Origin of the sequence: Paenarthrobacter sp. OM7, assembly GCF_029873575.1 — a bacterium.
Taxonomy (GTDB): Bacteria; Actinomycetota; Actinomycetes; order Actinomycetales; family Micrococcaceae; genus Arthrobacter.
Genome location: NZ_CP123579.1, coordinates 735,666 through 793,336 on the forward strand (window position 1 = coordinate 735,666; position 57,671 = coordinate 793,336).

Below are 57,671 nucleotides of genomic sequence, written 5' to 3' on the forward strand. Positions count from 1 at the left end.
ATTTAAACCGTGAAATAGACTGAACGGATGTCTACGACGAGGGCCCGGGGCCAGTACGCCAAGGGGGCCGAGCGCCGCGAACAGATCATCCAGACGGCCACTGACGTTTTCGCTACGGAAGGGTTCGAGGGGACCGCGCTGAAGCGGGTCGCCGAACTCGTGGGCGTTAAGGAAGCCACACTTTTCCACTACTTCAAAGGCAAGCAGGAGCTTCTCACCGCAGTCCTCGCCGAACGCGACCGTCGGTCGCTTGCCGTTGGCGGCGACATCGGAGTGGGCCTTGACCTGATGGCGCCCATCGCTGAACGGAACGAGCGTGAGCCTGGGCTGACCACCCTCTATGCGGTCGCCTCAGCCACGGCCAACGACCCTCACCACGATTCCCACGGTTACTTCAAAGAGCGCTACGAGACCGTGGTGCGGGACATCGCAGCTGACATTGAGCGGCGCCAAGCCACCGGAAAGGTCCGCTCAGACGTCAACTCCGTGATGCTGGCACGGTTGACGGTCGCTGCCTTCGACGGACTCCAGTTGCAGTGGCTGTACGACAAGAACGTGGACATGGCCGATGGCCTCCGGCAGCTCATCGAGGTGCTGCTGGCGCCATCCCACCCAACTGAGTAACAGATAAGGCCGTTCTGAGCGCTCAGAACGGCCTTATCTGTTACTTACTTGGGGGCGTTGCCCTTGGTGACCCTAGCGGCCGGTGCCGCCGTAAACGGTAGCCTCGGCGTCGCCGTCGAGCTCGAACGCATTGTGGATGGCGCGGACGGCGTCATCCAGTGCGTCTGCGCTGGTGACCACGGAGATGCGGATTTCCGAAGTGGAGATCATGTCGATGTTGATCCCGGCGTCGGAGAGGGCCTTGAAGAACGTCGCCGAAACGCCCGGGTGCGAACGCATGCCCGCGCCGATCAGGGAGAGCTTGCCGACGTGCTCGTTGTATTCAATGCTTTCGAAGCCGATCTGGCCTTCGGCAGCACGCAGGGCGGCCAGGGCGTCGGCACCCTCAACGATGGGCAGCGTGAACGAGATGTCCGTGCGGCCGGTGCCGTGGGTGGAGACGTTCTGGACAATCATGTCGATGTTCGAGTGCGCATCGGCAATCACCTGGAAAATCGCCGCAGCTTTGCCGGGGATATCCGGGACGCCTACTACGGTGACCTTGGCTTCGGACCGGTCGTGTGCAACGCCGGAGATGATTGGCTGCTCCAAGGCAACTCCCTCTTGAATGTTGAACTTCTCGTCGGCGCCCGGGATGACCCACGTGCCTTCGTGCTGGCTGAATGAGGAACGGACGTGCAGCGGCACACCGAAACGGCGGGCGTACTCCACACACCGCAGGTGCAGGATCTTGGCGCCGGAAGCGGCCAACTCCAGCATTTCCTCGCTGGAGATTCGGTCGATCTTCTGGGCGGACGTCACCACGCGCGGGTCAGCGGTATAGATGCCGTCCACGTCCGTGTAGATCTCGCAGACATCGGCTTCCAGCGCTGCGGCCAGCGCGACGGCGGTAGTGTCCGAGCCGCCGCGGCCAAGCGTGGTGATCTCGTTGGTGCTGCGGCTCATGCCCTGGAAACCGGCCACGATTGCGATGTGGCCCTTGTCCAGTGCGGTGCGGATGCGGTGGGGGTCGACGTCGATAATTCGCGCCTTGCCGTGGATGCCGTCGGTAATCATGCCGGCCTGGGATCCCGTGAAGGACTGCGCGGAAGCGCCGAACTTGTTGATGGCCATGGCAAGGAGGGCCATGGAAATTCGTTCGCCGGCGGACAACAACATGTCCATTTCGCGGGCGGGAGCGGAGTCAGTGACCTGACCCGCGAGGTCCAGGAGTTCATCGGTGGTGTCACCCATTGCGGAGACAACAACCACAACCTCGTTGCCGGCCTTCTGCGCATCCACGACGCGCTGTGCGACCCGCTTGATGCCATCGGCATCGGCAACCGAGGAACCGCCGAACTTCTGAACGATCAGCTGCTTGGTAATGGCAGCCTCGTTGGAGAGCTCTTCGATCTTCACTTCGGTAGTGGGCATAGTCATGCGCGCACCCTCACTGCATCAATAGGGTTCGAACGCGGCATGCTCCAATTCGGGCACGCCTGCGTAGCTTATTTGCCCAGTTTATCGCCGTGTGCAGTTCGGGCAGGAATTGTGACCACATGGCGGCTACCTGCGATGACTACCACCCGGCAGTGCCCGGACCACCCTTGAACGGGCCGACGACCTGCTGTGTGATCCACCCTCCATAGAAGTTGCCTTCCTGGAACGTCACCCGCTCGCCGTCCACCTCGCACGAGTCCATATGCTCCGGGTAAAGCGCCACTCTGCTGCCCAGCGCTTCGAAGCCCCGTGCGGGGCTTGGGTAGGTCCACCCTGCCCGCTCAACCACCGTCCCGCCGGCAGTGATGGTGAAGTAACTGGCCTTGCCCTTGAACTCGCAGAAAGTGGTTCCCCCGACAGGGACCAGCGCACCGTCCGGGAAGGCGTCCAACGGCACGTAGTAGACAGGAGGATGGCTGGTCTCCAGGACCCTGACGGAGTCAGTGGTATCAACAATCACCTGACCTCCAAGCCGCACCACAATCCGCTCGGATCGAGGCTCCACTCTGGGCGGCCGCGGGTAATCCCATACCGATTCCTGGCCGGGGGCCGGCTTGATGGGACGGGGACGCCGAAAGACACCGGAAACACTGCGATGGGAGACCATGCACCCATGGTGGCACCCTCGGCTGGGATCTCCCCGTGAAGTTTCGGCGTATCGGTGACGGCGTGCCCGGCGTACCATCCACTTCATGAGGACTTCGGCAGGCGATGGCCGGCTTATCTGACCACACGGACGCATCGGGTCCGGCGGGCAACGAGCCCGAATACGAAGTGATCGGCGGTGTGATCGACGATCAGCCCTCCGGCTTGGCCCGCCCTATGCCAGGAGCCGGGTCCCCGCCCCGAACCGCCGGAAACTTTGGGGCTGCCGCAGCGGAGGCATGGCGGAGTGCCCGGACATCCTTCACCTCGTGGTGGTTCTGGCTTGGCTGCGCACTGGGGATTGCCGCCGCCTGGGGCTTGGCCGCGGCCGTGGTTTCTTTTGCAGAAGCCAACGGATGGTTCGATACCAGGGTTGCAAGTGCCATCTACTTGATCACGGCGGTCTTCCTTACGCTCGCTGCCGCTGTGCTGGGAGCGGTGTGGGGCTTCCGACATTCCCAAGGGCGCCTTCTTGTCCTGTTGATGGCCGGAGGTATTCGAGGAGTCGCTTTGGGAGCGCTCGCGGGTGGTGTTTTGCTCGTGGTGGGCGCCAGTGTCGGCGGGCCGACGGCACTGGCCGTTGCCGCCGTCGTCGTTATTATCCTGGAAGTGGCCCTGTTCGGACTGATCGGTGCGGGTGCGCGGGCATGCTTTGCTGCAGCGGCGCCGGGGGCGGCATTGACCGCCTTGGTGGTGGCTTTCCTGTGCGTTGGAAATGTGGTGGCCACCATCCTGCTCCTTCCCGGGACCACGGTGATGGACACGGCTTCCGTCCCGGTGAACGTGGAACGCGACGATTCCGGCAGGATCATTGCCTACGAGTGCGTGGGCAATCTCCGCCCGGTTGAAGTGGTCCACACAGAACGGGTTGCCTGGTTTGCGGCAGCCAACCCGGCCCTGCTTTTGGGAAGCGTGGGCGCCGACGTGGTGCCTACGGACAATGAACTTGGCTGGCTGCTGGCCGGCCTGCAGTGGGCCGCCGATGGGCCCTCACGCGATGTGCCGTGCCTCGGTGGCGAATCCAGTGACGGGCTGGCACCGTCGGTTCCTGTCTTCGTGACCGGCCTCGCGCTGCAGTCCTTGGTGGCCGGCCTGGTGCTGGTACCTGGCCGGCGGCTTAGGGCCCGGCGACTGGCGACAGGCTCTGGCTAGGCCCCTCGGCGCACGTACTCGGAAATCACGACGCCGGAGCCGAACGTCGTCGTCGTAACCTCTTCGAAGGCGCTTGGCTGGTAGGCACCCGGCGCGAAGAGCGGTATGCCATCGCCGAACAGGAGTGGGCTTCGTTTCAGAACCAGTCTGTCGATTTCACCGGAAAGCTGCGTAGCCAGATGGCCGCCTCCACATAGCCAGATCGACTTACCTGGCTCGGACTTCAATCTGCGGACTACGTCCACCGGGTTCTCCTGGGTCAGCTCCAGGTTTGGGTGCTCGCCCGGGATGTCCGCCTTGGTGTGCGACCGGGAAAAGACCACCTGCTTAAGATGCTGATAAGGGCTGGTCATGCCAGCTGGTAGACCTACGGCGTAAGTGTTCCAGCCCATCACGACGGCGTCGAAGGTCGCTTTGCCTTGTTCGATGCCCATGGCGTCCGCGGCCACTGTGGGTATGGCTTCGGGGAAGCGCTCAATTTGGGCGGCCATATGGTCACCTTCCACCGGAAACGCGTCGAATTCCCCTCCCGGACCGGCAATGTACCCATCCAGGCTGACGGCAACGTAGTACACAAGCTCTCGCACGGGACCCCCATCACGGTTGTTGTTGGTGATTGCGAGACTACAACAAGGCGTTGCGCCTGCCCTCGAAGGCCCTGCCGAGGGTAACTTCGTCGGCGTACTCCAGGTCTCCACCCACCGGCAGGCCCGACGCGAGTCGTGTCACCGTGATTCCGATCGACTTGAGCATGCGGGCTAAATACGTTGCAGTCGCTTCGCCCTCAAGGTTGGGGTCGGTGGCGATGATGATCTCCTGGATGGCGCCATCATTGAGGCGTGTGAGGAGTTCCCGGATCCGCAACTGCTCCGGACCGATGCCCGCAATGGGGTTGATGGCCCCACCCAGCACGTGATAGCGGCCGCGGAAGGACCGGGTGCGTTCCACAGCCAGGACGTCCTTGGACTCCTCAACCACACAGATGACCGACGGGTCTCGGCGCTGGTCGCGGCAGATGTTGCACTTTTCCTGCTCGGTCACGTTGAAGCACACGGAGCAGAACTTCACGCGTTCCTTGACAGTGGTGATGGCCGTAACCAGGCGCTTCATGTCCTCTGGATCAGCCTCCAGGATGTGAAATGCCAGGCGCTGCGCTGACTTGGGGCCCACACCGGGAAGCCGGCCGAGCTCGTCAATCAGCTCCTGAACTGCACCTTCGTACACAATGTCCTCATTTGGTTGAAATCAATGCTGGAATCAGCGGTTGTGCAGGGGAGAACCGTCCAAGGCGCGCTCTTCGATCAGCTTTCCGCCCAGAATACGCTCCACAGCTGCCCGCCCAAAGACCCTCGATTCCTCGATGGTCTCGTCCTCCGGGCTGGGGATGTCCTCCGGCACGGAGTCCGGCTTCACCGGGGTCCTTACCGGCGCTTGGACACGGCCAGCCTGGGCTTCGGGGCTGTTGGTCAACCGCTGGTACAGGCTCTGGCGGCCATTCGGATTGCCCGACGGCGCGGCCTCCTCCAGCGTGGCAACCGAACCATGCGCTTCCTCGGGTTGGGCCGCCAAGGAGGGCCAGGTCGGCGCGGCGGCGTTGCTGCTTCCTGCGGGGGCGCCGCTGCTGACGGGCTCGGGCATCGATTGTGTTGCGGGCCAGCTCGACGCCGGTGCGACGTCCCAGCTTGAACTTGGGTTCTGTTCCGCGTTGGTCGGGTGGCCGTAGGTGCCGGTGGTTGCTTCCGGAACCTGGGCTGCGGCCGGCTCGTAGTCGGGAGCGTCCGGCGCCGTTGCGGTTTCTTCGGCCGCTTCGGCGGGTTTCTTGCCCACGTTGGACTCTGTGCCCACGACCCAAGTACCCGGCGCTTGCTCGACGGCCCTGGACCACGGGTCGTCGGACGCTGCTGTGGGCTTGGCGGTGCCCGCTGATGGCGAAGATGCAGCCGTAGTTGCGCTGCTTGCTGGGGCCGACGTGGTGGCCGCTGACGGCGCCGAGGCACTCGAAGGGGAAGCGGGGACACTGGGTGCCGGTGTCGCAGTTGCAGGCGCCGCGGGTGCAGTACTCGGTTGGCCATATCCCGACGGGGGCTCCCAATCCGCAGGTGGCTCTTCGTCCAGGGGCGGAGCGTCCTCGTCGAGCGGCGGACCCCAGTCGTCGTCAGGGTACGAGTAGTCGCCGGAGGGCTCGGGAGTCGGCGTTGAGGCGGGGGTCGGCGTGGTCGGTGCTTGCGTTGAAACAGCCGGTTCCGGAATGTGGGCAGCCGGCGTTGGGACTGTGGGTGCCGGTGCGGTGGGTTCCGCCTGGGCAGGGGTGGCCCTCGCTGGCACGGATGCTGCTGCCGGAACAGATGCTGCCGGTGCGGCAGCAGGTGCTAGACCCCACGCGGAGTCGACAGCTGACACCGGTGCCGGCACCGAGGCTGTTTCAGCACGCGCCGACGCCAGGGCGCCCGCTGGTGCTGCAGCAGCCGGAGATTCCCGGCTAGTAGGCGCTTTTGGGTTTGGCTCAGAGCTCGCTGAGCTGTTGCCGCCAGCGACTGCCACGATCTGGCAGTCGATGCCAAGGGTCTTGTGGATCGCTTGGCGAAGGTTCTCGGCGTGGTCTGCGCGGCCGAACGCGCCCGCAAGGCCGCCCGTTGTGAATGCCAGAGTCAGGACCTGGCCGTCGAACTGGGCAACCTGGGCGTTAGGCTCCACCAGCGCCCACGTGCTGCGCTTGATCTTGGTCAGGGTCTGCAAGACGTCGGGCCATGCGCGACGCAGAGCCTCCACATCTCCGCTTCCTCCAGAACCAGCAGGTCCTCCCGCGGTAGCGGGCTGCGGAGCTTGGGGCGCCGATTGCGCTGGGGCTGCCTGCGGTGGGGCTTGAACAGGTGGTGCTGCCGGGGACTGTTCTGGCGCCGGCGCTTGAACAGGACTGGGCTGCGAGGTGGGGGCCTGGACGCGATCAGCCGGGGCGGGGGCAGCCTGAGGTGCAGCAGCCTGCGGAGCACGACCGGAAGCCTGGCGGTCCTCAACAGGCCAATCGCTGGTGGACACTCGTGGTGCTGTGATGGCGTCGCGCGACCCGGCGTCAGCGGCCGGCGCGGGCGCGGCAGGTGCCGAAGCAGGCGTCCGCGGCGAAGCAGCCGGCGCAGCAGGTGCCGATGCAGCGGGTGCCGGCACGGAAGGTGCGGGCTCAACGGCAACTGGTGCCACGGGCGCAGAGGCGAGGGCCGGCGTCGGCTGTGCAACAGGCGCAGCAGCCGCCGTAGCAGGCGGGCCGGCAGCAACGGCCGGCGCGCCGCCGTCGCCCGCGTAATTCAGGCGACGTTCCACGCGGTCGATGCGGGCAGCGATGCCTCGCTCGGTCTGCTCAGCGCTTGGCAGCAGGATTCGGGCGCACAGCAGTTCAAGGTGCAGCCGGGGCGAGGTGGCGCCCGTCATCTCGGTGAGGGCGGTGTTGGTGACGTCGGCCGCCCGGGAGAGTTCGGCAGCGCCCAGGTTGGTGGCCTGGTTGCGCATGCGGGCGATCTGGTCCGCGGGCATGCCACGGAGGATCGCCTGTGCGCTCTCGGGCATCGCCTGGACGATGATGAGGTCGCGGAAGCGTTCCAGCAGGTCTTCAACGAATCGGCGGGGATCGTGCCCGGTCTGGATAACGCGATCCACGGCCTTGAAGACCACCGCGGCGTCGGAGGCTGCAACGGCATCCACGATGTCGTCCAGCAAGGAAGCGTGTGTGTAGCCGAGCAGGGCCACAGCGAGTTCATAGTCCAGGCCATTCGGTCCGGCGCCAGCCATGAGCTGATCCAGCACCGACAGGGTGTCGCGGACCGAGCCGCCACCGGCGCGGATGACCAGCGAGAGCACGCCGGGAGCCACCGGCACGTTCTCCTGTTGGCAGAGAAGCTCGAGGTACTGCATCAGGGGCTCGGGTGGCACCAGCCGGAAGGGGTAGTGGTGCGTGCGGGAGCGGATGGTCCCGATGACTTTGTCCGGCTCCGTGGTGGCGAAGATGAACTTGATATGTTCCGGCGGCTCTTCGACGATCTTCAGAAGCGCGTTGAAGCCGGCCGACGTGACCATGTGGGCCTCGTCGATGATGAAGATCTTGTAGCGGTCCCGGACAGGGGCGAAGGTTGCGCGTTCGCGGAGATCGCGGGCGTCGTCGACGCCACCGTGGCTGGCGGCGTCGATCTCGATGACGTCCAGGGAACCCGAGCCGCCGCGGGCGAGCTCGATACAGCTGGGGCATTTGCCGCAAGGGGTGTCGGTGGGGCCCTCGGCACAGTTCAGGCAGCGGGCCAGGATGCGCGCCGACGTGGTCTTGCCGCAGCCGCGGGGGCCGGAGAAGAGGTAGGCGTGGTTCACGCGGTTCTTGCGGAGCGCCGTCATCAGCGGCTCCGTGACGTGTTCCTGCCCGATAACGTCCGCGAAAGAGTCCGGGCGATACCTTCGATACAGGGCAGTTGTAACAGTCACAAGTGAAACCTACCTATAGAGACTGACATTTAAATAAGTGACCCCTCATGCACCCGCCAGAGCCCATCTACCCTTGCTACCTTCCGGTCCTGGGGGAGTTCAACAGGATGACGCCACATGAGGGGCCGTCGACAAGCTTACCCGAACTTGGGTTGGGGTTCGAATCGGCCTGAAGGCCTGTGGATAAGGCTCGACGGCGGGTGGCTGGGTTGCGTGAATCACCGCCACCCATTCACCGGCCACGTCATGAAAGCCGGTTCCTCGTAGGGGTGGGCGGCCCGCAGGGCCTGCACCAGGCCGTCGAGCATGTTCTCCTCCACCACGCACTCGACCCGGGTTTCCGGCACCTGCTCCTCAATCCCCACCTCACCTACGGAGGGTCGCGCTCCGGGCAGGGGCGTGAAGCGGCCAGTACCTGGCGACGTAAAGGCGCAGTGGGAGTAGTTGCCGATCCGCCCGGCGCCGGCGTCGCCAATGGCCAGGAGGACTTCTTCGATATGCGTCTCAGGAACGTAAACGACCAAGGCGTGGAGCTGCGTCATGGGAACATCCTGTCAATAAACTTCGGCTACAAACAGGTCTCAACCATTGCAAAAGCCGGTATCACAGCGGACTATGGGTATGTACACCGATTGGGGCAATCTCAAGATTGTGAGCTGCGGGGCCTGGGAGCGAGGGGCCGGACCCGGCAGCTCAACGATGTACCGCAAGAATGGGCGCGTTGGGGGCGTCCATTTTTCCGTTAACGGACGTGTTTCCGAGGCCTTCCAGGGGTGGTCATTCGGCCCGATTACACGTTGCCGAAATTCTCAGGTACAGTAGTATCTGCTTTCGAATCGGAAGCAAGGAGAATTCGCCTAGCGGCCTATGGCGCACGCCTGGAACGCGTGTTGGGTTAACGCCCTCGGGGGTTCAAATCCCCCATTCTCCGCGGTTGGCCCCAGTCCTTGGACTGGGGCCTTTTGCGTTTCCTGAAGGTAGTCCGCGTCCGCGGCCTCAGCCCGCGTCCGCGTGCTGCTCGGCGTCCTGCTGCTGCGCCGCCGCCACCCTTTCCAACACTTCGCGGCAGGCTGCGGTTGCGGGGTGGATGCGGCCTGCTGTCCTGGTGGAGGTGAACACGGTGCGCTTTGGCAGGGCCGGGAGATCCAGCAGTTGAACGGTACGCGAGCGCCCGGTCCACACAAGGTCCGGCATGAGTGCCACGGCATTCCCGGATTCAATGAGCCGGATCTGCGCTTGGAGATCGGCCGTTTCGTATCTGACGTCGGGTTCGAAGCCCGCGGACCGGCAGGCTTGCTCTGCCCAGTGCCTTGAGGCTGCGCCGCGGGGTTCCATGACCCACGGCATCAACGCGGTGTCCGCGAGCGTCGATACCGTTTCGCCGCCGAGTCCCACCGGGGGAGTGGCCAGGCGGATGGCGTCGCTGGTGAGGGTGACGCGGTCCAACCCGCTGTGGTGCGGAGCAGCGTGGCCGGGGTATTGCTCGGCCACCACAAGGTCGAAGTCCCGCGCCCATGTTTCGTAGAGGGCAGTCTCGGGCTCGCGTTGGGTCATTTCCACGCGCACCTCGGGATACTCGTGCCGCATGATGGTGAGGAAATCCGGCAGCAGGGCCAGGGCCGCGGACTGGAAGACGGCCAAGCGAACCGTTCCCGTGACCATGGAAAGCGAGGCGGCGAGCTCGGTTTCCGCACGCTCCAGCGTTTCCAGCAGCGCCGCCGTGTGTGCCACGAGGATCTCTGCCTGGGGCGTCAGCTGCACGCGACGCCCCGCTTTGCGCAGCAATTCCACGCCGGCTTCCTTCTCCAGGAGAGTCAACTGTTGGGACACTGAAGATGGGCTGTACTGCATGGCATCGGCCACCTCCGCGAGGGTCCCGCGGATCTTCAACTCGTGCAGCAAACGCAGCCTGCGGACGTCCAGCACGGGGGCCTCCAAAAGATCGGGATGGGTAATCAATATTCGTCAGAAAAGATCGCTTTTCCTAACGTGATTGTAGATCCATACTGATGGAAACAAACAAACTTCTCCGTCCCAGAAGGAGCCCCCATGACCAGCACCATCCCGGATGCCACCGCCCCGAGCAGCCAGGATTCCGGACAGTTCGATGCTTTGGCGCAGGAAGCCATCGCGTTGGTCCGCCACTGGCTCACAGAAGCCGGCAAGATCCCCGTGGATGTCTCCGCCCAGCGCCTCGCCGGCGTTTTGAAAGACCCCAACGGCCTGGACTTCACGGTTGGATTCGTCGATGGCGTCATCCGCCCCGAGGACCTGTCGGTCGCCGGCCGTAAACTCGCAGAGTTGGCACCCAAGGTGCCCAAATTCCTCCCGTGGTACATGCGCAGCGCGGTCCGCGTAGGTGGCGTCATGGCTCCGATCGTCCCGCAGGTAGTTATCCCGATCGCCCGCCGCGTGCTCCGCGAAATGGTGGGCCACCTGATCGTGGACGCCACTGACGCCAAGCTCGGCCCGGCCATCGCCAAGATCCGCCAGGACGGTGTGCACTTGAATGTGAACCTCCTCGGCGAAGCCGTCCTGGGCGAGCACGAAGCGCAGCGTCGCCTGGAAGGCACCCTGAAACTCCTGGCCCGCGATGACGTGGACTACGTTTCCATCAAGGAGTCCTCCACCGTGGCACCGCACTCCCCGTGGGCCTTCGACGAAGCCGTCGACCACGTGGTGGAGAAGCTCACCCCGCTGTACCGCCTTGCCGCGTCCTTCCCCAAGCCCAAGTTCATCAACCTGGACATGGAGGAATACAAGGATCTCAGCATGACCATCGCGGTGTTCAAGCGCATCCTGGACATGCCGGAGTTCAAGAACCTGGAAGCCGGCATCGTCCTCCAGGCCTACCTCCCCGACGCCCTCGGTGCCATGCAGGAACTGCAGGAGTGGGCCACCGCACGCCGCGCCCAGGGAGGCGCCCCCATCAAGGTTCGTGTGGTCAAGGGCGCCAACCTTCCCATGGAGCAGGTTGAAGCTTCCCTTCATGACTGGCCGCTGGCCACGTGGGGCACCAAGCAGGACTCGGACACCAGCTACAAGAACGTCATCAACTACGCCCTCACTCCGGAGCGCATTGACGCGGTCCGCATCGGCGTCGCAGGCCACAACCTGTTCGATGTCGCCTTTGCGTGGTTGCTAGCCAAGCAGCGTGGGATTGCCCAGCAGGGACCGAAAGCCATCGAATTCGAGATGCTCCTGGGCATGGCGACCGGCCAGGCCACCGCAGTCCGCAAGGACGTCGGCAGCCTCCTGCTCTACACGCCGGTGGTCCACCCGGGCGAGTTCGACGTCGCCATCGCCTACTTGATCCGCCGCCTCGAAGAAGGCGCGAGCCAGGAAAACTTCATGTCCGCGGTCTTCGAACTGAGCGAAAATGAAGCCCTGTTCAAGCGCGAGCAGCAGCGCTTCCTGGACTCCCTCGCCGGAATGACGGACGAAGTTCCCGGCCCTAACCGCAAGCAGGACCGCCGCCTCCCGGCTGAGCCTGCCCCGCTCGAGGGCTTCAGCAACACGCCTGACACCGACCCTGCCCTCCCGGCCAACCGTGCCTGGGGGCGCGACATCCTCAAGCGCATCCCCGGTTCCACCGCAGGCAACAAGATCGTGGAGTCCACCAAGGTCTCCGACGCCGCCGAGCTGGACCGCATCATCGCTACCGCCGTGGAACACGGCAAGGCATGGGGCGCCCGTCCCGCCGCGGAGCGTGCAGCGATCCTGCACCGCGCCGGCGACATCCTTGAAGCCCGCCGTGCCGAACTCCTGGAAGTCATGGCGTCGGAGACCGGGAAGACCATCGACCAAGGCGACCCCGAGGTCAGCGAAGCAATCGACTTCGCGCACTATTACGCCGAGCGCGCCAAGGACCTGGAAACGGTCGACGGCGCCACGTTCGTCCCAGCCAACCTCACCGTGGTGACCCCGCCGTGGAACTTCCCGGTGGCGATCCCCGCAGGCTCGACGCTCGCAGCGCTCGCCTCAGGCTCCGCCGTCGTGATCAAGCCTGCAAAGCAGGCCCGCCGTTCCGGTTCCGTCATGGTGGACGCGCTGTGGGAAGCCGGCGTGCCTCGCGAAGTGCTGGCCCTGGTGCAGCTCGAAGAGCGTGACCTTGGCACCCAGCTGGTCTCGCACCCGAGCGTTGACCGCGTCATCCTCACCGGCGGCTACGAAACCGCCGAGCTGTTCCGCTCCTTCCGCCAGGACCTGCCGCTGCTCGCGGAGACCTCCGGAAAGAACGCCATTATCGTCACCCCGAGCGCTGACCTGGACCTCGCTGCCAAGGACGTTGTGTACTCGGCGTTCGGTCACGCGGGCCAGAAGTGCTCCGCCGCATCCCTGGTGATCCTGGTGGGCTCGGTTGCCAAGAGCGCCCGCTTCCACAACCAGCTGATCGACGCCGCACGCTCCCTGACCGTGGGCTACCCGGAGGACGCCACCACGCAGATGGGGCCGATCATCGAACCGGCCAACGGCAAACTCCTCAATGCCCTCACCACCCTGGGCGACGGCGAAACCTGGGCCATCAAGCCCGAGCGCCTCGACGAAACCGGCCGTTTGTGGTCCCCGGGCATCCGCTCCGGCGTCAAGCGTGGCTCCTACTTCCACCTGACCGAGTTCTTCGGCCCGGTCCTGGGTGTCATGACCGCAGAGACCCTGGAGGAAGCCATCGCCATCCAGAACGAGATTGAGTACGGCCTCACCGCCGGCTTGCACTCCCTGGACTCCGCTGAAATGGGCGTCTGGCTGGACACCATCCAGGCCGGAAACCTGTACGTCAACCGCGGCATCACCGGTGCAATCGTGCAGCGCCAGCCGTTCGGTGGATGGAAGAAGTCGGCAGTCGGTGCCGGAACCAAGGCCGGTGGACCGAACTACCTGATCGGCTTGGGCAGCTGGCTCCCCGCCGAAGCCAAGGCCAAGCGCGGCACGGTGCTCCAGGGCGCAGCCGCTCAGCTCCTCGCTGCTGCAAAGTCCGCCGACGTTACCGCTGAAGAACTCCAGACCCTGCAGCAGTCGCTCTTCAGCGACGCCGCAGCCTGGGAATCCGAGTTCGGCACCCGCAAGGACGTCTCCGCCCTCTCCGCAGAGCGCAACGTCTTCCGCTACCGCTCCCTCCCGGTCACCATCCGCCTCTCCGAAGGTGGGCGGCTCGCTGACCTGCTGCGCGTGGCAGCAGCCGGAGCAGTGGCGGGCTCGGCCCTCAAGGTGAGCTCCGCCGTCGTACTTCCTGATGCCGTTGTGACCGTGTTCGCGAACCTGGGCGTCAGCGTCCGGATCGAGGACGACGCCGCGTGGCTGGGCCGTGCGGCCAACTTCGACGCCGGCCGGATCCGCCTGATCGGTGGCGATTTCGCAGCGCTGAGCGCAGCGATGGGCGGCCGTCCGGATGTGGCTGTTTACCACGGTGCTGTGACCCAGGCAGGCCGGATCGAGATGCTGCCGTTCCTCCGCGAGCAGGCCGTTTCCATCACGGCCCACCGCTTCGGCACACCGAACCACCTGTCGGATCACCTGATCTAGTTTGTGCGCCGAGGAGTGACCTCTCGGCACTAAGCACGCACCAAAAGGTTGAAAGCCAGCCCCTCGGCGAAGTCCACACCACGTGGGTCCCCGCCGAGGGGTTGGCTTTCGCCTTTATGGGAGGCTCAAAGGGTTGAGATCTGACCCCTCGGCGAAGAGCGAAGGGTTTAGAGCCAGCCCCTCGGCGAAAGGCACTTCAGGCCTCGGCGTAGCCCAGCCTTTGCAGCCTGCGCAGCGCTGCTTGCTCGCTGGGACCGTGGGAGCCCAGGGCGAATCGGACCATCCCCAGCACGCCACGCGCCGCCAGGATGGCCGGCAAGGGCACGGGGCCAAGCCTGGCGGGCCGGAGGCCGAGCAAGTCCCGGTACTTGGGCTCAAGGCTTGCGACGGCGGCCGCGAACAGTATGCGGTAACCGGGCTTGAGGAGTGGGCTCAGGGGAGGATAGCGGATGAAGGACACCGTCTCGGCAAGCCGCTCATCGGCCCGGAGTATCCCCGAGGCGTACCACTGCTCCAGTTCGTCACGGACCTGGGCCTCGGTGAGTGGCGGGTCCAGAACTCCCATGAGCCGTCCTGCCGCTGCCCATTCGCGGACGTAGGCATCGGGGCCGCCCGGGATTGCCCTGCCCCAGATCCGGTTGGCAGTGAGGAAGGAGTCCGCGTAGGTGACGTGGACCCAGCGGAGGAGTTCGGGATCGTTGGCGGCGTATTCGCGCTCCACGCCCTGTCCGTCACGGTAGGTTCCCCGGACCCGCTCATGGATCTTCCGGACCCGGGCGGTCGCGGCTTCAGCGGCCTCCGTGGAGCCGTACGTTACCGTGAAGATCCACCGCACGGTGTTCGCGAGGCGCCCCAAGGGGTCCTTCTGGAAGCCGGAGTGTTCGTAGACGCCAGCGAGCGCGCCGGGATGGAGGGCCTGCATCAGCAGGACGCGGATGCCCGCCACGATGGTGGCCACGTGGCCGTGCACCGCCCAGACGGCCGACCCCGGGAGGTGATATCCGGCGTCGTTCCCGTCTGCGAGCCGCGGCACCCACTCCGGAGGCGTGCCCGACGTTCCCGTGAAGGTGCGCTGCAGCTCGTGCCTGTACTCCGTGAGGTAATTCCTCATAGATCCCATGAGACCTCCATTTAGCGGAGGTGTACAGAGCAGATTGTGGACAGATAAAGCCCTGATGACGGATGCATCAGGGCTTTATCTGTCCAGAAACCCGGGGCTCAGGCGCGGATGCGGCGCCGGGAGGGAGCCGCTGCCACCAGCAGGGCGGCGATGGCGACGGCGGCACTAAGGATCAGTCCCGGCCGGTACTGTTCCAGCATGGCTTGGGCGCTGACGGTTCCGGCGGCTTGGCCGTGGCCGCTGACCAACGCTGTGGTGACTGCCAGAACCAGTGCGGCTCCAACTTGTGTGCTGGTCTGGATCAGGCCAGCCGCCAGTCCCTGTTCTGAATCCTTGATCCCGGCGGTCGCTTGTACGTTGATGGACGGGAAGGCCAGCGCAAACCCGACTCCCAGCAGGACCACCGACGGCAGGATATCCAGCACGTAATTGGGCGTGGTGCCGACGCGGAGGAACAGGACGTAGCCCAATCCCAGGGCTGTGAGTCCGGTGAGGATGAGTTGGGTGGCGCCGAACTTTTCGATGAGCTTGTCCGCGAACGGCGCGCTGGTCGCAACCAAGAGCCCGGCGGGCAGCAAGGCCAACGCCATGCCCAGCGGCGTCCAGCCGAGCACCGCCTGCAGGTACATGGTGACGATGAACTGGAAGCTCAGGTAGGACCCGAACAACCCCACCGCGCTGAGGTTGGCCCGTGCCACCCAGCCTTCTTTAAGGATGCTGAAGCGGATCAGCGGGTGCTTGACCTTGTTCTCGATCACCGCGAAGGCTGCCAGCACGGCAACGGAAACTGCGAATCCGGCGATTGTTGCCACAGATCCCCAGCCCTGTTCCGGTGCTGAAACCAAGGTGTAAACGAGGCCAAGCATGCCCAGTGCGAGGGTGACGGCGCCCCAAACGTCGTGCCCGCTGTCCTCAACGGAGGGCTTGTCCTTGGGGATGAACTTCATGCCCAGGAGGACAACCACCACCGCGATCGGCACCGAAACCAGGAACGTCCAGCGCCAGCTGAGGCTGGTCATGAGGCCACCCACCACCAAGCCCAACGAGAAGCCGCTGGCACCGAACGTGGTGAAGATGGACAGCGCCTTGTTGCGCTCGCGTCCCTCCGCGAAGTTGGTGGTGATGATGGAGAAGCCGGTGGGCGCGGTGAAGGCGGCCGCAAGTCCCTTGATGAACCGGGTGGCGATCAGGATGGCGGGGTCGTCCACCAGTCCGCCCAGGAGCGACGCCGCGGCGAAAACGGTCAAAGCAATAAGGAAGATGCGACGGCGGCCCAACAGGTCCGCGAGCCGGCCGCCAAGGAGCAACAGGCTCCCGTAGCCCAGGACGTAGGCGGAAACGATCCACTGCAGGGAATCGGTTCCGAGATTGAGTTCCTGTCCAATGGACGGCAGGGCAACGCCAACCATGGAAACGTCCAGCCCGTCGAGGGCCAAGACGGTGCAGACAACCATCAGCAGCAGCCACTGCGCCCGGGTCCAATGGACGGCTGAGACCAAGGGTGGCTCGGCGGAAGTTTTGAGGGTGGTGGGTGATGTCATGCGCCTCAATCTATATGACGTGTCATTCAATGACAAGGACTACGATGACATGTCATTGGATGACGCAGAATTTTATGACGTGGATTCAAATCGCGTAATGAACTAGAATCGGCACATGGCAACGACGCGTGACCGTCAACTGGTTGAGCAGTGGCGCAGCATCCAGAACTCCTACTTCCGAACCGCGGGAGCTATCGACCGCGCGCTGGAAGCCAAGTTCGACATTGGCCTTAACGAGTTCGAAATCCTGGATCTCGTGGCTGAAAGCGAAGAATCGGCATGCCGGATGAAGGCACTGGGAGAGCGCACCCCCATGACGCAGAGCGCCGTCTCCAAGGTGGTGGACAGGCTCGAAAAAGCAGGCCTGGTCTCGCGCCAAACCTGCGTTGACGACCGCCGCTCCCTGTTCCTGGAATTGACGGACGCCGGCCGCGCACTCCACTCAACTGCCGCCGTCGAGCACCGTGCGTTACTCAAGGAAAACCTCAGCTGATCGGCCTGGCGGTCCAGGACGTCACGACGCCGGTGGTGACGTGCGCATCGGTGGCGGCGAAGGAGCGTGCGGGAGGCAAGTTGCCTTCATCGAGGGCTTTTGAAAGACTGTAATCCTCTATTCCCCAGTGTTAGGCCGATGTTTTGACGGGCATTACAGGTTTCACGACGCCAACCGTGCGCTGACCTTGCCCTGATGCCCTGGTGGGCCGGTGGTTGCAGCGCATTCGCTGAAACCACTGGAGCCTTCGGAGCATCATGTCTACAACAAAAAACCCGTCCATCACCCTTACCGACGTGCGCCTTCAGTGGCCCGACGGTACCACTGCCCTTGCCGGGATCTCCGGAACATTCGGATCGGGCCGTACAGGCCTTGTGGGGTCCAACGGTGCCGGAAAATCAACCTTGCTGCGCCTCATTGCCGGGAGCCTTGCCCCTACGGGTGGCAGTATCACGACCAACGGTGATGTCGGATACCTTCCGCAGACTCTCAGCCTCGTGACTGACTCGACGGTGGCGGACCTGCTGGGTATCGGCCCTCAAGTGAAAGCACTGCGGGCCATCGAAGCCGGTGACGTTTCGGTGGAGAACTTCGATGCGGTGGGCGATGACTGGGATATCGAAGCCCGGGCTGACAAATCCCTGCGCCATATCGGCTTTTCGGGGGCGGACCTGGAGCGGAACGTGGGCGAAATTTCGGGAGGCGAAGCGATGCTTGTTGCCATCACGGGGCTCCGGCTTCAGGGGACGGCAATCACGCTCTTGGACGAGCCAACGAACAACCTGGACCGGGACGCGAGAACCAAACTGTCCGCTCTCCTGTCCACGTGGCCGGGAACGCTGGTGGTGGTCAGCCACGACCTGACACTGTTGGAGATCATGGACAACACAGCGGAACTGCATGGTGGAGAACTCGAAGTGTTCGGGGGTCCGTACAGTGCTTGGCGGTCGTATGTTGATGAGCAGCAGGCCGCTGCGGTTCAGGCTGCCCAAGCTGCCAAGCAGGCCGTGAAGACTGAGAAGCGCCAGCGCCAGGAAGCTGAGATGAAGCTGGCGCAGCGTGCCCGCACCGGTCAAACCAGCTATGACAACAAGAAGGGCTCCAAGATCCTTATGAATCAGCGGGCCTCCGATGCGCAGGTGTCAGCGGGCAAGCTTCGATCAGGATCGGATGACAAGGTGGACGCTGCCCAGGCTGCGCTGGATGTGGCCTCTTCCAAAATCAGGGAAGACGAACGGATCAGCGTGAACCTTCCGGATCCGGATGTTCCCCGCAGCCGGCGGATCGCCGAGCTGCGGGGAACCAATCGTGCTTTTGTGGTGGAAGGACCGGAACGGGTGGCCATCATCGGCGCCAACGGGGTGGGAAAAACCACCTTGCTCGAACGTTTGGTCAGCGGGGAACCGTGGACAGAGGATGATGACGACGTCGAATCCGGCACCGCAGGTGGTTGGCTCCTGACCGAGCGGTCCGGGTATTTGCGGCAGCGACTCGACGGCCTGGACGAGGCCGCGACAACTTTGGAAAATGTCCAGGCGGCCGCACCAAGTGTCCCTGTCGGGGAAATCCGCAACCAGTTGGCCCGGTTCCTGCTACGGGGTGATAGCGTCTACCGTCCCGTTGGGACTCTCTCCGGCGGTGAACGGTTCAGGGTCTCCTTGGCCAAGCTTCTCTTTGCCGATCCGCCGCCACAGGTCCTGATTCTCGATGAGCCAACAAACAACCTCGACATACAGAGTGTGGACCAACTCGTGGAAGCGTTGAATGCCTACCGCGGTGCCGTCATCCTGGTCAGCCACGACGACGGGTTCCTGGCCCGCCTCGATCTGGACCTGGTGCTGAGCCTGGACCATGACGGGGCACTCACCGAGCTGCCCTCCCTGCCCGTTGGGTCATGGTCGGGTAGCTGACGCGTTTCCTGCCGCCCTGCGTTGGGCGAGGTAGATCAGTGCAGCGCAGGGGACGGCCAGGGCGTATAACCAGGTGGCCGAGGTGAATACTGCTCCGTAGGCCTCGGCTCCTGCCATCCCTTGGGCTGTTCCGCCGGAGCCCGCGAACACCACCGTCAATAGTGCCAAGCCGATGGACCCGCCGAGCTGATGTGCCGTGTTGACCAGTCCGGAGGCGGCGCCGTTATCCGCAGGCGCCACGCCTGACATGCCAAACTCGGTCAGCAGGATGATTGCTGTTCCTTGGCCGATTCCGAGCACGATCAGCGGAAGCAGGACGTCCGGGAAATACGCGGTGCCCGGGCCTATGGAGCTGAGCCACAGCATGCCCAGGCCGGCGATGACCAACGAGGCCACCAGCAGCGCCGGCTTGCCCAGCAAGGCGCTGAGGGGTTTGATCGCGTAGACCATGAGGAAGAACAGGAGCGTGAGCGGAATGTAGGCGATTCCGGCCGCGAACGCGCTGAAGCCCAGCACATTCTGGAGGTACTGGCTGAGGAAATAGAAGGTGGAGAACATGGCCCCCACGATCAGAATCCGGATGATATAGGCGCCCGACCGGGTCATGTCTTTGAAGAGACGCAGGGGAGTGATGGGCCGCTCGGCATGACGCTCGACGAGTACGAAAGCCAGAAGCATGAGCACGGCTGCCGCGAGTGAAACGATCGTCGTCAGGTTCCCCCACCCGGCCTCACCCGCGTTCACGAGGCCATAGACCAAGGCGGACATTCCTGCTGTAACTGTCAACGCGCCCGCGATATCTACACTGCCTTTGACCCTTCCGGTTTCCGGTAGAAAACGTGGGCTCAGCAGCAAGACGACAATTCCGATCGGAACATTGATCAGCAAGCCCCATCGCCACGACAGCAGGTCTGTGAAGACCCCGCCGATGATTATGCCCACGCTGCCCCCGGCCCCGATCACGGCACTGTAGATGCTGATCGCTTGGGACCGTTCCCCGGGCTGGGGGAAGGTCTGCACCAAGAGCGCCAGGGTTGCCGGGATGGCGAAAGCCGATGCGGCGCCTTGGAGTACTCGGGCACCGATCATGACCTCGGCGTTGAAGGCGACCCCGGCCAGCAGGGATGCGAACGTAAACACTCCTACGCCAACCATGAAGACCCGGCGCCTGCCCAGAAGGTCTCCGATGCGGGCGCCCAGCAACAGCAGCCCTCCGAACGCCAGCGCATAGCTGTTCTGGACCCACGAGAGCGTTGTGCTGTTGAAGCCAAGTTCTCGTTCAAGGTGCGGCAGTGCCGTGGTGACGATGGACGTGTCCAACACCATCATCAGCTGGCAGCCCAAGATGACCGCCAAGGTTATGGTTCTGGACAATCGCGTGGCATGGGTTGTTTCCATGTGCGTTGCTGACATGTCGGACCCTTTCTAAGTAACTAACTGGTTGGTTTTTAACCATGCTCTTGAAATGCATCGCTGTCAACTAACCAGTTACTTGCTATGGTGGGGACATGGCGAGAGATGCAGAAGCAACCAGGCAGCGGATCCTGAAGGCGGCAGAGGAGGAGTTTGCCAGCCATGGCATAGCCGGGGCGCGGGTGGACCGTATTGCTGACGAGGCACTGGCCAACAAGGCGATGCTGTACCGGTATTTCGGCAGCAAGGAACAGTTGTTTGACGAGGTCTTCTCCCGACGGGTGGTCGCAGTAGTGGAGGAGACCGAATTCGACGCACTGGACTTGCCGGCGTACGCGGCCCGTGCTTTTGACCTTTACCAGAAGGATCCCAATGTCCTCAGGCTCACCAACTGGTACATCCTTGAACGCGGCCAGGCGGCGGACCTTGAAACCCTGGTGACCTCACACCAGGAAAAGCTCTCCCGGATCGAAAGCGCCCAGAAAGCCGGCCACCTTCGCTCTGATCTCACACCCATCGAACTGCTGGCAAGCGTGCGTGCACTGGCCATGACTTGGCATACGCTCACTCCCGAGATGGCCCGGTCCAAGCTTCCGAGCCTCAAACGGCGTCGCGAAACCATCATGGAAAACGTACAGAGGCTCGTCGGCTAGTCCGCCCGTCCAGTGTTGCCTGCTGTTTAGCTGAGGCGTGCCTGTCGTACAACTCCCCAAAGGCCGCCGGGCCTACGGCTGCCTGACCTCAGGCTCAAGAATCTTGAGCAAAAACTGATGGAACCTTTCTTCGGCAACGACGCAGGAAGCCTTTATTTCTGTTGTGATTACCGCAACAATGGTGCTTGCACGCCAGGCTGGGGTTTGGTGCCGCTGGCTTTTGGGGAGTGTTTTGTGGGCAAGCATCATGATTCAGACCGGGCAATAAACTTGATCCGAGCATTAGGTTTCCATCGCGTCCTGATCGCGGGAAGCCTGGCCATCCTGGCCTTTTTCGCCTTCGGGTTCCAGCCTCTCAGTGCCGTTTCCACCAGTGGTGTGGGCGGTTCCTTGGCGCAGGGCGTGGTTGAACCGACGGCATTGGGCACCTTGGTGCCGCCGGAGGCCGAGACACTCGTCATCGATCCCATGCCCGAACCTCCGGAACAACTTCCCGGAACGCCCATGGTCTACTTTGACCGCGCCATGGTCCGAACCGTCAGCAAAGACGGTTCCACAGGCCTCACGGTAGCTTCCGCCGGGTTGTCCCGTCCGCCCACCGGTGCCCTGTACGCACCCCTAGAGGTCCTCAATCTGAGTTCCAACTATGGCTACCGCTACAGCCCCCTGACGGGCTTGGCAGGCGAGTTCCACTGGGGCCAGGATTACGCCGCCGCCTGCGGAACGCGCGTTTACGCGGCCGACGCCGGTGTGGTCCGGGCCGTCGGCTGGCACTTGTGGGGTGGCGGAAACCGCGTGGAGATCGAACACGGCAACGGCTTGGTCACCACCTACAACCATCTGCAGGCCATCGGCGTCACCAAAGGCCAATCAGTCCGGGTTGGCGAGGTCATCGCCCAGGTTGGCACGACCGGCTGGTCCACGGGCTGCCATCTCCACTTCGAGACAATCGTGAACGGCCTGCACACCAATCCCAACGGCTGGACCTACCTGCCCATGCGGCAGATTGATCCGCTGCAGAACATCTCCATGGTCAACTACCAGCCCGGCGTTGGAACGGGAACGTCCGCGGCTCCGGAATGGGCCGTTCCGGTGGCCGACGGCACCAACCGCGCCGTCATCGGTGGAGAGCACGAAGAGCACGAGCCACTGCCGGTGGTGGTTCCGCCTACCACCACGACTCCGGGTACCACCACGACTCCGGGTACCACCACGCCGCCGGGTACCACCACGCCGCCGGGTACCACCACGCCGCCGGTGCAGACGCCGGCGCCAACGCAGAGTCCGACGGCGACCGCCTCACCGTCCGTGACGGCGACGCCGACTCCGACCCCGACTGCAACGCCTACGCCGACCGTTACACAGACTGCGACGCCGACTGCTTCACCCACGGCCGCACCTACGCAGACAGCTACCCCAACTCCGACGCCTTCGCCGACCACCACGGCGCCGGCTCCGACCACGGCTCCGACCACGAAAACTGTTGCACCGCCAGTGACGTCGTCGGACGCTTCGGCGCCGACCGCCGTCGTGCCTCCTGCGGCACCGGCTCCGGCCGCTCCAGCGCCGGCAGCGCCCGCTCCTGTGGCACCAGCGCCGGCGGCACCTGCGGTGGTTGCCCCGGCCGCGCCCGCTCCGGCAGCGCCGGCCGCAGCAGTCCCGGCTCCTGTAGTGGTGGCTCCAGCACCTGCTGCGCCGGCCGTGACGCAGGCCGTGGCTCCGGCTCCGGCTCCCGTTGCGCCGGTGGCTCCTGTGCCTGCTCCGGTGCCCGTTGCTGTATTGCCGTCAACGCTCCCAGTGGTGGTTCTTCCGCCCGGATATGTCCTGGTAGCACCGGACAAGGTCCGGCTGCCCAACGGCACGGTGGTGCTGTTGTCCACCCTGGTCCTTCCTCCGACGCCCTAAAGGTCCCCACGCTGAGGGCACGCAGAACGCCGGCACGTCTGCGTTTCGCGCCCCCAAGCCAGCTCCCGTAAGCTCGATGGCGGCAAGCCCGCCAGCCGACGTCGTCAGGAAGCGAATCCCATGACCAGCCTGTACAGCATTCCCCTCACCTTCAACGATGGCTCAGAAGCGGACTTCGGCCGGTTCGAGGGGAAAGCGGTCCTGGTGGTCAACGTGGCGTCCGAGTGCGGCTTCACACGCCAGTACGCCGGGCTCGAAGAGCTGTACGGCAAATACCGCGAACAGGGCCTGGAGATCCTCGGCGTGCCCTGCAATCAGTTCGGGGGACAGGAACCCGGCGCGGATGAGGAGATCGCGGAATTCTGTGAGCGGAATTTCGGCGTAACGTTCCCGCTGACCAGCAAAGCGAACGTCCTGGGGAAGCAGCAGCACCCCCTGTTCGCGAAGCTGACCCAGGATGAGGACGGCCAGCCTGCCAAGGTGAAGTGGAACTTCGAGAAGTTCGTCATAAACCGGGGCGGAGATCTCGTGGCAAGGTTCCCATCCACAGTGGAGCCTGACTCCGAAGACCTTGTGAAGGCAGTGGAAAAGGCGCTGGCGTAAAGCCATCAATTCTGAAGGGAGGAAAGTAATTTTCCAACATTCCGCCGGATGTTAGCCAGTTGTTGGCTAGTTGTCTGGTTGGATTGGCCCTACTGGATTGATACGGGAGACGCCGTCTCCCACCAAACGCTAAGGCAAGCTATGGAGCTCATCGAGGCCGAGTACCCCAAACCAGGTCATGTGCTTTTGCACCTGAGCGATCTGCACCTGGTGGGTGGTCCGGGCACGCTCTATGGCTCTGTGGACAGTGCCACCAGGCTCCAGGAGATCTGCGACCAGATCATCGCCTCCCGGATCAGGCCGGAAGCCATCATTTTCACCGGAGACCTCGCGGACAAGGGGGAGCTGGAAGCCTACAAGCGGCTCCGCGACATGATCGAACCAGTCTGCGACGCCCTCGGGGCCAAAGCCATCTGGGCCATGGGCAACCACGACAACCGTGCCAACTTCCGTTCCGCCTTTGTGGATGCCTCCGAGGCCAGCAAGCCCCACGACCCGGTGGACCGCAGCTACTTCGTCAACGGGCTCCGCATCATCACGTTGGACACCACCGTCCCTGGCCACCACTACGGTGAACTGTCAGAGTCCCAGCTCGAATGGCTGGCTGCCGAACTGGCCACCCCTGCACCCGACGGCACCATCCTTGCCTTGCACCACCCTCCAGTCCCGTGCGTCCAGGACCTCGCCGTTTTGGTGGAGCTGCGCGGCCAAGCCGCACTGGCCGCCGTCGTCCGTAATACTGACGTCCGCACCATCCTGGGTGGACACTTGCATTACTCCACGACGGCGGGCTTCGCCGGCATCCCGGTATCGGTGGCCTCGGCCACGTGCTACACGCAGGACCTTGGTGTCCGCGCAGGCGCGCAGCGAGGCAGGGACGGCGCGCAGTCGTACAACATGATCCATGTGTACGAGCACACGATTGTGCATTCGGTGGTGCCAATGTCCGGCGGCGTCACCGTGGGCGAGCCCGTGGACGCTGACGAGGTTCAGCGTCGGCTGGCTGAAGCCGGCATCCGCATTCCCCACGAATCGCGGGTGGGTGCCCACACATCGCCTGGCACACACACCTCGTCGATGCCGCTTGTTGCTCCGGGTGTCTCTACTTCTCCCAAGGCGCCTTAACCGGGAAGTACTTCTCCAGGAAGTCCGTCACCAGGTCCGCGCGCTCGTTGGCTTCAACCTCCGGGAAGCTGCCGTCGTTCAGGCAGAAGAAGTCCATGTGGCGCTTCGCCAGGAGCTTGGGCAGGTAATGCAGGCCTGCCCACATGGTGGAGTCCACGTACCTGACCTTGGCGTTGGTCTGCGTGACGGCGCGGCCCGTGAGCAGTGCGTAGTAGTGGTAGAACGAGTTGGTGACCGAGATGTTGTCCGCAGCGCGGAAACGGCTCCCGGCGGTCTTGGCGAATTCCGCCGGAAATTCTTTCTCCATGCGGGCCACCACGCTGCGGCGCAGGGGAGCTGCGGTGTGTTCGAGGTGCCGGGTGGTGATCCGGCCAAAGCGCTCCCAGAGCAGCTTCCGGTTGACGCGTGCCGCGTTCTCGAAGCCGCTGCGTTCGGCGTCGTTCTCGCCCAACCCGATCCGGGTGTCAGCCTCGATGAACTTGGTGATGCCACCGGGAGTGAAGAACATGTCCGGGCCCACGGGGCGGCCAAAGAACATGTCGTCATTGGAGTACAGGAAGTGCTCGGAAAGCCCCTCGATGTGGTGGAGCTGGCATTCCACGGCCTGCGAGTTGTGCGTGGGCAGGACTGAGGTATCGGCGAAGAACTCCTCGCTGCGAACGATCGTGACCGACGGATGATCGGCCAGCCACTCCGGGGCGGGGGAGTCCGTGGCGATGAAGATCCGCCGGACCCAGGGCGCGAACATGTGCACCGAACGCAGCGCGTATTTCAGTTCGTTGATCTGGCGGAAGCGGGCCTCATGGTCGTCACCCTCGCCCAGAACTGCCCCGGCCTGCTGCGCGCGCCGCCTGGCGATGTACTCGGGGTCGCTGCCGTCCACCCACGAGAAAACCATGTCGATATCAAAGTCGATGTCGCTGGCGTGGTCCGCGAACATGTTCTCGATGGTGGGCCAGGTCAGGCCGTGCCGCTGGACGGTTCCACGGACAGCGTCTTGCCGCAGCATGGTGCGGCGTGTCAGCGAGTTCTCCACGGGCAACTCAAGATGGTCGCCTTCAAACCGCCACAGTTCCAGCTGCACACCCAACGCCGGGCCGTACCACAGGCCACCGCCCGTTTCGACACGCGGGCGGTACAGGCGGAAGATGCGGGCTTTCCGGTTGGCGGACAGCTCGCCGTCAGCCACCAGGACCGAGGTCTTCTTCTTGGCGTCCACTGTCATGGAGTAGAAGGGCTCGTTGCGGAACGCTGACACCAGCGCCTCACGGACCTCTTTGCGCGACTCCCAGTCGACAGCGACAACCGGCCTCTCGTCATTGCCGCGTACAAGGATGAAATCGACGCCGGCAGCGTCCAATGCCGCCCTGACAGCCAGGAGATCGGACACCATGGCCTGTTGCGGGGTGAGGTCGGCGTTGATCAGGGCGTACCGCCCACGGTGACGGACGACGTCGGACCGGTGCTTAAGGTGCGCGACGACGGCAGGCGAAATCGCCTCAGCAATCGTGTCCTCTTCAATGGACGGGCTGCCGTGGTAGATCGGATCGACCTGTGCTTGTGTGATGGCTGTATCTCCGGGATCGTCGGTGCGTGAAACTGGACTCGCTGGTTATTAGATGGAAAGGGCCTCGCGCCAGCTGCGGAGGAAAGCGCCGCCGGCTTCGTCGTGGATGACGTCGTCCGCCAGTTGGAGGTCCGAGGCCGTCAGGATGGTGTAGGGCTTCACCGGTACGCCGTCTGCGGGCCGGACATCCACGTGCTTTACGTCGTGATCGTTGTGGTGAAGCCAGTCTGCCATGGCATAGTCCGTGCGGGAATCACCCACAGTCCGCCACGAGAGCGGAGTAATGCCCTGGGCCGCGAGCAGTTCGACGGCGCGGCTCGCGCCGAGGTCTTTGCCGAGGCGGACGGATTCGATGTCCGTGGAGATGATGGTGGGGTCCAGGCGGTAGTCCGCCGTGTCATCGGATTCCGGCGCGTGGTGGTCCAGGATCGCCGCGTTAAGGCCGTGCCGTCCCATAACTTCCAGGGCGTCGGCGTCGAAGAGTTTCTGTTCGGCCAGGTAGTCCGCGCTGGCCACGTCCAGGTGCTGCTCCACGGAAACCATGGCCCGCTTGGTCTCGTCAAAGAACATGTGCGCCGAGTAGTCCTCGGCAACCAATCGGCGGATATCGTCGCCGTAGGCCTTGGGTACCGCGAGTTCGTGGTCCACATGGATGGGACCGGGGCCTTCCGAAGTGTAACTGAACCACACAGCACCCTTCTCGCAGATGGCGTGGATGACGGTGTTGGCCGGCATTCCGGCGGCGATCATGGGCTCCATGACCTGCTCGCTGATGAACGCGTCAGAGCGGCCTGTGTTGAAAATGACGGGAATGCCCGCCGAGGCCAGCGCCACCATGTCCGCGATGATGTCCGGCTTGACGTCGCGCGTCACAGGGCTGGCAATGGGGCCGTCGACATCCAACAGCAACGCCAGGGCGGGCGTGGCGTGGGCAGCGGTCCGGTCAGTACCTTGGAGCGGTTGAGTCATGACCCTATTCTGTCAGTCCCCGCGGCCACCCTCACAGCTATGACGTCTGTGACGCCCCACGAAGGATTTAGACGCACTCGTGGAAAGTACGCGCCAGTACCGGCGGACCTTGCTGGTCACTGCTTCCTACTGGAATTTGCTCTCGGGATCCGGAGCGCATCGAGTGTTGCCGCCGAGCGTGGTGCCGAAGCTGCTGGTTCCAAGCTGCATGGAGAATTTGCCATCGCCAAAGCCAGTGGTGGTCTGGTCCCGGTTGGCCCCCGAAGGCTGGGTTTGAACAACGCCGCCGTGCATGCTGTCGAAGCTGAATTGAGTCCCTTCCATGCCCAGAGGCAGATGGCAGACGTCCCCCGAAGCCTCTGGAGTGACTTTTGTCCAGTCGCCGGGGGCGAGGGCTTGAATCTTGTTGAAGAGGTCGAAGTACTCTGTGCGGGCTTGTTCTGGGTCCATGGTCTGCTCTCCGGTGCTGGTAGGTGGGTTGGTGCCAGGCGTTGTCCCGCACCCTGCAGGGTGAGAAGAATGATCGCCGCGGCGGGAAGGTCGCGCCTGGACCTAGACGGCATCAGCAGTCGATTCAACGTTTCTTGATTCCCTCTTTGGCCGCTGTAACCATTACCGTGCCCGTGGAGAGGCTATTTTGCTACCCCCGGGAACCAGATCAGGGCCTTGCTCAAGTCAGGCGATCTGCGGGCGTCCAGGTCCGGGGCCGTAGGAGCAGAAGCCGGAAGTCACCTTTTGGCTACAACCTGCCTGTGCCGCGGGTCACAAGTTCCGTTAGGGCGCCAACTTCCATAGGCTTGCAGGGTGATCTTCAAAGCTGTGGGCGAGGGACGCCCGTACCCTGACCATGGATACTCGGCGCCGCGGGACTGGGCTGCCTTGCCCCCGCGCCCTATCCGCCTCGATGAATTGGTAACCACCAAACGGACCTTGGATTTGGAGGCATTGTTGGCTGAGGACTCAACCTTCTTTGGCGACCTGTTCCCGCACGTTGTCCAGTACCAGGGCGTCATGTACCTCGAAGACGGGCTCCACCGGGCCGTCCGCACGGCGCTCCACCAGAGGACCGCAATTCACGCACGTGTATTGGTGATCGATGGCTAGGCGGACGGGTCCCGCCGATCCGGAGGCGTCCCCGGCAAAAAAACGTAAGCGTCCCAAGGATGTGACGCTGCTCCATGGCCACCACGTGGTCACCGGCCCGGAGCTCCGGGCCACCTTTGCCGAGGATGCCGCGGCCCAGAAGAGCCGTTTCCGGCGCCGGCTGCTTCACGGAATTGTCCTGGTCCTGCTGGTGGGTGTGATCGCTGCCGGGGCGGTTGGCGCCTGGGCCATCATGAACGGCGTGATCAAAGTCCCCACCGCGATCGCCAGTAAAGCCCCCGTCAGCCTGTGCCCCACCACCACGTTCGACTACGTTCCGAACGAAACAGTGAACCTCAACGTCTTCAACGCCACCTCCCGCGGCGGCCTGGCAGGTACCGTGGCTGAGCAATTTACTGCCCGGGGCTTCAAAGTGGCTTCGGTGGACAACAGCGAGACCGCCTACGCCGGAGTGGCCGTAGTAGTTTCCGGCGTCAAGGGCCAGGCGGCTGCGTTCAACGTCCAGCGCAACCTTGCCGGCACGGATTACTTCCAGGACAACCGTGAGGACGAGTCCGTGGATGTCATCCTCACCTCAGGCTACGAAGGCCTGGTGGAGCCTGAACTGGTGGATCAGACCCCTGGAAAGCTGTTGTGTCCGCGCGAAGACCTGCGTATCGCTGACAACTCCAAGTGGCCGATCATTCCGACGCTTCCGGCGGGGCAATAACGGCCGCAGCAAGACCAGCGCCGCGCGCCTGTACTAGCCCGCCAGAGCGTCGTGGATGGGGGCGTTGTGGACGGGTGCTTCCAGCCGGATCGGCCGGCCGTCGTCGTCGAAGCGTGCTCCTGCCCCGAGCTGGATGAAGTGCACCGTCTGCGCTGTGTGCGCTTCAACGGCCGTGTTTGCTTCAGTAGCCGTCCGGACTTCGACGTCGGTGGCCGGGGCCGCTGGGGGAGTCTCGCCGTCGGGCGTTCGGTTGCGTCGTGCGGCGCTGGCAGACAGCGTTCCGTGAATGAGTCGCGCCAGCTGGGCAACATCGACGTCAGGGAGGTAGCCCTGGTGGACACCGTCTTGAAGGATGTCCTGCAGAAGGATGTTGAGGTCGCCCACGTGGTCCGCGAGCTTCGCGAAGGAGCCGGGGGAGAGGACAGCGGCCATGGCCGGCCCCGGGGGCAGATGGCGGCGGCTGAGGTCCTCCACTTGCGCACGGACGTAGAGGGCCAGCCTGTCCACGGGGTTTTCCAGCGCGGCCAGTGACTCCCGGAGATCAACAATGAAGCGCTCGGTCTCGTCCAAGGCGTACGCGATCAGCAGTTGTTCCATGTCCGCGTAATAGTTGTAGACGGCGGTACGGCCCACCCCCGCATGCCGGGCGACGTCGGTCATGGTCAGGCCGGGGAGGCCGTGGGTGAAGAGGAGCTCACCGAAGGCAGTGAGAATCCTCCGTTGGGTCTCGGCGCGTTGGGCAGCATTCGTGGCGGCCGTGATCCTGGGCATATAGACACTTTACAGTGATCTGTCACTAAGAGCTGCGGGTTAGGTCAGGTGTCGCTGTTTCCTTCAGGAGCTCGGGCCGTGGTTTTGCGGATGACCAAGTGCGGGGTCCGGACCACGCTGCCCGGCGACTTTGCCCCTTCAATCCGGTCCACGGCGCGGCCGACGGCGGCTGCCGCAAGGAGCGGAGCGTCCTGGCTGACAGAGGATAACTGGACGTAACTCAGCTTGGCGAAGTTGCTGTCGTCATAGCCCAGCACCGATACATCTGAGGGGATGCTGATTCCCGCAGCCCTGAAGCTTTCCATGATTCCGAGGGCCGACCTGTCGTTGAAGGCGATGACTGCCGTTGGCAGATCAGCCTGAAGGATCGGCCCCGCGCTCATGCCGTCCTCCTCCCCGGGGCCGCCGGAAACAACCACAGGTTGCAGGCCGTGCCGGACCATTTCAGTGCGGTACGCCTCCCGGCGTTTGTCCGAGGAGACAGCCTCGCCGCCATCCACGTGGACGATCCGGCGATGACCCAGACCTACCAGATGGTCAACGGCCAGTACGATGCCGGCGTGATCGTCGCTGCTGACCGAATCCACGTACTCGCCCACATCCTCGCGCAGGAGGCTCACTACCGGCACCTGTCGGGCGTGCCGTGCCAGATCATCCACGCTGAGGGTGGGGGCGATGATGATCAACGCCTCGGCGCCAACATCCAACAAGGTCTCGATGGCGCGCGCCTCGGGTCTGCCGCCGGCCACGGCGCTCAGCGTTATCTCATATCCCTTGGCGGACGCCTCGGCGTAGGCGGCGTCGACGATTTCAGCGTGAAACGGCTGTGAGCTGGAAAAGGTGAGGCCCAGGAGTTTCGTCCTGCTGCTCCGCAGCAGCCTGGCGCGGGAGTCTGCCCGATAACCGAGATCGCTGGCCGCCTGCAGGACTCTTTGCCGGGTGGATTCCGCTGCACCGGGGGCGCCCCGCATCACGATGGAAACCAAGGCCCGCGAGACGCCAGCCGCCTCGGCTACGTCCATCAGGGTGGGGCGGCGCTGCAGTTCTGACACATTTCCTCCAATTGCAACCAGTGTATAGAACGATCTAGACGGGACGTGAACCGCATGTCAGTATGGTCGGACTAGAACGATCTAGAAGACATGCGTCAGGAGCTCCCATGGTTTACCTTCAGCACCAGGTCAGTGAAGACCGGCCGGTTCGTATTGCTCTGATCGGAGCGGGATGGATTGGCAGTTTCCACGCCGAATCCGTTGCCCAGCGGATCCCCAATGCCCGGCTGGAGGCCATCGTGGATCCGGCCCTCCCCGCCGTCCAGACGCTGGCTGGCCGACTGGGTGTCCGCAAGATCAGTACTGACCCGGAGGATGTACTGAACGATCCCGAGGTGGATGCTGTCCTGATCTCCGCGCCGGCCCGCTTTCATTCCGGGCTGATCTCGGCGGCCGCACGTGCAGGAAAGCATGCCTTCTGCGAAAAGCCGGGCGGCCGTACCGTGGAAGAACTTGACGCGGCACTGGAAGCAGCAGAGGCCGCGGGTGTGGTGGTCCAGTTCGGTTTCAACCGCCGCTTCGCTGCAGATTTCGCTGCCGCCCGCCAACTTATCGATGATGGCGTTGTGGGAACCCCGCAGTTGTTGCGGTCCCTGACACGCGACCCGGGCAGCAGGGACGGGATCGCCAATCCGGAGAGGATTCCGCCGGGCACCATTTTTCTTGAGACCCTCATCCACGACTTTGACACCTTGAACTGGCTGAACCCCGGCGCGGTCCCAGTGCGAGTCCATGCCGTGGCTGACGCACTGGTTGCTCCTGAGGCAAAAGAGGGCGGCCTGTTGGATACCGCTGTGGTCACCGTGACCTACAGCAATGGGGCCATTGCCGTGGCCGAGGCCAACTTCAATGCGCTGTACGGCTATGACGTGCGGGGAGAGGTATTTGGATCTGCGGGTATGGTGACGGCGGGTGGCCCGCAGGCCAGCTCGGCCACGAGCTACACTGCTGCCGGCATCAATGCCGCCACCGTCCGCCTGAACGTGGATCTCTTTCACGATGCCTACACGGCTGAACTCGCCCACTTTGTGGATGCGGTGAAGGCTGGCCGCGATGGTACCCAGGCTCCCGTGGCCCAAGGTGCCGGCGGAGCGGACGCGCGGAATGCTTTGGCTGTTGCCCTGGCTGCCACCCGTTCGGCCCACACTGGGCTGCCTGTTGATGTGGCATCGATTGCCGCACTGCGCCCGGCGGAGCCCGCGCTGCTCACTGTGGGGGATAAAGCATGAGCTTCCGCTTGGCCGTATGCGCTGAAATGCTCTACGGCGAACTGCCCTTGACGGAGCGGGTGAAGAGGATCCACGGGCAAGGGTTCGAAGTGGAGCTGTGGGACACCCGGGGCCGGGATATCGCGGCCCTGGCAGCAACAGGAGCCCGGTTCTCGTCGATGAGCGGCTATTTCGGCGGCAGCCTTACTGATCCCGGTAGTGCCGAGGAGGTGCTGGCTTCCGCGGAGAAGTTGATTCCCGTGGCGCTTGAGCTTGGTGTCGAGCGGATGGTGGTCCACCCTGCGGAGCTCGGGGAGGGCGGCCATGCTGTCCGACCGGTTCACCGGTCTACCGGCGAGATGTGGCTGACCGGGCGAAGCACCCTCGAGCGCCTGGGCGCGCTGGGCGAGAAGCACGGAGTAACCTTCGCGCTGGAGAACCTGAACACCATCCTGGACCATCCCGGGATCCCTTTGGCGCGGGCCAAAGACACCCTGGCGTTGGTCTCCGCGGTTAACCACCCCAACGTCAGGATGATGTTGGACCTGTATCACGCCCAAATCGGTGAGGGAAACCTGATCCAACTTGTCCGGGCCGCGTTGCCCTGGGTCGGAGAAATACAGGTGGCCGACGTCCCGGGCCGCTGCGAACCCGGCACCGGGGAAGTCAACTATCGCGGAGTCGCAGATGCTCTTCAGAAGGCCGGATACGCGGGGGTGGTAGGCCTCGAGGCGAAGGCCGCCGGGGGAGACGACCTGGAATCAGGGGATGCCGCGCTGGCGGCGTTCCGTGCGGCCTTTGAAAGCTAGCTAAGTGCGGCCCGCCCGCGGGTCAGGGATGGCACCCTACGCTCCCGCGTTGGTCGGTACCTGCGCGGGAGCGCTGCATCCACGGGTCAAAACTCGCGTAGCATCAAGGAAAACCGGTCAATCGCATCGCCGGTCAACACTGTAGCTAGGGGGCGTATTGCGCGCAACGGTCAAGGACGTGGCGCGCCGTGCAGGGGTATCGCCCAAGACAGTCTCGAACGTGATGAACGGCGTCGTGCCGGTCAGTGGTCCTACCCGGCTCAGGGTTGAGCAGGCTATGGCGGAGCTCGACTACGTCCCAAATCTTTCGGCGCGGGGACTGAGGAATGGCCGCTCAGGTGTCATCGGCCTGGCGCTGCCGGACCTGGCTACTCCCTTCTCCGCGGAACTGGCCCAAAGCATCGTGGAAGTTGCCCATGCGCAGGGTTTCAGCGTGCAGATCGAGGAAACCGGCTCCGACCCCCATCGTGAGCACGAATTGATGACACGTGCGCGGGCCAACCTCATCGATGGGCTGATTCTCAACCCCGTGGTGCTCAAGGAAAGTGCCGTACAGGTGGGTGTCGCACTGCCCCCGGTTGTTCTCCTGGGCGAGGTCACCCAGCAGTTGGCCGACCGCGTCTTTGTGGACAGCTTCGCTGCGGCACGGGACATGACCCTGGCTCTGGCCCGGCCCGGTCGCAGGCGGATCGCAGTTCTGGGGGTAAATCGAGGAAGGCAATCCGCCACAGCCATTCAGCGGGCGGGTGGATATGAAGCTGCGCTCGACATGCTGGGAATCCCCAGGGATGAGTCGCTGAGGATTTCCTGCGACAGCTGGACGCCCGCATCAGCCGCTGAAGCACTTGCGGAATATTTGGACTCGAACCCGGTGCCGGACGCACTGTTTTGCTTCACGGACTCCATGGCTCTTGGCGCGTTGAATCTCCTGTGGAAGAGGGGCCTGCGCGTTCCGGATGACATCGCGGTGGCAGGGTTTGACGATGTGATTGACGGGCGCTTTGCGGTACCGTCCCTGACCACAGTTTCCTTCGACAAGCGAGCGATTGCCACAGAGGCCCTTCGCCTGCTGACTGAACGCATGTCTGACAGGTCCCATGGGCAGCGGCTTGTTGAAATCGAATACGAGATCGTAGAGCGGGACAGCAGCCGGGTCTGAGCCGGGAGTCCCCGTGCCTGAAACGAGAGTTCCCCCCTAAATTGTTCGCGCTAACAATTTTCTCTTGCCCTGTCTATTACATCGATGTAATGTGAGACCTGCGTCACCCCGGGCCACCATTTACCCGAGCGTGGGGACGCACCGGAGCCGGCTTTTGAGCAGTGCAGCAGTGACCTTTCAGCGGACCCATCCAAAGGAGTGACGGGTGAAGCAGTTTGAATCTTTGACCGGGAAACAGTTGTCCCGGAGACAGTTATTGACAGGATCGGCCCTCCTTGGCGGGGGACTTCTGGCAACAGGCCTCACCGGTTGCGGAGGGGCAGCCCAGGCCGCCGCAGTGCAGGACATCGGGTTCTGGCACCTCCTCTCCGGCGGTGACGGGATCAAGATGCAGGCGATGATCAACGCGGCAAACCAGGCTAACCCCGGCTTCAAGGTGCACCCCACAGTCCTGGCCTGGGGTCCGCCTTACTACACCAAACTGGCCATGGCGTCGGCGGGAGGCCGCCCTCCTGAGGTAGCCATCATGCACGCCAGCAGGGTGCCCGGTTACGCGCCAGGGGGACTCATTGATCCTTGGGACCTGGACCTGCTCGCCGAGAACGGTGTGACGGCCTCGGATTTCGCCCCGAGGATCTGGGAGAAGAGCCAGCATGGCGGCAAGGTCTTCTCCATTGCCCTGGACTCGCACCCGTTCGTCATGTTCTACAACACGGACGTAGCAGCCAAAGCGGGCGTCCTGGGCGGCAACGGGCTGCTCCAGGAGGTGAGCTCGCCGGACGGGTTCAAGGCAATGGCCTTGAAAATGCAGAAAGTGACCAAGGCCCACGGCCTGTCCTTCGGCTATCTGGGCAGTGGATCGCAGATGTGGCGCTTGTTCTACACGCTTTACAAGCAGCACGGCGTGGACATGGAACTGACGCCAGGGCAGCCTATGAAAGTGGACCGGGACGCGGCCATTGAGTCGCTGGAATTCATGGCCTCCCTGTTCGACGACACCATCGCAGCCCAGGCCGGTGACATCAGCACCGGTATCGCCGAGTTCGCCCGTGGCGGTTCCGGGATGCTGTTCAGCGGTGTTTGGGAACTGCCCACCATGAAGAAGGCCGGCATTCCCGTTGACGCGGCCACCATTCCCACGCTGTATGGGACACCGGCCTCTTACGCTGACTCGCACTCGTTCGTACTCCCACGGCAACTCAACGTCAACGAGGACAAGCGCCGGGACGTCTACAAGTTTGTCACCGACGTCCTGAAGGGATCACTGTCCTGGGCAGAAGCCGGACACATCCCCGGCTACCAGCCCGTGGTCCAATCCCAGGCGTACCGCGAACTGACCCCGCAGATCCACTACGCCAACGCTGCGGACATCATCGCCTACGATCCCGAGGCCTGGTTCAGTGGCTCCGGCTCGGACTGGCAGACCTACTTTGCGGAGAACGTGCAGAACGTCCTCTTGGGCAGGGACAAGGCCTCCGCCGGATGGGATGCCTTTGAACAGCGCACCAACACCCTCCTCTCCCGTCCCAACCCGGTCTAACCGGCCCACGTACCGAGCGACCAAAGGAGTTCTTGAATGAGTACCTCTACGCTGTCCCGGCCGAGGCCGGAGAGTCTGCGCAAACCCGGGAGCCGCACCCGCAGCAACCTGAGCGGCTGGGGATTTGCCGCCCCGTTCCTGGTGTTCTTCCTCGTTTTCCTCGTCTGGCCCATCCTCTACGGCTTCTACATGAGCCTCACGGGCAAGTCCCTCACCGGGGCCAACGACAGCCTGATCGGTTTCGCCAACTACGCCGAGGCCTTGGCCGACGCAGACATGTGGCGGTCCTTGGGCAACACCCTCTACTTCACGGTGATCAGCACCGTGCCCCTGGTCCTCGTAGCCCTGGTCATGGCAGCCCTGCTCAACGTGGGACTCCCGGCCCAATGGCTGTGGCGGCTCTCCTACTTTGCGCCCTACCTGCTGGCTTCCACTGTGGTTTCGCTGTTCTTCACCTGGATGTACAACCCGCAGCTTGGCCTGATCAACGAGTTCCTCACCGGCATCGGCCTCCCTCGGGTTGCCTGGCTCAACGACCCCAACGTGGCCATGTGGGCAATTGTCATCGCCACCCTCTGGTGGACCGTGGGCTTCAACTTCCTGCTCTACCTGGCCGCCATGCAAAACATCCCGGCCCAGCACTACGAGGCAGCTTCCTTGGACGGCGCCGGAGCCTGGCGCCAGTTCTTCTCCATCACGCTGCCGCAGCTCACCCCCACCACCGTGATGATTGTGCTCCTCCAGATCCTGGCGTCACTGAAGATCTTCGACCAGGTCTATCAAATGACCGCAGGCGGCCCGGCAGGGTCCACCCGCCCCGTGGTGCAGTACATCTTTGAAACCGGATTCACCGGCTACCGGCTGGGCTACTCTGCAGCCATCTCCTACATCTTTTTCGGACTGATCGTGGTTGTTTCCGTCATGCAGTTCGTCATCACCCGCCGCAGGAGTGCATAACCAATGGCAACCCCTACCCTGACACGTCCCGCACCCAGCACCACCACCAACAGCCCGGAGATCCGCCAACCCCGCAAGAAGCTGACGGTGGGCAGGATCGCGGCCGTCGTGGTCGCCGCTATTATTGCCGTTCTGTGGCTGATCCCGTTCGCATGGGCCACGGCGACCGCTTTCAAGACCGAGACGGATGCCGCCGCTCCGGACGTCACCTGGCTGCCGCCGTCGGGATTCACTCCTGAAGCGTTCGTCAAGGTGTTCCAGGACGGCAACATCCCGCTCTGGACCTGGAATTCGCTCTACACCTCGGCTGCCATCACGGCCATCACCCTGGTCATCTCGGCACTGGTGGCCTACGCGCTCTCGAGGATCGACTTCAAGGGCAAAAAGGTGCTGATGACCGTGATCATCGCGTCCATCATCATTCCGCCACCCGTGCTGATCATCCCGTTGTTCTACCAGATGCTGGCGCTGAACCTGATCGATACCTCGTGGGCCATCATCCTGCCGCAGGTCATCCACCCCGCCATGGTGTTCGTGCTGAAGAAGTTCTTCGACCAGATCCCGCGCGAGCTCGAGGAAGCGGCTGTGATGGATGGCGCCAGCCGCTTGCGGATCTTTACACAAATCATCCTGCCGTTGTCCCGGCCCATCCTGGCCGCCGTCGCGATCTTCGTGTTCATCGGCGCGTGGAACAACTTCCTGTGGCCGTTCATCGCCACCAACGACGGCAACCTGCTGACCCTTCCGGTCGGCTTGCAAACCATCAAGAGCGCCTACGGCATCCAGTACGCGCAGAACATGGCGTCCGCGCTGCTGGCCGCGCTGCCGCTGATTGTGGTCTTCCTCTTCTTCCAGCGCCAAATCATCAAGGGCGTTGCGACGACGGGACTCGCCGGAACCTGACCCGGCACCTTTTTGACAACCAAAGATTCAGCATCACAACCAAGGAGATACATGTCCCGCGCACGCATCACCCTCGATCGCGACTTCACCATTGGCGAGGTACCCCGACGACTCTTCGGCTCCTTCGTGGAGCACATGGGCCGCTGTGTCTACACCGGCATCTACGAGCCCGGACACCCCGAGGCGGACGAGAACGGCTTCCGCCAGGACGTCATGAAACTCGTCAAGGAACTGGGCGCCACCGTCATCCGGTACCCCGGCGGCAACTTCGTTTCGGGCTACAACTGGGAAGACGGCATCGGCCCCCGCGAAAACAGGCCGCGCAGGCTTGACGGTGCCTGGCACACCGTAGAGACCAACGCGTTTGGCCTGCACGAGTTTGTGGACTGGTCCAAGCAGGCCGGCACGGAAATCATGGAAGCCATCAACCTGGGCACCAGGGGAGTGGACGCAGCCCGCGAGATTGTGGAGTACGCCAACCACCCCGGCGGCACGTACCTGTCCGACCTCCGCGCCAAGAACGGCCACAAGGACCCGTTCAACATCAAGCTCTGGTGCCTCGGCAACGAGTTGGACGGGCCTTGGCAGATTGGCCACAAGACCGCCGACGAGTATGGCCGGCTGGCACAGGAAGCCGCCAAAGCCATGCGGTTCGTGGATCCCTCGCTTGAGTTGGTGGCCTGCGGCAGTTCCAGTTCCAGCATGCCCACCTTCGGCGCGTGGGAGCAGACGGTCCTGACCCACACCTATGACGAAGTGGATTACGTTTCCCTCCACGCCTACTACCAGGAACATGAAGGTGACGTGGGCAGCTTCCTGGCCTCCGCCGTCGATACTGACTACTTCATTGAGTCAGTGGTGGCCACCGCGGACGCTGTGCGTGCCAAGGGCAAGCACAAGAAGCACATCAATCTGTCCTTCGATGAGTGGAACGTTTGGTACCAGCGCGGACTGGACACCGAGGACCAGCCGCACAACGTGGCCAAGGCAGGCTGGCGTGAGCACCCCCGGGTGATCGAGGACAAATACAACGTGACCGACGCCGTGGTGGTGGGCACGCTGCTCAACTCGCTCCTCCGCCACGGTGACCGCGTGAAAATCGCCAATCAGGCGCAGTTGGTCAACGTGATCGCGCCGATCCTTTCGGAAGAGAACGGGCCAGCGTGGAAGCAGACCATCTTCCACCCGTTCGCCCGCATGGCCGAGCTCGCCAAGGGCCAGATTCTGCGGCTCTCGGTGGACTCGGATAAGTACTCGAACAACCGTTTCGGCGACACGGACCTGGTGGATGTCAGCGCTACGTGGAACGAGGAAACGGGGCGCGTGGCACTGTTCTTCGCCAACCGCGGCTTGGAAGAAGCGGCCGACGTCGAGGTCGCCCTGCGCGGTTTCGACGCCCGCCAGGTGCTCCGCGCCGAGGTTCTGGAGATCCCGGAGGGTGGCGACCGCTTCACCATCAACAGCCAGGAGCAGCCGGGCCGTGTTGGCCTGACGGCACTGGAGGGCGTGAAGGCGACTGGTTCCGAGCTCCGCCTGACGCTGCCCGCACTGTCCTGGGCCGTCGTCGAGCTTGACGTGGTGAAAGGCTAGCCGCTGACCCAACTGAGTAACAGCAAACGTCGCAATGAGCACTCATAGCGACGTTTGCTGTTACCTACTTGGGCTAAGGTACGACGGCGGTTGGCTGGCTAGATCGCGCAGCCGTCGGGCCCGCAGGCCTCGGCGTCCGAGGCGCCCACCGGGATCAGGGGATTGGCTTCCTGCCAGGCCTGGTTCAGTGCCTCGCTGAAAAGTTCGGCGGGCTGGGCGCCGGAGATGCCGTACTTGCGGTCGATGACGAAGAACGGGACGCCGGTGACGCCTATGGCGCGGGCCTCATTGATGTCCTGGTTGACCTCTTCGGCAAACTTGTCGGAAGTGAAGAGCTCTGCCACTTCATCGGACGGCAGCCCGAGCGTCGCGCCGAGTTCCGTGAGGTACTCCTGGTTGCCGATGTCCTTGCCGTGCTCAAAGTGGTCGCTGAGCAACTGCTCCTTGGCTGCGTCCTGGCGGCCATGGGAGGCGGCAAGGTGGATCAGGCGGTGGGCGGTGAAGCTGTTGGCCACCACCACCTTGTCGAAGTGATAGTCCAAGCCTTCGCCCTTGGCAGTCTCGGTGACGTGGGCGAACATCTGCTTTACCTGCTCAGGAGCCATACCCTTGCGCTTGCTCAGGTAGTCCAATTCGGTGCCGTCGTAGTGCTCGGGTACGGAGGGGTCCAGCTGGTAGCTCTTCCACTCGATGTCCACCGAATCGCGGTGCGGGAACTGTGCCAGCGCGGTCTCGAAACGGCGCTTGCCGATGTAGCACCACGGGCACGCGACGTCTGACCAGATCTCAATCTTCATGCTCTGGACAACCCGTCGGGCCGGCGGGGCATTCCTCACACGGCTGTTATTTTGCTCACCCGTTGCCGTCCGGTCCGAGGCCCCATACTCTTGGAATGGGTTATGAAGCCAGCCCTTGGACTGGGGGTTTTGCGCGGAGGCTCCAGCATGCGCATCGGACTCATCGTTGGCCCGTGGTTTACAGTGCCACCGGAAAAATATGGTGGAACAGAGCGTGTAGTCGATGCCCTGGCGCGGGCGTTGGCGGACGCGGGACACGATGTCCTGCTGGCAACCGCCTCGGACAGCACCTGCCCGGTGCCCCAAATACCCGGCTTTGGCCCCTCAGCCCCGGAGGAACTGGGACAGACCGCCAGCGAACTTGGGCACGTCATCAGGGCCTATGCACAGATGCAGGACATGGACGTCATCCACGATCACACTCTTGCTGGACCCCTCTACGCGCATCGGCCAGCTGTCCCCGTAGTCACCACCATCCACGGGCCGTTGTCGCCCATCTACTCGCCCCTTTACCGTGCCATGGCACAAGATACCGCCATCATCGCGATCTCCCACGATCAATGCAGCAGGACCCGGGATGTACCGGTCACAGCCGTGATCCACCACGGAATCGATCTGTCGGCGGTGAGCATAGGGCGTGGAGCCGGAGGGTATGCCTGTTTTGTAGGCCGCATGTGCCCGGACAAAGGACTCCTGGAAGCCGTGGCCGTTGCCCGGGAAGCCGGCGTCCCCCTGAAGATCGCGGCAAAGATGCATGCCAAGGACGAGCAAGAGTATTTTCGTGACGTGGTGCGGCCGGCCCTGGGAAATCAGGAGGAGTTCCTGGGAGAACTGTCGGACCCGGAAAAATTCGAGCTGATGGGTGATGCTCTCGCCCTGATCAACCCCATCCAGTGGCATGAACCTTTTGGGTTGGTGATGATCGAAGCACTCGCCACGGGTACCCCTGTCCTGGCCACCCCAATGGGTGCCGCCCCGGAGATTGTCCGGCACGGGATCACGGGCTTTGTGGGTTCCCCCAGTGAGTTGGCGGCCTGCGTTGAACGGGTTCCGTTCCTCAGCCGGGATGCCTGCCGACGATCAGTGGAGGAGTCCTTCAGTTCAGCGCGAATGGCTGCGGACCACCTGGACCTTTACGCCAAAGTCATCGAACAATTTTCGGCTGGACCTCTTTCCGGAGGGAGTCTATTGCAAGAAAATCAGAGGCAAGCCCTGTAGGGACTGCCCTCACGGAAGACTCCCGAGGAGGCCTGTTGGCCATGACTGCTTGGAACGAAGACACTGAAGCCGGAGCGTCAGAGCTCGGCGCCGTCACCGTCGTCGAAGGTTCGTCCTTCTGTATTTCCTCGCACTCGGGTGACATCCATGGAGGCGGATCCCAGGGTGCCTACTACCAGGACACCAGGATCGTGTCTCGCTGGATCCTGCGGGTCAACGGGGCGCTGAGGGAACCGCTGGTGGCGCGGAATCCCACTGCTTTCCAGGCGGAGTACGTGGGTCGGGCGTGCTCGGCCGACGGCAGGTTCGACAGCCCCTTGGTAGTCCACCATCAACGGCATGTGGGTGCCGGCCTGCGGGATGACATCACTATCAGGAACTACTCGGGACAGGACGCCCCCTGCGGAATTGAACTGCTGCTCGACGCCGACCTGGCGGACCTCTTTGACGTCAAGGGCGGCCGGACCAACAAAGCCGGAGCACCCACCAAGAAGGCTCACAAGAAGGAACTTCACATCGATTCCCTCCACTCCAGCGGCCAACGCCGGGGAGTGGCTTTCCGGGCCTCCGGCGCCAAGGTCTCCGATGAAGGATTGACGTTCCAGATCACCATCCCGGCCCGCAGCCAATGGAGCACCAGCATCATCGCGCTCCCCCTGGTCAATGGGGAGGGGCCCCACGACCCCTTTACCGAGACCACACCTTTGCACCACACCCCCAGCGTCCGGCGCCACGCTGCCTGGGAAGAGCACGTACCCCGGATCGCTGTGACTGATGCCAACGTGGAGGAAGTCCTGGAGCGTAGCCAACGCGATCTGGGCTCGCTGCGGATCTTCGACCCCGCCCATCCAGGACGCGCCGCCGTGGCCGCCGGAGCACCGTGGTTTATGGCGTTGTTCGGACGCGACTCGCTCCTGGCCTCTTATATGTCGCTCATGGTGGATCCCAACCTTGCAGCGGGAACCTTGCAGACCCTGGCAGGGCTCCAAGGCAGCACAGTGGATGTGGACTCCGAGGAGGAACCCGGACGCATCCCACACGAGGTCAGGCTCGGTGTCACTGCCGGACTCTCGCTGGGCGGAACAGCCTACTACGGAACGGCCGACGCGACACCCCTGTTCGTCTCCACGCTCGGTGAGCTCAGCAGGTGGGGCCTTGGGGCGGACATCATCGAATCCCTCCTCCCGCACGCCGACCGTGCCATCGAATGGATGGAGCAGTACGGGGACCGCGACGGCGACGGCTTCATCGAATACCAGCGGCCCAACGAGCACGGGCTGGTGAACCAGGGCTGGAAGGACTCCTGGGACGGCATCAACTTTGCGGACGGCCGCATGGCGGAGACGCCCATCGCGCTCTGCGAAGTGCAGGCCTACGCCTACGCGGCCTATGTGGGGCGGTCGCTGTTGGCGCGGGCGGCGGGCGATACCGCCGTCGAACGCCGGTGCGCGGACCGCGCCGAAGCGCTGAAAGCCGCCTTCAACGAGGCCTTCTGGCTACCGGACCGCGGCTACTTTGCGCTGGCGCTGGACAAAGACAAGAAGCCCGTGGACTCCTGTACCTCGAACATGGGGCACTGCCTGTGGGTGGGCATTGTGGACGAGGACAAGGCGCCGCTGGTGGCCGAGCGGCTGATGTCGCCGGAGATGTTCACGGGATGGGGCATCCGGACGTTGGGTTCGGACATGGGCGCGTACAACCCCGTCAGCTACCACAACGGCTCCGTCTGGCCGCACGACACCGCGCTGGTCGCCACCGGCCTCATGCGGTACGGCTTCGTGAAGGAAGCCAGCCGGATTGCGAGCGGATTGTTCGACGCCGCCGAGCACTTTGGTGGTCGACTTCCTGAGTTGTTCTGCGGCTTTGACCGCAGCGACTTTGCGGAGCCGGTTCCGTATCCGACGGCGTGTTCCCCGCAAGCGTGGGCAGCTGCGGCGCCCGTCCAACTGGCCCGGATCCTGCTGCGCTTCGATCCGGACTTCACCCGGGACGTGTTGCACCTGGCGCCGATACTGCCCGACGCTTATGGGTCGTTCCGCGCGGACAACGTGCTGCTGGGGCGCTCGCGGATCACGGTGCAAGCCTCTGGTTCGTCCGGGACCGTGACCGGGCTACCGGCCGGGCTCGAACTGCGTTCCGATCCCCGGCCGCCTCTGGCAGGGGACTTGTTCGGCTAGCGTCCTAGAGTTCGTGCTCCATGACGAAGTCGTGTTCCACCGCGGTCCCGAGTGTGAAGGACTTGGTGCCGACGCGCTGGAACCCGCTCTTCTCGTAGAAACGGATGGCTTTGGCATTCTCGCTGTTGACACCCAGCCACACCCCTGATGCGCCCTTATCCGCCGCATCGGCCAGGGAAGCTTTGATGAGTTGTGATGCGGCGCCCTTGCCGTGGTGGTCGGGGTGGACGTAGCACTTGCTCAGCTCCGTGGAGGGGAGGGCGGACAGCACAGAGGCGACGTCAGGGTCGGTGGCCGGCTTGGCGATGAGCATGGTGTACCCCAGGAGCTGCCCGTCGTCGTCGAGCACCATGATGGTGATGTTGGCGTCGGCGAGGTAATCCTCGAAGTTGGCCTCGCTGAGCGTCTTTTCGAGGTGGGCTTGGATATCAGCCGGTGACGACCCCGGCGGGCACGCCAGCGGGAAGGTGGCGGCCGCAAGCTCAGCCAGCTTCCCGGCGTCGTGCGTTGTTGCGGTGCGGATGGTTTCAGTCACGTGGCCCCCTTGGAAGTTTCTTGGACAGCTAATGCCCCTAAGAACGAATCTTAAGGGCATTAGCTGTACGAAAACCCCTAACCCACAGTGGGGGTGGAGCGGATGGCGTTGGTTGCCCTGTCCGCAAGTACTTGCGGTTCACTGCCCGAATCGAGGATGGTGTTGCGTGTTGATTCGGGATCAACCAGGACAGCCGTCACGGCGAGGGCATTAGCTGCATCTGTTGTCAGCAGGGCATCTACTTGTGCTTCGAAGCAATCGTCGCTGGCGGTGGCGTGCACGTTCATTGCAACGACGTGGTTGTTGGACACGAAATTCCCTGCCCCTTCGCGCAAACGGATGATGACCGGCGTCGCGCCTTCCGGACGGATGCTCACCGAATCGATGATCTGGGAGAAGTGGTTGCCGATGACGGAGTTGTTGCTGCCGCTGACACTCAGGACTCCGTGCAGGTCATCCAGCCCGTTGTCGATCCCGAGGAAAGGTGTCCAGGGCTCGTGGTCACGGAGGAAATGATTGGTAGCCACGAGGTTTTCCGAGCTGTTCCCGTCCAGGACAACCATGCCGGCGTAGAAGGAATGCAGTCGGTTGTTCGTGACGCTTGAACGGGTTACGCCGTTGAAGTGGACGCTGCTGGCCCCTCTTGGAAAGACGTTGTTGGCGGTGACAAGGAGCCCGCCGTGGTTTTCCGCGTAGATGGAATGACCCTTGAAACCGGCACCGATCAGGTTGTCGGTGATTTTGGACGCCTGTCCCCAGCCACGCAGCTCGATGCAGCTTCCACATTCCGCGATGAAGTTGTTGTGGATGGACAGCGCGTCCGCGTTGTGGATGGTCAGGGCGTGTTCCAGGTAGATAAAGCCCATCTCATTGACGCGGAAGGAATCGTTGGCACTGGAGACATGAATACCGGTCTTGCCATTCACATAGCTGTTTTCCGCGGGCAGGTCCGAGCCGTCCGGAGCGAAATGGAGCCCATCGATGCAGAAGTTGGCAAACTCCACCGAACTGATCCGGGGACGGCCCGCACGCTCAACAAGGAAGGCAGCTCCCTGGGACGGGACAGCGTTGGACGGGTCAGTGCCCTCGCCAGCCGGGAGCAGGTCCACCAGGACGCGGCTCCCGCCCGGCCACAGTTCGTGCAGATCGGGCCATTCGTCTTCGGGGACGTTGAACCGGATGCTTGAGGACGTGAACCCGTGGCCCGAGCCTTGGATCCTGAGGAAGCTGATGTCTATCAAAACCTGAGTGCGCAGGCGGTAGTCACCCGGCGGCAGGTAGATCACCGCTCCAGGCTTTCCGCCGTCGTTCACGGCTGAGGCGTTCTGCCGTTCCTTGATGTCAGCGATGATGCTGTTGATGACCTCGCCGACGTCCTCGACCGGGTTGCCGATGGGCCAGTTGGTCACGTCGTAGTAGTTCTTGCTGGACATGGCTTGAGTTCCCTTGATGTGGTGGGTTGTTTGGGCGTAGTCAGATGGCAGGTTGGTGTTCAACCAAGTCAGCCAGCAGTTCGTCCGACGTCGGTGGGGTGGCGCCTGCGCGCCGCACTGTGATTGCCGCGGCCTTAGTGGCCCTTCGTCCCAACGATTCCAGGGCTTCCTGCGGTAAGCCGACCGCCCCGGTCAGGAGAAGCCCGTAGATCAGGGCGGACATGTACGAGTCTCCGGCGCCAATGGTGTCCACCACGGTGGACTTCAAGGATGGAACCAACAGCCGCGTGCCGGGGGTCGAAAGCATGGATCCATCGGAGCCCTTGGTGACCACAACAAGCCCGGCCCCAAGGTCCAATATGCGCTGTGAAGTGTCTTCGAGCGACCAGCCCGGGTAGAGCCACCGCGCGTCCTCGTCGCTGAGTTTGACCACCTCGATGAGGGGGATGAGGCCCTCGAAAATGGTCTTTGCCTCGGTCTGGCTGCCCAGCAGGGCAGGGCGGACGTTGGGATCGTAGGTGACCACGCATCGCTGATGCACCTGTTCAAGGAGTTCCCGCACGGCGGATGCTCCAGGTTCCAGGAAGGTGGCGATTGATCCGGTGTGCAGGATTTTCGGCACAGTCACGGGGGCAATTGCGGGAAGCTCCCATTGGATGTCGAAGTCGTAGTGGGCTGAACCGTCCGACGCCAGGGTGGCGGTGGCCGTAGCGGTCCGGTCGGGCCTCCCGGCAGTTGTCAGGAGTTCGACGCCGGCGCTCGCCAAATGCCGCTCAATGGCAGCACCGTGGTGGTCGTCTCCGATGGACGTCAACAGGGCGGTTGGCACGTTGAGCCGGCCGAGGCCGTAGGCAACGTTGGCGGGCGATCCTCCCGGGTGCTCAACGGTGCCCCGTGACGAAACGACTATATCGATCAGAGCTTCACCGACAACTACGACGTCGGCGCCCGCGCCTGAGCGGGTTCCGTGTACGTTGTTCATTCCTGCTTCTCCTTAAACGTGTGACGAAACCGTGAGCTTCAGAACCGTTGCCGTACCGCCCTCGGCGGTCAACCAGTTCTCCTGGCTCCTGGCGTCCGGGAAAACGAGGTCGGTCAGGACCACCTTGCCGTCCTGGGCAAAGACTTCCACTGAGCTCTGGTCCACGACGATGAGCAGCTTGAGGATGCCGTCCTCCAATGCAGCGGGCGCTGATTCGGCCGACGCGAACTTTTCGTGGAACGTGGTGTCTCCTGACCGGGTGCGGTCAAGGGTGATGCGGCCGTTGCTTGTTGTGTAGCTCAGGACAGTGCCCTGGCTCCTGTCGGAGCTCGCGAGAAGCCGCAGATCAACGCGCTCAGCGGTTCCCGGCACGATTTCGGCCTCGATCACTTGAGCGGTATCCGGCCTTGCATCCGGCAACCGGAAGGCCGTGGGGCCCAACGTGAAGCTGCCGGTCTTGGCCAGATCTTGTTTCAGATCTCCCAGGATGGGCCGCTGGACCAGCCGGGCGGCGCCACTCGCCGAACTCAGCACGACCTCTCGGGCAAGAGTCATGGAGGACCGCCACGGTGCTGTGGGCAACTGGTTGGCGTAGTCCCAGTTATTCATCCAACCCATGATGACCCGCCGGCCATCCGGGGTGTTGCTGAAGGACACGGAGGCGTAGCAGTCGCGCCCCCAGTCCAGCCACAGGCAGCGCTGCAGGGCCGCAGCGGCCTCATCAGAATCTCCGATTGACGAGATACCGGCAGGAGCCACCACAGAACCGGCGTCCGGAACGAAGCGGACGCCGTCGAACTGTCCCACAAAGTACTGTCCGCCTGAACCGCCCGCCACCGCACCCGGGTTGACGTTGACGATCAGGACCCATTTGATGTTCTGCGGATCCCCGTCCACCGCCAAGGGGAAGAGATCGGGGCATTCCCATTCGCCGGCGTCGGCGTTCGCAGGGCCAAAGTCGCTCAGGATTGCCCAGCGTTTGAGGTCGTCGGAACGGTAGAGAACCACCTTCTGCTGCTGCGCTTCGACGGCGACCATCACCCAATAGGAACCCTCCCCGCCTTGGTAACGGAACACTTTCGGATCGCGGAAGTGCTCGGAATTCCTGGTCACCACAGGGTTCTGAGCGTATTTGCGCCATGTCATTCCGCCATCGGTGCTGTACGCCAGGGACTGGGCCTGCGTTCCGCTGTGCACGGTCCCGGCCTTGAAGGCGCTGGTGTACACAGCCACCAATGCCGGTGACTCGACGGTGCCGAAACCGGAGGTGTTGCCGTGGTCCACCACCACGCTTCCGGAGAAGATGTCCTCTTTCTCATCGCCGGCAATGGCGACAGGATGCTCCGTCCACTGCAGGAGATCCGTGGAGGTGGCGTGGCCCCAGGACATGTTCCCCCAAACGTTGCCGTAAGGGTTGTTCTGGAAGAAGAGGTGATACAAACCGTCGTGGAAAACCAAGCCGTTGGGATCGTTCAGCCAGGTGTCCCTTGCCGTGAAATGGATGGCAGGCCGGAATCGGGGAGTTACGGCCGGGGCTGTTTCCGGGCGTGCGGCATCAAGGCTACTGGACATGTGGTGCGTTCCTTTTGGGACGTTGGAGTGGCTTGTTGGGGTTACCGGGGAGCTGCGACGGAGTCACGGCTGACCAGGGGGCAACCCAGGATGGTTGGGTGGAGCGCCATCAAGGAGAGGTCGTCCTTGCCCTCAATGGCGTCAATGAGGTGTTCAGTGGCCCAGGCACCCATCTCGTAGTGGGGGAGGGCCACAGTGGTGAGGCCGGGGTAGAGGTTGGCGGCGATGAGTTCCTGGTCGTCAAAGCCAACTACTGAAAGGTCTGCCGGGATGCTCAGGCCCAGCTCTGCGGCCGCCCGGTAGGCACCCATGGCCATACGGTCGTTGTAGCAAAACAGGCCTGTGGGCCGGTCTTTCCGTGAGAGGATCCGTTTGGCCGCCTCGTAGCCGCCTTGCACCTCGGAGATCTCGGACTCCACAGGTGCCGCATCGCCGTCGAGCCCTGCTTCGTTCAGCATGGCCCGGAAGGCCTGAAGCCGCTGGCGGGTTGCGGGGACGTCGTCGGTGTTGTTGAGGAAAGCTATCCGGGTGTGGCCGGCTTCGAGGAGTGCCCCAACAGCAGCGCGGGCGCCTCCGTCCTCGTCCGGGACCACAGCCGTGATGTTGCCGCCGATAGCGACGGAGTCCACCAGCACGGATGGGACGCTGCCCAGGTTGTCCGGGAGTTCCACGTTGCGGTGGTACATGGTGGCATAAAGAATTCCGTCCACGCGACGTTCCAGGAGGGCCTGGACGTCGGCTTGCCTCGATTCGAGGCTGGCCGAACCCGGAGTGTTGATGATCATGAGGTTGTAGCCCCGGGCCTTGGCGGCCTCATCAGCGCCCAGAATGATCCGGCCGGCGTGGGGAGTGGTGGCGATTTCCTCGCTCACCAACCCCAGCATGCCGGTCCTCTGCGTGCGAAGGGCCTGGGCCAGGCGGTTGGGGCCATAGCCGAGTTCCTCTGCCGCGGTCTTGACTTTGTCCCTGGTTTCGCTGCTGATCCGGGCGTAGGACACCTCGTTGAGGACATGGGACACCGTGGTGACGGACACGCCGGCGGCGACGGCTACGTCCTTGATACCGATGTTCTTGTTGCTCATCCGACTCCCACGTCCTTATGGTTGGTGATGCCCTTGGGGGCTATCAGTAGGCTACTCGTTGATGGTGGCACTGGCCCTTGAGTACTGGACTTGATGATCAGCCCTTCACAGCGCCCAGCGTCATGCCCGCCACGATTTTGCGCTGCAGCAGCAGCGTCAGCAGGATGACCGGGATCGAGTAGACGGCGGCGAGGGCCGTCATGGATCCCCAGTCCAGGCCGAACTGCGTTTGGAAGTTCGCAATCACCACGGGCGTGGTCTGGGACCGGATGGCTGTCATCAGGAGGGCGAACAGGAACTCGTTCCAAGAAGCCAGGAACGCGAAGATCGCCGTGACCGCGATACCGCCGGACACTACCGGGATCACCACCCGCCACAGGGCTCCAAGCCTGCTGCAACCATCCACGGTTGCGGCTTCTTCCAGATCCCGGGGGACCGACTCGAAGAAGCTGGACATCAGCCAGATGGACAGCGGAAGCGAGATGGTGGTGTGTGCAATGGAAAGGGCTATGGGGGTATCCGCCAAGCCCACCGAGGACATCATGGACGCCAGCGGGATGCCGATTGCTACCGGCGGGACCATGCGGGTGACCAGGGCAGCCATGATGAACACCTGGCCGCTGGGTGTCTTGTAGCGCGTGATGCCATAAGCGGCTGGAACGGCCAGGACCAGTGACAACACAGTGCTGATAACAGCCGTTTGGATGCTGTTGATGAAGGACGCCACGACCCCGCTGCGGCCCAGGGCGTTGGTGTAGTTCTCCAGCGTCCACTCGCGCGGCAGGATGGTGGGCGGAACAGCGATGGTGTCGATCGGCGTCTTGAACGACGTGAACAGCAAGTACAGGAACGGGAAGCCGTACAGCACCATGGCCACCGCCAGCAGGATCCAGAGGATGGTGCGGGTGCTCCGCTTGCCGGCTTCGAGGCCTTCACGGTTGACCCCCCGCCGTTTGCGCATCGGCTGAGGTTCGGAAATGTCCGACGCAGGCGGGCTGGCTTTGGTGGCTAGGCTCGCGTTGCTCATCAGTTGTCCTTTCCAGGCCGCCAGATGGTGGCCACTGCAACGAAGGCAATGGCAAGCATTGCGAGGAGGTAGATGGTGCCCATGGCACTGGCGAGCCCGGGATCGCCGAAGCGGATCATGGTCCGGTAGATCAACAGGCTCATGGTTTCCGAGGCCGACTGCGGTCCGCCGTTGGTCTGGATGAGGATGGTGTCGAAGGCCCTTGCTGCGTCAATGCCGCGAACCACCAGCGCAACTGCGATGACTGGACGCAGCAGCGGAAGGATGATCCGGAAGAGGAGTGCTGGAGCCCGTGCCCCATCAAGGCGGGCGGCCTCGATCAGATCGCCCGGGATGTTCTGGAGGCCCGCGAAGAGCACCAGGCACATGAAGGAGGTGGTGAGCCAGATGTCCGGAATGGCCACTGAGAACAACACGATGTTGGGGTCGGACAGCCAGCCGATCTGGTTGGGATCGGACAGGATGCCGGCTTGGTGGAGGAGTGTGCCGATGAGGCCGAAGTTATCGATCATCAGGAACTTCCACAGCAGGCCTGCCACGATCGGCGCAATCATCAGGGGGTAGAGGAAGACGGTCCGCCAGATTTGGGATTTCTTCCCCAAGGTGGTGAACAGCAGGGCCATGCCCAAGCCGAGTGCGAACTCGAGCGTCACCACCACCAGGGTGTAGGCAAGGGTCCGCCATCCGGCGCTGGTGAAGGCTTCGGAGGTGAACGCGGTGACGTAGTTTTGGAAACCCACAAAGTCACGGGGGCCGCCGGCGATGGGGGAGATCTTGAAGAAGCTGTCAGCCACCAGGCGGAAGAGGGGATAGGCCACGAATACGGCCAGGAACAGTGCCGCGGGCGTCATCAGGTAGAGGGCGAAGCGGCGATCGGAGATACGCACGGTTTTCTTTTCTGCTGGTTGGGACCGCGGCCGGCACTGTCTTTCGCGCTGTGCGCGGGCCGGTGCCGGCCGCGGAGTTTTACTTCAGGAGGTCCTGGACCTGCTTCTTGGCATCGGCCAGGAGCGCCGAGGTGTCTCCCCCGGCCACGGCCTTCTGCAGCAACGGGATCAGGACGGTGTCAACGATCTGCTGCCACTTGGCGGTTGCCGGCCGGGTGGCCGTTGCCGGAGCGTTGAGAGTTTCAATCAGCGGCTTGAAGCTTTCGTAGCCAGGCTGGTCCTGGTATTTCTCAAACGCGCTGATGCGCGAAGCCAGGCCGAGCTTGGAGTCGATGCCCATGCTGTTGTAGTCATAAGCACATTTGACGAACTTCTTGGCGGCTTCCGTGTTCTTGGTTGCCTTGGGAACGGACAGGTACCAAGGGCCCGGAACGCCTGCGACGCCGGCGCTGCCGCCGATCATCGCTGCGGCGCCTACTTTTCCTGCCACGGGAGCATCAGCAGGGATCTGGCGGTAGGCATGGGCCCAGAAGCGGGTCATGGCTGTCTTGCCCTGGTTGAACAGGTTCTGTGCCGCGGCCCAGTCAACCTGTGCGGCACCGGTGGGGGCAGATTTGGCCAGGCTCACATAGAAGTCGAGGGCTTCCTTGTGGGCCGCGTTGTCGATGACCACGTTGTTGTCTTGGTCCAGCACCATGGGGGAGCCGGCCTGGAGCACGTGGGCCAGCCATTCTGTTTCCACGGCGCCCTTCACGTCCGTGCCGTACATGCCGTCCTTGGTGAAGAACTCGGAAATGTCCTGGTACTGCTTCCACGTGGTCGGCGCGGCGAGTTCGTACCCGTACTTTGCCTGGAAATCGGCCTTGTTCTTGGCGTCTTCGAAGAGGTCTTTGCGGTACAGGATGATCTCGGCGTTGGTCCACGCCGGCAAGCCGATGAAGTGGCCATCCACGTTTGCTTCCTTGACGAGCGCGGGGAAAATGTCCTTCTTGACGTCGTCTGTGAACAGCTCATCGATGGTTTGGACGGCGTCCTTGAAGCTCGGCAGCCAGACGGAGTCCAAAGCCGCGACGTCAAAGGACACGTTGCCCGAGGAGAACTCGCTGGACAGGCGGTTGAACATGCCGTCGTAGGGGAGCTCCACAAAGTTCGCTTCGACTCCAGTGTCCTTCTTGCACTGCTCGGCCACACCTGTGAGTTCGGCGTGACCACCGGCTTCGACCAGGACGTTGATGGAGCTGGAGCCGGCGGAGCCGCCGGAGGATGGTGCCGGGCCGCCTGCGCCACAACCGGTGGCAGCGAGTGCGACGGCGGTGCACAGCCCGCCGAGGGTGACGAGCTTGGAGATGGTGTTTCGAGTGGACATCGCTGTCGACTCACTTTCTCTTGAACGGAAATTGCAGAGAGATGAAGGGGAGTGCTGTTGGCTTGGAAAATCGTTTTGCCAAAACGACTTGGCATTGACATTAGGACTGTCGAACGAGTTCTGTCAATGGCTTCCGCGAAAGATTTCAGGCCCCTTGACGCCAGAGGCGACTTGATCATAAAGTGAGCCGCGCCAGCCGACAAATCGTTTTGGCACATTTTGGCTGATTTGGCATTTTTTGGCAAACCTCCCAGCCCTGATCCGTTCCGGGCCGCAGGGCTGCCGGTCCGCCAAGTCACCATCGAGTTCAAAGGAGAACCATGAATCCAACTCCATCCCCATACCTCAGCCGAAGGAGCATCCTTCGGCTGATTCCAGCAGCGGCAGTTGCCGGCACCGCCGTCGTGCTGTCAGCAAAGGAAGCCATGGCGAAAGGCCCGGCGCAGCAGGTGCCTGCTACGGGAGGTGCCCAGGCAGCGCCAGGGCACCGGGGCATCATCGGTGTGCTCTAGAAGCCACGGCACCACCAGCACCACCGCAAGGCCACTCGAGCAGTACCCCCAACGATGTGAGGAGAAAACGCTGTGACCACTGTCTACGACGTCACCACCTGGTCTGTCCCCGGGAATCCGTCCGCAACGCCCTACAACGATATTGGGGTGATCATCAACAGCATCATCGCCGATGTGAAAGCCCAACAAAGCAATCAAGCATCCAAACCTGGCGCCGTCATCTACATCCCACCCGGAGACTACTCGCTCAAGACCCGCGTCAACGTGGACATCAGCTTTTTGACCATCCGTGGATCCGGGCACGGATTCACCTCCAGCAGCATCCGCTACAACGCCGGCAACACCTCCGCCTGGCATGAAATCAACCCCGGGGGCAGCCGGATCCGCGTGGAAAACACCGACGGAAATACAGACGCTTTCAGGGTCTACCGCACCGGAGACCCGCGGCTTAGCTCGATCGTGTTCCAGAACTTCTGCTTGGACGGCGTCTCTTTCAACTCCAACCAGAACTCCTACATCAACGGCAAAACCGGCATTCGGTTCGACTCGGCCAACGACTCCTGCCGTGTGGAAGGCATGGGCATGGTGTACCTGGAACACGGCCTGGTGGTCCGGGATACCGACGCCCTCAGCGTCAGCGGCAACTTCCTGGCAGAGTGCGGTTCCTGCGTGGAACTCACAGGCTCTGGGCAAGCCTCCAAAGTCACGGACAACCTGATCGGGGCAGGCTACGTGGGTTTCTCCATCTATGCAGAAGGACATATGGGCCTGCTGGTCAGTGCCAACAACGTCTTCCCGCGGGGAAAGAGCAGTGTCCACTTCAAGAACACCACCCGCTCCACTGTCACCAGTAACCGCTTCCATGCTTTCTACCCAGGCATGGTGAATTTCGAGGGCAATTGCACGGAGAACCTGGTGGGAGCAAACCATTTCCTGCGGCAGATGGAACCGTTCGACCCCCTGAAGCCGTACAACAATGGCCTGGATGACCTGTTCGGCCTGGTGCATCTGGCAGGCAGCGGGAACACGGTCACCGGCAACCACTTCAGTTACGACGTGCCCTCGGGTTCTGTGAGGCCCTCAGGCCAGAAGCCCACCATCATCCTGGTGGCATCCGGTGCCAACAACTACATCGCCGCGAACAACACCGTCTCTTCGGTGGCTGCGAACACCGTGGTGCTGGACGGTTCCACTACCGGGACCAAAGTGATGGACAGCGGCGGAGCCGGTGAATTTGTGCACTTCACAAGCTCTTACTCATTCCGGGCTACTCCCTGATCCAGCGCAGAGGAAGAAAAGGTCTGTCAATGATGACCAGACGTACTAAAGTTCCGGCAATCGCCAGAGTGATCGCCGCCGTCGTTCTTTCATTGGCCGCAGGATTGACTGCGGCACCGGCGCAGGCTGCCGATCCCGACCCCGCCACCCAGCAATACCGGCCCTACCTGCACTACACGCCTTTGAAGAATTGGATGAACGATCCCAACGGCTTGGTCTACCACAACGGCACCTACCACATCTACTACCAGTACAACCCCAACGGGACTACCTGGGGAAACATGAGCTGGGGCCACGCCACCTCGGCGGATCTGCTGCACTGGACCGAACAGCCACTCGCCATTGCCCAGACGTTCAACGGCAGCGGGCAGGCAACAGAAGACATTTTCTCCGGCTCCATCGTGGTGGATTCGCAGAACACCAGCGGATTCGGAACAGCCCAGAACCCGCCACTGGTTGCCGTCTATACCAGCAATTACACCGGCAACCATCCCCTGTACCCCGGGAAACAGGCGCAGTCCCTGGCCTACAGCACGGACAGCGGCCAAACCTGGACCAAGTACTCCGGAAATCCCGTGCTCAGCAGGAACACTACGGATTTCCGCGATCCCAAGGTCTTCTGGTACCAAGGGGCAGCGGGCTCGTACTGGGTGATGTCAGCCGTGGAAGCCAACGAGCACCGGGTCCTTTTCTACAAGAGCACCGACCTGAAAAACTGGACCTACCTGGATGACTTCAAACCAGCCAATGCCACAGGAGGGCAGTGGGAATGCCCGGACATGTTCCCCTTGGCCGTGGATGGCAATCCCAACAACATCAAATGGGTGCTGGCAGTCAACATCAACCCTGGAGCGGTGGCAGGCGGCAGCGGCGGCCAGTATTTCGTCGGAAGTTTTGACGGGACGCGCTTCACGTCAGAAACCACGGATCCCTTGGGCGTGGCACCACCGGGAAATCTGCTCGCCGGATTCAATGGCGGTAGTTACAGCGGGTGGAACGTGGGCAATGACCCCGCCAACCCCGGAGGTCCTTGGGGAAGCAGCCCCGCTCCCGGAGCGCTCCCAGGGCAGCAAACTGTCACGGGATCCATCGGCGCCGGGCTCGTGAACGGGTTCACCGGCGGGGATGCACCCACCGGCACCTTGGAATCTGCGCCCTTCACCGTCACCAAGGATTACATCAATTTCCTGGTCGGTGGCGGGAACCACCCCCGACAAGCTGGTGAACAGCCCGGGAACACGCCGCCGCCTGGCTACCTCCTATTCGATGGCTTCGACTACCCCGGGACCCTCAGTGCAGCAGGGTGGCAACTGACCGGCGATTTCGAGGCAGCCAGGAACCCCTCCACTGCGGGCGGTGAATACGCAATCGGAAAGCGCATCAATACCTTCGAGGGCGGCCCCAACGCCGATAACAACGTCGGCACCATCACCTCACCGGAGTTCTACCTCACCAACACCAACATTGGTTTTCTGCTGGGTGGGGGCAACCGGACAGACGGCAGCCTCCAGGTGGAACTGCTGGTGAGTGGAGTTCCGGTCCGCAGCACCACCGGCAGCAATTCGGGAGACCTGAACTGGAAAAACTGGGATGTCTCCCAGTACTACGGCCAAATCGCCCGCCTACGGATCGTGGACAACGCCGCGGGACAGTGGGGCCACCTGACGTTGGACAACATGGTCCTCGGCTCACAGCCAGCACAACCGCGAAGCAGTGAAACCACGGTCAACCTCATGGTCAACGGTCAGGCTGTCCGCAGCACCACGGGCTCCGATTCCGAACACCTGGGCTGGAAAGCCTGGGACGTGAGCGGCCTCAAAGGCAGCCAGGCCACCCTCCGGATTGTGGACAACAACCGTGGCGGGTGGGGTCACATCCTCGCCGACGAATTTGTGGCCTCGGATATCAACCGGCTGGAGCAACACGACTGGTTGGACTGGGGCAGGGACTACTACGCTGCGGTTTCCTTCAGCAACGCCCCTGACGGAAAACGGATCATGCTGGGCTGGATGAACAACTGGGATTACGGCCAGTCCACGCCAACAACCACCTGGCGGGGCTCCATGGCCCTGCCGCGGGAAGTCCAGCTCACGCAGACCGGCCAAGGTCCCCGGCTAACCCAAAAAGTGGTAGCGCAAGTGGACGGACTGAAAAACACGGCTGCCGCCTTTACCGCGCCGGCGCAGGACATCGCTCCAGGGACCAACAATCTTCCCATCACGGGGGACGTGGTCCAGATCGATGCGGAGTTCTCGCCGGGAACGGCCTCCGCCTTCGGGCTCAAGGTGCTGGGCAACGGCCCGGAGGCAACCAAAGTCGGCTACACCACGGCCTCGGGACGGGCGTTCATTGACAGGACCAACTCCGGAAACGAGGACTTCCATCCGTCCTTCGCGTCGATCGACGATGTCCCCGTCCAACTCATCAATGGCAGACTCCGCTTGCGGCTCTATGTGGACCGGGCATCCGTGGAGGTATTTGCGCAGGATGGCCTTGTGACTCTGACGGACCAGGTCTTTCCTTCAGAGGGTGCCAACTCGTTGTCCCTGTTCTCTGAGGGAGGGACGGCCCGGCTGGAAAGCCTTACCGTCACGCCCCTTACCAGGGCCATGTGGTAATCCCTGTTTAAAGGCACGACGGCGGCTGGTCACCTAGGTGACCAGCCGCCGTCGTGCTTCCCTGTCCTCTGACCGGACTCCTAGTCGGCTTTGACCGCCAGCACCGGGCAGTCCGCCTCCAGCAGGATCCGTTGGGAAACGCTGCCCATGATGAGCTTGCCTACGGGGCTGCGGCGGCGAAGGCCGATGACAATAAGGGCGGCGTCGTTTTCGTCGGCGGCGTCCAGGACTTCGGCAGCGGCATCGTGACCACGGATCGGCTGCTTGATGATGTGCTGGATGCCCTGTTCGGCCAGACGCTCCTCGATGCTCTGGATGTCCGGTTCCTGGGCGTACCGGTTGTCCACCAAGGCGTCGCCCTTGGACGAGTTGATAACCAGGAGGGTGTCGTTGCTCTTCTTGGCCTCGGCGATGGCCTGCGTCAGTGCTGCTTCGCCTTCTGGTGTGGGGACGTATCCCACCACGATGGTCATGGTTTCTCCTGTTTCTGGTGGGTCGGGGTGGTTGACTCGGTGGGAGCTGCCGTCTCCGGTTCTGCGGGAGTCGCCTGCCCGGACGGTCCTGCGGGAGCTACTGGACGGTTGCGGCGGATGAGCTTGAAGATGAATGGCCACACCAAGATGATTGCCACGATGATGTAGACCACGATTGCAATCGGTTCGCTGAAGAGGCCTGCGGGGTCGCCGGCGCTCAGCTGCAACGTCTTACGAAGCTGCCCTTCGATGCGCGGCCCGAGGATGACGCCCAGGATCAGCGGCAGGACCGGAAGCCCGAAGCGCCGCATCATGAAGCCAAGTGCGCCAAGTACCAGCAGGATCACAAGATCGAAGGCCTGCAGGTTGACCGAGTAGGCGCCCAAGGTGGCGAAGAACAGGATGCCTGCATAGAGGTAGGGGCGGGGAAGCTGCAGAAGCTTGGCCCAGACGGGTGCCAAGGGCAGGTTGATGAGCAGGAGCAGGAAGTTGCCAATGAAGAGGCTGGCGATCAATGCCCACACCAAGGGGCCTTGGCTGGAGAACAGCTGCGGGCCGGGTTGGATGCCGTAGGACGTGAACGCGGCGAGCATGACGGCGGCTGTTGCGTTGGTGGGGAGGCCGAGTGCGAGCAGCGGCGTCATGGTTCCGGCGGCGGCAGCATTGTTGGCCGCCTCGGGTCCTGCCACGCCTTCGATGGCGCCCTTGCCGAATTCTTCCGGGTGCTTG

Annotated in this window: 49 protein-coding genes, 1 tRNA gene and 1 other RNA gene (1 of these 51 only partly in view); 24 read left to right on the forward strand and 27 right to left on the reverse strand. The window is 63.2% G+C overall.

Going from position 1 to position 57,671, the window contains the following annotated elements; genetic code table 11:
* The first annotated feature begins 27 nt into the window (after positions 1–27).
* Entirely contained in the window at positions 28–624 is a 597-nt protein-coding gene (locus tag QEH68_RS03530; protein WP_207596182.1) for a TetR/AcrR family transcriptional regulator, read from the forward strand.
* A 72-nt stretch (positions 625–696) separates the two neighbouring features.
* On the opposite strand, the gene QEH68_RS03535 is transcribed toward QEH68_RS03530, so the two are convergent.
* A complete protein-coding gene (locus QEH68_RS03535; RefSeq protein ID WP_011773413.1) occupies positions 697–2,043 on the reverse strand; it encodes an aspartate kinase in 1,347 nt (448 codons plus the stop codon).
* Positions 2,044–2,182: 139 nt separating this feature from the next.
* Positions 2,183–2,563, reverse strand: a complete 381-nt coding sequence (locus QEH68_RS03540; protein ID WP_348537383.1) for a DUF427 domain-containing protein — start codon at positions 2,561–2,563, stop codon at positions 2,183–2,185.
* Between the two features lie 251 nt (positions 2,564–2,814).
* On the opposite strand from QEH68_RS03540, the gene QEH68_RS03545 reads away from it, so the two are divergent.
* Complete coding sequence (locus tag QEH68_RS03545; RefSeq protein ID WP_280626533.1) at positions 2,815–3,900, forward strand: hypothetical protein; 1,086 nt, start codon at positions 2,815–2,817, stop codon at positions 3,898–3,900.
* On the opposite strand, the gene QEH68_RS03550 is transcribed toward QEH68_RS03545, so the two are convergent.
* The 5 genes from QEH68_RS03550 to QEH68_RS03570 all read right to left on the reverse strand — a co-directional run bounded on the left by QEH68_RS03550 (position 3,897) and on the right by QEH68_RS03570 (position 8,903).
* Positions 3,897–4,487 carry a dihydrofolate reductase family protein gene (locus tag QEH68_RS03550; protein ID WP_280626535.1) on the reverse strand — a complete coding sequence of 197 codons (591 nt, stop codon included), beginning with the start codon at positions 4,485–4,487 and terminating at the stop codon, positions 3,897–3,899. The two genes, QEH68_RS03545 and QEH68_RS03550, sit on opposite strands and share 4 nt — an antisense overlap.
* A gap of 37 nt (positions 4,488–4,524) precedes the next feature.
* Positions 4,525–5,124, reverse strand: coding sequence for a recombination mediator RecR (gene recR / locus QEH68_RS03555; protein WP_089593619.1), 600 nt, complete (start codon positions 5,122–5,124; stop codon positions 4,525–4,527).
* A 33-nt stretch (positions 5,125–5,157) separates the two neighbouring features.
* Positions 5,158–8,361, reverse strand: a complete 3,204-nt coding sequence (locus tag QEH68_RS03560) for a DNA polymerase III subunit gamma and tau (protein WP_280626537.1) — start codon at positions 8,359–8,361, stop codon at positions 5,158–5,160.
* Between the two features lie 33 nt (positions 8,362–8,394).
* An RNA gene (ffs, locus tag QEH68_RS03565) (signal recognition particle sRNA small type) lies at positions 8,395–8,491 on the reverse strand.
* 88 nt (positions 8,492–8,579) lie between these two features.
* A complete protein-coding gene (locus QEH68_RS03570) occupies positions 8,580–8,903 on the reverse strand; it encodes a hypothetical protein (protein ID WP_280626538.1) in 324 nt (107 codons plus the stop codon).
* Between the two features lie 304 nt (positions 8,904–9,207).
* Between QEH68_RS03570 and QEH68_RS03575 the strand changes: the two genes are divergently transcribed.
* Positions 9,208–9,292: transfer RNA gene (locus tag QEH68_RS03575), tRNA-Ser, on the forward strand.
* Positions 9,293–9,357: 65 nt separating this feature from the next.
* Here the strand turns inward: QEH68_RS03575 and QEH68_RS03580 are convergent.
* Positions 9,358–10,287: a LysR family transcriptional regulator gene (locus QEH68_RS03580; RefSeq protein WP_207596186.1), complete on the reverse strand. Its 930-nt coding sequence runs from the start codon at positions 10,285–10,287 to the stop codon at positions 9,358–9,360.
* Between the two features lie 123 nt (positions 10,288–10,410).
* Between QEH68_RS03580 and QEH68_RS03585 the strand changes: the two genes are divergently transcribed.
* Positions 10,411–13,884: a bifunctional proline dehydrogenase/L-glutamate gamma-semialdehyde dehydrogenase gene (locus QEH68_RS03585; RefSeq protein WP_280626539.1), complete on the forward strand. Its 3,474-nt coding sequence runs from the start codon at positions 10,411–10,413 to the stop codon at positions 13,882–13,884.
* A gap of 196 nt (positions 13,885–14,080) precedes the next feature.
* Here QEH68_RS03585 and QEH68_RS03590 read toward each other — a convergent pair whose 3' ends face one another.
* Together QEH68_RS03590 and QEH68_RS03595 are read right to left on the reverse strand one after the other, a co-directional pair.
* The gene (locus tag QEH68_RS03590; RefSeq protein ID WP_207596188.1) at positions 14,081–15,004 is read right to left on the reverse strand and encodes an oxygenase MpaB family protein; all 924 of its coding nucleotides are present in this window, start codon (positions 15,002–15,004) and stop codon (positions 14,081–14,083) included.
* A 98-nt stretch (positions 15,005–15,102) separates the two neighbouring features.
* Positions 15,103–16,545, reverse strand: coding sequence for an MFS transporter (locus QEH68_RS03595; protein WP_207596189.1), 1,443 nt, complete (start codon positions 16,543–16,545; stop codon positions 15,103–15,105).
* A gap of 115 nt (positions 16,546–16,660) precedes the next feature.
* On the opposite strand from QEH68_RS03595, the gene QEH68_RS03600 reads away from it, so the two are divergent.
* Together QEH68_RS03600 and QEH68_RS03605 are read left to right on the forward strand one after the other, a co-directional pair.
* Entirely contained in the window at positions 16,661–17,038 is a 378-nt protein-coding gene (locus tag QEH68_RS03600; RefSeq protein WP_280626543.1) for a MarR family transcriptional regulator, read from the forward strand.
* Positions 17,039–17,295: 257 nt separating this feature from the next.
* Entirely contained in the window at positions 17,296–18,948 is a 1,653-nt protein-coding gene (locus QEH68_RS03605) for an ABC-F family ATP-binding cassette domain-containing protein (protein ID WP_280626545.1), read from the forward strand.
* On the opposite strand, the gene QEH68_RS03610 is transcribed toward QEH68_RS03605, so the two are convergent.
* Positions 18,931–20,361: an MFS transporter gene (locus QEH68_RS03610; protein WP_280626547.1), complete on the reverse strand. Its 1,431-nt coding sequence runs from the start codon at positions 20,359–20,361 to the stop codon at positions 18,931–18,933. The two genes, QEH68_RS03605 and QEH68_RS03610, sit on opposite strands and share 18 nt — an antisense overlap.
* Before the next feature lie 95 nt (positions 20,362–20,456).
* On the opposite strand from QEH68_RS03610, the gene QEH68_RS03615 reads away from it, so the two are divergent.
* The 4 genes from QEH68_RS03615 (at position 20,457) to QEH68_RS03630 (ending at position 24,647) form a co-directional block, all read left to right on the forward strand.
* On the forward strand, positions 20,457–21,014 hold the full coding sequence (locus tag QEH68_RS03615; RefSeq protein ID WP_207596191.1) for a TetR family transcriptional regulator: 558 nt from the start codon (positions 20,457–20,459) through the stop codon (positions 21,012–21,014).
* A gap of 270 nt (positions 21,015–21,284) precedes the next feature.
* Positions 21,285–22,919, forward strand: a complete 1,635-nt coding sequence (locus QEH68_RS03620; protein ID WP_280626550.1) for a M23 family metallopeptidase — start codon at positions 21,285–21,287, stop codon at positions 22,917–22,919.
* Between the two features lie 120 nt (positions 22,920–23,039).
* On the forward strand, positions 23,040–23,522 hold the full coding sequence (locus QEH68_RS03625; RefSeq protein ID WP_280626551.1) for a glutathione peroxidase: 483 nt from the start codon (positions 23,040–23,042) through the stop codon (positions 23,520–23,522).
* Positions 23,523–23,663: 141 nt separating this feature from the next.
* A complete protein-coding gene (locus tag QEH68_RS03630; RefSeq protein ID WP_207596194.1) occupies positions 23,664–24,647 on the forward strand; it encodes a phosphodiesterase in 984 nt (327 codons plus the stop codon).
* Here the strand turns inward: QEH68_RS03630 and QEH68_RS03635 are convergent.
* The 3 genes from QEH68_RS03635 to QEH68_RS03645 form a co-directional block, all read right to left on the reverse strand.
* Positions 24,625–26,169: a stealth family protein gene (locus QEH68_RS03635; RefSeq protein WP_242703609.1), complete on the reverse strand. Its 1,545-nt coding sequence runs from the start codon at positions 26,167–26,169 to the stop codon at positions 24,625–24,627. The two genes, QEH68_RS03630 and QEH68_RS03635, sit on opposite strands and share 23 nt — an antisense overlap.
* A 93-nt stretch (positions 26,170–26,262) precedes the next feature.
* Complete coding sequence (locus QEH68_RS03640) at positions 26,263–27,183, reverse strand: hypothetical protein (protein WP_280626553.1); 921 nt, start codon at positions 27,181–27,183, stop codon at positions 26,263–26,265.
* A gap of 126 nt (positions 27,184–27,309) precedes the next feature.
* On the reverse strand, positions 27,310–27,633 hold the full coding sequence (locus QEH68_RS03645; RefSeq protein ID WP_280626555.1) for a hypothetical protein: 324 nt from the start codon (positions 27,631–27,633) through the stop codon (positions 27,310–27,312).
* Between the two features lie 354 nt (positions 27,634–27,987).
* On the opposite strand from QEH68_RS03645, the gene QEH68_RS03650 reads away from it, so the two are divergent.
* Positions 27,988–28,287, forward strand: a complete 300-nt coding sequence (locus QEH68_RS03650) for a type II toxin-antitoxin system VapB family antitoxin (RefSeq protein ID WP_011773432.1) — start codon at positions 27,988–27,990, stop codon at positions 28,285–28,287.
* A gap of 61 nt (positions 28,288–28,348) precedes the next feature.
* On the forward strand, positions 28,349–28,996 hold the full coding sequence (locus tag QEH68_RS03655; protein ID WP_026541840.1) for a LytR C-terminal domain-containing protein: 648 nt from the start codon (positions 28,349–28,351) through the stop codon (positions 28,994–28,996).
* Positions 28,997–29,029: 33 nt separating this feature from the next.
* Here the strand turns inward: QEH68_RS03655 and QEH68_RS03660 are convergent, their stop codons facing one another.
* Positions 29,030–29,767 (reverse strand): TetR/AcrR family transcriptional regulator, encoded by a 738-nt coding sequence (locus tag QEH68_RS03660; RefSeq protein WP_207596197.1) that lies wholly within the window; start codon positions 29,765–29,767, stop codon positions 29,030–29,032.
* A 44-nt stretch (positions 29,768–29,811) separates the two neighbouring features.
* Entirely contained in the window at positions 29,812–30,819 is a 1,008-nt protein-coding gene (locus QEH68_RS03665) for a LacI family DNA-binding transcriptional regulator (protein ID WP_280626560.1), read from the reverse strand.
* A 107-nt stretch (positions 30,820–30,926) separates the two neighbouring features.
* On the opposite strand from QEH68_RS03665, the gene QEH68_RS03670 reads away from it, so the two are divergent.
* From QEH68_RS03670 to QEH68_RS03700, 7 genes are all read left to right on the forward strand, one after another.
* Positions 30,927–32,048: a Gfo/Idh/MocA family oxidoreductase gene (locus QEH68_RS03670; protein WP_280626562.1), complete on the forward strand. Its 1,122-nt coding sequence runs from the start codon at positions 30,927–30,929 to the stop codon at positions 32,046–32,048.
* Positions 32,045–32,836 carry a TIM barrel protein gene (locus QEH68_RS03675; RefSeq protein WP_280626564.1) on the forward strand — a complete coding sequence of 264 codons (792 nt, stop codon included), beginning with the start codon at positions 32,045–32,047 and terminating at the stop codon, positions 32,834–32,836. Before QEH68_RS03670 ends, QEH68_RS03675 begins: the two co-directional genes overlap by 4 nt.
* A 157-nt stretch (positions 32,837–32,993) precedes the next feature.
* Positions 32,994–33,995: a LacI family DNA-binding transcriptional regulator gene (locus QEH68_RS03680; protein WP_280626567.1), complete on the forward strand. Its 1,002-nt coding sequence runs from the start codon at positions 32,994–32,996 to the stop codon at positions 33,993–33,995.
* Between the two features lie 205 nt (positions 33,996–34,200).
* Entirely contained in the window at positions 34,201–35,535 is a 1,335-nt protein-coding gene (locus tag QEH68_RS03685) for an extracellular solute-binding protein (RefSeq protein WP_280626569.1), read from the forward strand.
* A gap of 36 nt (positions 35,536–35,571) precedes the next feature.
* Positions 35,572–36,492, forward strand: a complete 921-nt coding sequence (locus tag QEH68_RS03690; protein WP_089593642.1) for a sugar ABC transporter permease — start codon at positions 35,572–35,574, stop codon at positions 36,490–36,492.
* Positions 36,493–36,495: 3 nt separating this feature from the next.
* On the forward strand, positions 36,496–37,395 hold the full coding sequence (locus tag QEH68_RS03695) for a carbohydrate ABC transporter permease (RefSeq protein WP_207596203.1): 900 nt from the start codon (positions 36,496–36,498) through the stop codon (positions 37,393–37,395).
* 51 nt (positions 37,396–37,446) lie between these two features.
* Entirely contained in the window at positions 37,447–38,985 is a 1,539-nt protein-coding gene (locus tag QEH68_RS03700) for an alpha-N-arabinofuranosidase (RefSeq protein WP_207596204.1), read from the forward strand.
* A gap of 98 nt (positions 38,986–39,083) precedes the next feature.
* Here the strand turns inward: QEH68_RS03700 and QEH68_RS03705 are convergent, their stop codons facing one another.
* On the reverse strand, positions 39,084–39,782 hold the full coding sequence (locus QEH68_RS03705) for a DsbA family oxidoreductase (protein ID WP_207596205.1): 699 nt from the start codon (positions 39,780–39,782) through the stop codon (positions 39,084–39,086).
* Between the two features lie 147 nt (positions 39,783–39,929).
* Here QEH68_RS03705 and QEH68_RS03710 point away from each other — a divergent pair, with 147 nt between their 5' ends.
* Positions 39,930–41,000, forward strand: coding sequence for a glycosyltransferase family 4 protein (locus tag QEH68_RS03710; protein ID WP_280627965.1), 1,071 nt, complete (start codon positions 39,930–39,932; stop codon positions 40,998–41,000).
* 41 nt (positions 41,001–41,041) lie between these two features.
* Positions 41,042–43,177, forward strand: coding sequence for a glycogen debranching N-terminal domain-containing protein (locus QEH68_RS03715; protein WP_280626576.1), 2,136 nt, complete (start codon positions 41,042–41,044; stop codon positions 43,175–43,177).
* A 4-nt stretch (positions 43,178–43,181) separates the two neighbouring features.
* On the opposite strand, the gene QEH68_RS03720 is transcribed toward QEH68_RS03715, so the two are convergent.
* The 8 genes from QEH68_RS03720 to QEH68_RS03755 form a co-directional block, all read right to left on the reverse strand.
* A complete protein-coding gene (locus QEH68_RS03720; RefSeq protein WP_207596208.1) occupies positions 43,182–43,712 on the reverse strand; it encodes a GNAT family N-acetyltransferase in 531 nt (176 codons plus the stop codon).
* A gap of 77 nt (positions 43,713–43,789) precedes the next feature.
* Positions 43,790–45,145: a NosD domain-containing protein gene (locus QEH68_RS03725; RefSeq protein ID WP_280626579.1), complete on the reverse strand. Its 1,356-nt coding sequence runs from the start codon at positions 45,143–45,145 to the stop codon at positions 43,790–43,792.
* A 40-nt stretch (positions 45,146–45,185) separates the two neighbouring features.
* Positions 45,186–46,127, reverse strand: coding sequence for a carbohydrate kinase (locus QEH68_RS03730; RefSeq protein ID WP_280626580.1), 942 nt, complete (start codon positions 46,125–46,127; stop codon positions 45,186–45,188).
* A gap of 12 nt (positions 46,128–46,139) precedes the next feature.
* Positions 46,140–47,699: a glycoside hydrolase family 32 protein gene (locus QEH68_RS03735; RefSeq protein WP_280626582.1), complete on the reverse strand. Its 1,560-nt coding sequence runs from the start codon at positions 47,697–47,699 to the stop codon at positions 46,140–46,142.
* Positions 47,700–47,740: 41 nt separating this feature from the next.
* Positions 47,741–48,781: a LacI family DNA-binding transcriptional regulator gene (locus QEH68_RS03740; RefSeq protein WP_280626584.1), complete on the reverse strand. Its 1,041-nt coding sequence runs from the start codon at positions 48,779–48,781 to the stop codon at positions 47,741–47,743.
* A gap of 97 nt (positions 48,782–48,878) precedes the next feature.
* A complete protein-coding gene (locus tag QEH68_RS03745; protein ID WP_089597158.1) occupies positions 48,879–49,742 on the reverse strand; it encodes a carbohydrate ABC transporter permease in 864 nt (287 codons plus the stop codon).
* Positions 49,743–49,807: 65 nt separating this feature from the next.
* Entirely contained in the window at positions 49,808–50,695 is an 888-nt protein-coding gene (locus QEH68_RS03750) for a sugar ABC transporter permease (protein ID WP_105692744.1), read from the reverse strand.
* 79 nt (positions 50,696–50,774) lie between these two features.
* The gene (locus tag QEH68_RS03755; protein ID WP_280626587.1) at positions 50,775–52,061 is read right to left on the reverse strand and encodes a sugar ABC transporter substrate-binding protein; all 1,287 of its coding nucleotides are present in this window, start codon (positions 52,059–52,061) and stop codon (positions 50,775–50,777) included.
* A 320-nt stretch (positions 52,062–52,381) separates the two neighbouring features.
* On the opposite strand from QEH68_RS03755, the gene QEH68_RS03760 reads away from it, so the two are divergent.
* The 3 genes from QEH68_RS03760 (at position 52,382) to QEH68_RS03770 (ending at position 56,469) form a co-directional block, all read left to right on the forward strand.
* Positions 52,382–52,573, forward strand: a complete 192-nt coding sequence (locus QEH68_RS03760; RefSeq protein ID WP_280626588.1) for a hypothetical protein — start codon at positions 52,382–52,384, stop codon at positions 52,571–52,573.
* Positions 52,574–52,645: 72 nt separating this feature from the next.
* Positions 52,646–53,851, forward strand: a complete 1,206-nt coding sequence (locus QEH68_RS03765; RefSeq protein WP_089593656.1) for a NosD domain-containing protein — start codon at positions 52,646–52,648, stop codon at positions 53,849–53,851.
* Between the two features lie 32 nt (positions 53,852–53,883).
* On the forward strand, positions 53,884–56,469 hold the full coding sequence (locus QEH68_RS03770) for a GH32 C-terminal domain-containing protein (RefSeq protein ID WP_280626591.1): 2,586 nt from the start codon (positions 53,884–53,886) through the stop codon (positions 56,467–56,469).
* Positions 56,470–56,549: 80 nt separating this feature from the next.
* On the opposite strand, the gene QEH68_RS03775 is transcribed toward QEH68_RS03770, so the two are convergent.
* Together QEH68_RS03775 and QEH68_RS03780 are read right to left on the reverse strand one after the other, a co-directional pair.
* Positions 56,550–56,942: a universal stress protein gene (locus tag QEH68_RS03775; protein WP_207596209.1), complete on the reverse strand. Its 393-nt coding sequence runs from the start codon at positions 56,940–56,942 to the stop codon at positions 56,550–56,552.
* Positions 56,939–57,671: the final stretch of a tripartite tricarboxylate transporter permease gene (locus tag QEH68_RS03780; RefSeq protein ID WP_280626594.1), read on the reverse strand. The gene runs 857 nt beyond the window's last position; 733 of the gene's 1,590 nt are visible here — the last part of the coding sequence; its start codon lies off the right edge, out of view; the stop codon is at positions 56,939–56,941. Before QEH68_RS03780 ends, QEH68_RS03775 begins: the two co-directional genes overlap by 4 nt.

Excerpts from the sequence above, each read along its gene's own strand:
- QEH68_RS03610 (WP_280626547.1), bottom strand. The coding sequence starts at position 20,361 with ATGTCAGCAACGCACATGGAAACAACCCATGCCACGCGATTGTCCAGA.
- QEH68_RS03570 (WP_280626538.1), bottom strand. The coding sequence starts at position 8,903 with ATGACGCAGCTCCACGCCTTGGTCGTTTACGTTCCTGAGACGCATATC.
- QEH68_RS03745 (WP_089597158.1), bottom strand. The coding sequence starts at position 49,742 with ATGCGCAAACGGCGGGGGGTCAACCGTGAAGGCCTCGAAGCCGGCAAG.
- QEH68_RS03530 (WP_207596182.1), top strand. The coding sequence starts at position 28 with ATGTCTACGACGAGGGCCCGGGGCCAGTACGCCAAGGGGGCCGAGCGC.
- QEH68_RS03760 (WP_280626588.1), top strand. The coding sequence starts at position 52,382 with ATGAATCCAACTCCATCCCCATACCTCAGCCGAAGGAGCATCCTTCGG.
- QEH68_RS03695 (WP_207596203.1), top strand. The coding sequence starts at position 36,496 with ATGGCAACCCCTACCCTGACACGTCCCGCACCCAGCACCACCACCAAC.
- QEH68_RS03775 (WP_207596209.1), bottom strand. The coding sequence starts at position 56,942 with ATGACCATCGTGGTGGGATACGTCCCCACACCAGAAGGCGAAGCAGCA.
- QEH68_RS03740 (WP_280626584.1), bottom strand. The coding sequence starts at position 48,781 with ATGAGCAACAAGAACATCGGTATCAAGGACGTAGCCGTCGCCGCCGGC.
- QEH68_RS03615 (WP_207596191.1), top strand. The coding sequence starts at position 20,457 with ATGGCGAGAGATGCAGAAGCAACCAGGCAGCGGATCCTGAAGGCGGCA.
- QEH68_RS03670 (WP_280626562.1), top strand. The coding sequence starts at position 30,927 with ATGGTTTACCTTCAGCACCAGGTCAGTGAAGACCGGCCGGTTCGTATT.
- QEH68_RS03675 (WP_280626564.1), top strand. The coding sequence starts at position 32,045 with ATGAGCTTCCGCTTGGCCGTATGCGCTGAAATGCTCTACGGCGAACTG.
- QEH68_RS03595 (WP_207596189.1), bottom strand. The coding sequence starts at position 16,545 with ATGACATCACCCACCACCCTCAAAACTTCCGCCGAGCCACCCTTGGTC.
- QEH68_RS03690 (WP_089593642.1), top strand. The coding sequence starts at position 35,572 with ATGAGTACCTCTACGCTGTCCCGGCCGAGGCCGGAGAGTCTGCGCAAA.
- QEH68_RS03585 (WP_280626539.1), top strand. The coding sequence starts at position 10,411 with ATGACCAGCACCATCCCGGATGCCACCGCCCCGAGCAGCCAGGATTCC.
- QEH68_RS03770 (WP_280626591.1), top strand. The coding sequence starts at position 53,884 with ATGACCAGACGTACTAAAGTTCCGGCAATCGCCAGAGTGATCGCCGCC.
- QEH68_RS03625 (WP_280626551.1), top strand. The coding sequence starts at position 23,040 with ATGACCAGCCTGTACAGCATTCCCCTCACCTTCAACGATGGCTCAGAA.
- QEH68_RS03705 (WP_207596205.1), bottom strand. The coding sequence starts at position 39,782 with ATGAAGATTGAGATCTGGTCAGACGTCGCGTGCCCGTGGTGCTACATC.
- QEH68_RS03640 (WP_280626553.1), bottom strand. The coding sequence starts at position 27,183 with ATGACTCAACCGCTCCAAGGTACTGACCGGACCGCTGCCCACGCCACG.
- QEH68_RS03660 (WP_207596197.1), bottom strand. The coding sequence starts at position 29,767 with ATGCCCAGGATCACGGCCGCCACGAATGCTGCCCAACGCGCCGAGACC.
- QEH68_RS03535 (WP_011773413.1), bottom strand. The coding sequence starts at position 2,043 with ATGACTATGCCCACTACCGAAGTGAAGATCGAAGAGCTCTCCAACGAG.
- QEH68_RS03725 (WP_280626579.1), bottom strand. The coding sequence starts at position 45,145 with ATGTCCAGCAAGAACTACTACGACGTGACCAACTGGCCCATCGGCAAC.
- QEH68_RS03545 (WP_280626533.1), top strand. The coding sequence starts at position 2,815 with ATGGCCGGCTTATCTGACCACACGGACGCATCGGGTCCGGCGGGCAAC.
- QEH68_RS03710 (WP_280627965.1), top strand. The coding sequence starts at position 39,930 with ATGCGCATCGGACTCATCGTTGGCCCGTGGTTTACAGTGCCACCGGAA.
- QEH68_RS03605 (WP_280626545.1), top strand. The coding sequence starts at position 17,296 with ATGTCTACAACAAAAAACCCGTCCATCACCCTTACCGACGTGCGCCTT.
- QEH68_RS03600 (WP_280626543.1), top strand. The coding sequence starts at position 16,661 with ATGGCAACGACGCGTGACCGTCAACTGGTTGAGCAGTGGCGCAGCATC.
- QEH68_RS03630 (WP_207596194.1), top strand. The coding sequence starts at position 23,664 with ATGGAGCTCATCGAGGCCGAGTACCCCAAACCAGGTCATGTGCTTTTG.
- QEH68_RS03700 (WP_207596204.1), top strand. The coding sequence starts at position 37,447 with ATGTCCCGCGCACGCATCACCCTCGATCGCGACTTCACCATTGGCGAG.
- QEH68_RS03730 (WP_280626580.1), bottom strand. The coding sequence starts at position 46,127 with ATGAACAACGTACACGGAACCCGCTCAGGCGCGGGCGCCGACGTCGTA.
- QEH68_RS03590 (WP_207596188.1), bottom strand. The coding sequence starts at position 15,004 with ATGGGATCTATGAGGAATTACCTCACGGAGTACAGGCACGAGCTGCAG.
- QEH68_RS03715 (WP_280626576.1), top strand. The coding sequence starts at position 41,042 with ATGACTGCTTGGAACGAAGACACTGAAGCCGGAGCGTCAGAGCTCGGC.
- QEH68_RS03735 (WP_280626582.1), bottom strand. The coding sequence starts at position 47,699 with ATGTCCAGTAGCCTTGATGCCGCACGCCCGGAAACAGCCCCGGCCGTA.
- QEH68_RS03645 (WP_280626555.1), bottom strand. The coding sequence starts at position 27,633 with ATGGACCCAGAACAAGCCCGCACAGAGTACTTCGACCTCTTCAACAAG.
- QEH68_RS03755 (WP_280626587.1), bottom strand. The coding sequence starts at position 52,061 with ATGTCCACTCGAAACACCATCTCCAAGCTCGTCACCCTCGGCGGGCTG.